The following is a 56449-nucleotide window of genomic DNA, read 5'->3' on the forward strand; positions in this document are numbered from 1 at the left end:
CGGCCTCGGCGTACCGCTCCAGCGGCACGGTCTTCAGCTCCCGGGTGGCCTCGGCGAGGGGGACGCGGACGATGTCCGTGCTCTGCATGGCGACCATCTTGCCCCAGTCGCCCTCGTTCGCCGCGTCGATCGCGTGCAGGCCGAGCCGGGTGGCGAGCACCCGGTCGAACGCGGTCGGGGTGCCGCCGCGCTGGATGTGGCCGAGCACCACGGTGCGGGCCTCCTTGCCGGTCTTCGCCTCCAGCTGCTCGGCGAGCCACTGGCCGATGCCGCCGAGGCGGACGTGGCCGAACGCGTCGAGCTCCTGGTTGTGCAGCACCATCTGGCCGTCGAGCGGCTGGGCGCCCTCGGCGACCACGACGATCGGGGCGTACTGGTGCTGGAAGCGCTTCTCGACGTAGCCGGCGACCTGCTCGACGTCGAACTGCCGCTCGGGCAGCAGGATCACGTTGGCGCCGCCGGCCAGGCCGGCGTGCAGGGCGATCCAGCCGGCGTGCCGGCCCATCACCTCGACGACCAGGGTGCGGTGGTGGCTCTCCGCGGTGGTGTGCAGCCGGTCGATCGCCTCCATGGCGATGTTCACGGCGGTGTCGAAGCCGAAGGTGTAGTCGGTGGCGCCGAGGTCGTTGTCGATGGTCTTCGGCACGCCGATGACGTGGACGCCCAGCTCGTGCAGCTTGGTGGCGACGCCGAGGGTGTCCTCGCCGCCGATCGCGATCAGCGCGTCCACGCCCTGCGCCGCGAGGTTGTCCTTGATTCGCTCCACGCCGCCGTCGATCTTGAACGGGTTGGTGCGGGACGAGCCGAGGATGGTGCCGCCACGGGGCAGGATGCCGCGGACCTCCGCGATGCCCAGCGGCTTGGACAGACCCTCCAGCGGGCCCTTCCAGCCGTCCCGGAAGCCCACGAACTCGTGACCGTAGGTGGCGACGCCCTTGCGGACCACCGCCCGAATCACCGCATTGAGACCAGGGCAGTCGCCGCCGCCGGTGAGCACGCCGATACGCATGATCTGCTCATCCTCCTGGAGCATCAGGTGAAGCCCGGATAAGCCCCAGGATATGTGTCAGACCAGACCATCGGCGCCGTTGCCGGCCCGGGGCGGGCCGTCAGTGCGCACTGTAGTCGGCGTGCGGGCCCGCCGACACCGCGCCCCGGCCCGTCCCGGGCCCCGGAACGGCTACCGCTCAGTAGCTGACCTCGTGGTTCTCTCCCGCCTTCGGCGGCTGCCCGGTGACCGCCGCCCGGGCGAAGCCGAGCAGGTTCACCACCGTGCCGCCCGGCGCGTCCCAGTACTCGGCCGAGCTGGCATGCACCTTGATCAGCGTGAGGCCCGGGGTGTCCAGGCCGTCCGGGAACCAGGTCTTCAGCAGCGGGTGCCAGAGCCGCTCGGCCCGGGCCCGGTCCCACTCCTCGCCGGCGGTGCCGGCCACCGACACCCAGGCGTGGTGCCGTTGGTCGGCGAAACCGACGTTGACCTGCGGGTTCACCCGGATCTGGCGGACCTTGGCGGAGTCCGCGTACGCGAAGAACCAGAGGTCGCCGTCGAACTCCGCCTCCTGGAGCCCCATCGGGCGGCTGACCAGCCGGCCGTCGACGGCGGTGGTGGTCAGCAGGCAGATGCGCGCGTCGCGGATCAGCTCGGTGACCCGGCGGCGGCCATCCTCGACGTCGGTCGGCTGCTTGTTCATGCGGCCCTCCCTCGGATCGACTCGATGTCGAACCCTGCCCGGGACAGAACCGGTCAAACCTGTCGACAGCTCACCGAGTGGTCATGGCCCGCCAGCGGGCCAGGTTGTGCCGCGCGTCGACCAGCGCGTCGTGCCGGCCCGCCTCGGCCTCCGGCAGCCGCGGCCGGCCGCGGTCGTCCCAGAGCTGCCGCAGTTCCTTGGTGAACCGCGGGATCTCCCGGGGCAGCGCCGGCATGGCCCCCCAGAGCTGGGCCAGCACCACGTGGTCGTACGCCGCGTACCAGGCCCAGAGCTCCAGCTGCTCGCCGGGCCGGTCCCGGACCGGCTCCATGAGGAACTCGTAGAGGTCGTCGCGGATCCGCTCCCGCGAGCGCCAGGCCCGGTCGGCCGGCGAGGGGAGCTTGTCCAGCACGTTGCGGCGCACCCAGGGCACCGCCCGGGAGTCGTCGAACTCGGTGGAGACCGCGTAGAACTCGCGGCCGTACTCATCGACGACGCCGATCGACACCAGGTCGACGATCCGGCCGTCCTCGATGAACTCACAGTCGTAGAAGTAGCGGTAGGCCATCCCCACCATCCTCGCCCACCGCCGCCGACCACCGGTCGGCGGGGCGTCCGCCGAGGTCGTCGGCCCGCCCGCCCCAGCTCGCGACGGTCACGGAAGTGTCTCCAGGGGTGTACAGCACGCGACCGGGCCGTCATGATCTGATGTGTACCGCTACCGGACGCCGAACCGGTTGAGATGCCTCGTGCCGGGGTTGACAGGTTCACCCGGTGTGCGAGCTGTGGTCCTTGACCGGGGAGGGGTTGGGCCGTGGAGATGCGCCTGCCGGAGCCGGGTGACGCGCTCACGGGCGTCGAGATGTTCGCCGGGCTGGAGCCGGAGGTGCGGCAGCGGGTCATCGCCGCGGCCGTGCCGCGCACGTACCGCAAGGGTCAGTTGCTCTTCGTCGAGAACGACCCCGGCGAGTCGCTGATCGTGCTGCGCCGCGGCGCGGTGGCGGTGTTCCGCACGGCCCCCACCGGCGAGCGCGCCGTGCTGTCGGTCATCCGACCGCCGGACGTGCTCGGCGAGGTCTCCCTGCTGGACGCCTCGACCCGGTCGGCGTCGGCCGAGGCGATCGAGGACTGCGCCGCGCTGGCGCTGTCCCGGCCGGCCTTCATGGAGCTGGTGCACTCCAACCCGCGCATCCTCGACGCGGTGATGCGCTCCCTCGGCCAGCTGATCCGCCGGCTCACCGAGCAGAACGCCGACCACGTCTTCCTCGACCTGCCCGGCCGGGTGGCCAAGACGCTGGTCCGGCTGGCCGGCGAGAGCCAGGCGCCGATGATCACCATCGAGCTCAACCAGAGCCAGCTCGCCGAGATGGCCGGCGGCTCGCGGCAGAGCGTCAACCAGGCCATCGGCTCCTTCGCCAGCCGTGGCTGGCTGCGCACCGAGGGGCGCCGCATCGTGGTCACCGACGTGGCCGCGCTCCGCCGCCGCGCCGGCATGAACGACCGCTGACCGGCTGACCCGACCCGACCGCCGGGCCGCGCGGAAGTCCGCGCGGGCGGCGTCCCCGTCCCCACGCACGGCTGCGCCGGCTGCCTCGGCAGCCGGCGTGACCGTGATGCGGTTCAGCGGGTCGGACCGCCCAGTAGCCCGGACCGGCCCAGCCGGTCGTCGTGTCGGCGTTGGCGTTGGCGTTCGGGGGGCGGCGCGCGGCGGCGGTCCGCCGTCGCGGCGGTCGCCTGAGCCGCACGGTGGAGGGTCGATGGGGCCGGCGGGACTACCGCCGGCCCCACCGTGCGGTCACTTCTCCGTGGTGTCGGCCGGCGGCGAGCTCGGGCCGGGACCGATCTTCTGCGGGTCGGTCTCCTTGGTCGTGGTGGTCGTCGTGGTCTTGGTCGACTCGGCGCCCACGGGCTGCTCTACCATGCCTTTTTCCTCCAGTTCGGCGAGAGTGACGGCGTCGACGTCGACCGTGTCGCCCGAGGCCCACACCGTCCCTCGTGGATCGGTCCAGGGGACGGCCAGTCGGACGTGCACGGCACTCTCCCTGTCGACGGGACTTCCTGGTACGGAAGACTAGACCCGGCCGATCGGCCTTGACGTCCCGCCGACCCGTCGGGTACCCGACTGCCCGGCCGCGCGGGACGATGGGGGATCTCACGCGTACGGAGCTGGACATCGACCTCACCTGTGGACACTGCTCCCGGACCGCCGGCCCGGACGACCGCTTCTGCGGCGGTTGCGGCCGGCCCCTCGCGGCGACCTGTCCGGGCTGCGGTCACGCCAACAACGCCGAGGCGAACTTCTGCACCAACTGCGGGCAACCGTTGCGCGACCACGCCGTCGCGGTGCAGGAGGACCGCCGGCAGGTCAGCGTGCTCTTCATCGACATCGTGGACTTCACCACGTACGCCGAGCGGGCCGACCCGGAGCAGGCCCGCGGCCTCCAGCAGGCGTACTTCGCCACGGTGCGCCGGCTGGTGCACCAGTACGGCGGCGTGGTGGAGAAGTACATCGGCGACGCGGTGATGGCGCTGTTCGGGGCACCCGTGGCGACGGACAACGACGCGCTGCGCTGCGTGCGGGCGGGGCTGGAGCTGCAACGGAGCCTGGCCCGGCAGCCGGCCGGCCCGCACCCGCCGCTCGGCTTCCGGGTCGGCATCGCCACCGGTGAGGCCCTGGTCGACCTCGCCGCCGCCCGCGACGGCGGCCAGGCGTTCGTCACGGGCGACGTGGTCAACACCGCGTCCCGGTTGCAGGGGCTGGCCCCCGCCGGCGGCGTGGTGGTCGACGAGAGCACCTGGGCGGCCACCCGGCACGAGATGGAGTACGCCGACCAGCCGCCGGTCACGCTGCGGGGGCGGTCGGCGGTGAGCCGGATCTGGCTGGCCGTCCGCGCCCGCCCCCGCCGCGACGGGCACACCGCCGAGCTGGCCCCGATGGTCGACCGGGACCACGAGCGGGGCCTGCTGGTCAGCGCCCTGCACCGCACCGTCACCGAGCGCACCTCGCAGTTGCTGACCGTCTTCGGCCCGGCGGGGGTGGGCAAGAGCCGGCTGCTGCGCGAGCTGGCGCTGCACGCCGCGAACCTGCCCGGAGCCCGGGTGACCTGGCTGATCGGCCAGTGCCCGCCGTTCGGGGAGAACGTCACCTACGCCGCCCTGGCCGACATCGTGCGGAGCTGGTTCGGGCTACCCGACTCCGACGACCCGGCCGCCATGCGGGAGCGGCTGCGGGACCGGCTGGGCCGGCTGGCCGACCCGCACGCGGTGCGGCTGGCCGAGGCGCTGGGCCCCCTGGTCGGCGTGCCCGGCGAGCGGCTCACCTCCGCCGAGACCGAGGCGGCCTGGCGGCGGTTCCTGCTCACCCTGGCCGCGACCGGCCCCACGGTGCTCGTCTTCGAGGACATGCACTGGGCGGACGAGACCATGCTCTCCTTCGTGGAGCAGCTCGGCGCGGCCGCCCGCAACGTGCCGCTGCTGGTGATCGCGACGGCCCGCCCGGAGCTCCGCGAGCGGCACCCGGCGTGGACGGGCACCATCAGCGGCGCCATGTCCATCTCGGTGCCGCCCATGCACGACGGGGACATCGACACCCTGTACTCGCTGCTGCTGGGCCGCGCCACCCTGCCGCCGGAGGCCCGCGGGCCACTGATCGAGTTCGCCGACGGCAATCCGCTGTACGCCCAGGAGTACGCGCGGATGCTGCTCGACGGCGGGCTCGTCGAGCGGAAGACGACGCTCCCGCCGCTGGATCCGGTCAATGGGACGGGGATGCCGCGTACCGTCCAGGCGGTCATCGCCAACCGGCTGGACCTGCTCGACCCGGCCGACCGGGCGGTGCTCCAGGCGGCCTCGGTGGTGGGCGTGCAGTTCTGGGCGGCGCCGGTGGCCCTGGCCCTGGGCCGGCCGGCCGAGTGGGTGGAGCGGGCGCTGCACCGCCTCCAGCGCCGCGACCTCGTCTACGAGCTGCCCGCCTCGACCATGCCGGGCCAGCCCGAGTACCGGTTCCGGCACATCCTGGTCCGGGACGTCTGCTACCAGCGGCTGCCCCGGGCGGAACGCGTCGCCCGGCACCAGCGCACCGCCGACTGGCTGGAACAGCTCGCCGACGGCCGGCAGCACGACCTGGCCGAGGTGCTGGCCAACCACCGGTGGGCGGCGCACGAGATCGCCCGCACGGTCGGCCTCGACCCGTCCCCGCACGCCCAGGCCACCCGGACCGCGCTGCACCGGGCCGCGCGCCGGGCGTACGCGCTGCACGCGCTGGACACCGCGGCCACGCTGGTCGGCCGCGCGCTGGCGGTGGACTGCGGACCGGACCCCTCCCTGGACCTGTTCCAGGCGGAGCTGGCGTTCTACCGGGACCGCGACGGGTTCCTGGTGGGCGGCGGCACGGAGACGCTCACTTCGCTGGCCGACCGGCTGGCGGGGGCGGGCGACCTGCCGGGCGCGGCGAAGGCGTGGCGGCTGCTGGCCACCGCCGCCTGGGCCCGGGCCGACCGGTCGGAGACGCTGCGCTGCCTGGACCGGGCGATCCGGCTGCACGCCGGGCTGCCGGACAGCGAGGACAAGGTCGGCGCGCTGCTGGAGCTGGCCCGGACGCACATGCTCGATGCGGAGGCCGAGCCCGCCTGCGCCGCCGCCCGGGCCGCCGCCGAGCTGGCCGAGCGGCTGGAGCTGCGGGAGGCGCGGGCGAACGCCCGGATCACCCTGGCCGTGGCGCGTTACCAGGCCGGTGTCGAGGAGGCGTACGCCGAGCTGGCCGAGGTGACCGAGGAGTGCCGGGTGGAGCGGCTGACCAGCCGCCGGCGCGCGGTGCACAACCTGGCCTGGGCGTTGCAGGAGGAGGGCGACCTGACCGGTTCGGCCCGCCTGGTCGACGAGCAGCGCTCCCTGGACCTGGGCGGCGAGCACGGCCTGACGGTCAGCTTCGCCGACCAGTGGACCCGGTCGTACTACAGCGGGGACTGGACGGCGGCGTTGCGGATGGCCGAGGGGTCGACCCGGCGCCCGACCGACGAGTGGGACCTGCACATCGTGGCGGTGTCCGGCTGGATCCGCGCGCTCGGTGACGCGCCGCCCGACGGCGGCACGGAGGACGGCGCCGACCTGGTGGACCAGGCGCTGGTCGCGGCCCGGCGCAGCGGCTTCCACCGGGTGCTGCGGTCCACCGTGGCGCACGCCGCGTTGTGCCGCGCCGTGCAGGGCCGCCGGGACGAGGCGCTGGCGCTGCTCGCCGAACTCGACGCCGACTGGCGGCGCACCCGGATGATCCCGTTCGCGGAGTGGGTGCCGGCGGTCGGGCACGTGGCGGGGGTGCTCGGCGGTGAGGCGGCGCTCCTGGTCCGCGACCTGCTGGCCCGCGCCCCGCGGACGACGCGCTGGGCGCGGGCGGCCGCCCGGTCCGCGGACGCGGCGCTGGCCCGGCGCGACGGCGACGCCCGGCGGGCGGCCGACCTGTTCAGCGCGGCGGCGGCGAGCTACGCCGAGATGACCGACGTCACCGACCACGTCATCGCGTCCGCCCTCGCGGTGGGGCCGCTGAACGAGGCGGATCCGGCGGCCGCGGCGAAGACGCTCGCCGAGGTGCGCGCCTTCGCCGAGCGGCATGCCGCCGCCGGCCTGCTCCGGATCGCCGGGGCCGGCTGACGTCAGGCGGGCACGGGCTCCCGGGGCTGGGCCTTCGCCTTCTGCGCGTACATGTCGACGTACTCGCGGCCGGACAGTTCCATGAGCTCGTACATGATCTCGTCGGTGACGGCGCGCTCGACGAACCGGTCGCCGGACATCCCGGCGTAGCGGGAGAAGTCGAGCGGGGCGCCGAAGCGGATCCGCACCCGGCCGAGGTTGGGGACGATCTGCCCGGTGGGCTGGATCGCGTCGGAGTTGAGCATGGCCATCGGCACCACCGGGGCGCCGCTCTCCAGGGCGAGCCGGGCCACCCCGGTCTTGCCCCGGTAGAGCCGGCCGTCGGGCGAGCGGGTGCCCTCCGGGTAGATGCCCGCGATGCCGCCGGACCGCAGCACCCTGAGCTGGGTGTCCAACGCGGCGCGGGCGGCCCGGCCGCCGGAGCGGTCGACCGGGATGGTGCCGGAGCCGACGAAGAACATCTTGGTCAGCCAGCCCTTGAGGCCCTTACCGGTGAAATATTCGGCTTTGGCGATGAATGTTACTTTTCGCTTGACGATCAACGGGGTGAAGATCGAGTCCGAGAAGGAGAGGTGGTTGCTGGCCAGGATCACCGGGCCGGACTCCGGGACGTTCTCCAGCCCCTCGACCTGCGGGCGGAAGATCAACCTCAGCAGCGGGCCGAGGATGATGTACTTCAGCAGCCAGTACAGCACCGGGGTCCTTCCAGGCGGGAGCGGTGACGGGCCGGTCGCCGGGGTGCGGCGGGGGCCGCCGGGACCGCGCCCGGGGCGCCGTCGGCGAGCGGGACTGTCGGGAAGAGGGTACGAACAGGGAGCGGCACGCCACAACGCACTCCCGGAACCGGGTCCCGGCGTGTCAGGATTCAGGGCACGACGGTGCGGCGAAGGGGGTGTCCGGTGTCAGGGGGCGGGCCCCGCCGGGGACGGCGGGACAACGGGCTCGACGCGGCCGAGTACGCGGTCGCGGGCGACGTCGATCCGCGCGTCGGGGAGCACCTGCTCGACGTGCTCGCCGCCGGCGGCATCGCCGCCTACCTCCAGCCCTCGGCCGACCTCAACCCGGTGACCCGCACCACCACCGTCCCGTCCCGCCCGATCGACCGGCTCTACGTCGACCGCTCCCACCTGACCACCGCCCGCGACTACCTCACCCAGCTCAGCGACGAGGGGGGCCGCGAGCCGGCCCGCGACGACGAGCCGGACATCGAGGCGGAGTGGGCGAAGATCGTCGCCGGCTTCCACACCGCGCCGAGCGCCGGGAGCCACCCCTGGCCGGCCGCCGAGGACGTCGACGACCCGGTGGACCCGGTCGACCCGGCCACCCCGGGCGGCGGCGCTCCGGGCCGCGCCGAGGAGACCGCCGGCCCGACCGCCACCGACGTACGCCGGCTGCCCTACGCCGCGGACGTCTCCGGCATCTCGCTGAGCCGGGGGCGGCAGGACGAGCCCTCGCTCCTGGACGGCCTGGACACGTTCGGCGCCGACCTGCCCGGCGACGGGGACGAGGAGCACTACACCCCGCCACCGCCGCCCCCGCTGCCGCGCTTCTCGAAGTACGCGGTGGTCGGCGTGCTCTGCATCGTGCTCGGCTTCCTGCTCTTCCTCTCCCCCACCCTGCTGTCGGCGCTCGACCCGTCGGTGGTGACCCTGTTCGGCTTCACCGGCATCCTGGCCGGCTTCGTGATGCTGATCTGGCGGCTGCGCCCCGGCGACTCCGACGAGCACGACCCGGACGACGGCGCGGTGGTCTGACCGCGGCGCGCCGGCCGCCCGGATGGCGGGACACCGCGCGCCGCGGGCCGGTCGTGTAACAGGGGTGTAACTTACTGTCAGTAGGAATACCGCTGTACGTCACGTCCCGCACCGGCTGTCCGGGTTGGGCCCCTCCTCCGGTGGTCGGTCCTCTGCTGATCGGAATGCCCGAGATGCGACCGAGTCCCCTCGTGGTGGTTGCCAACCGCCTCCCCATCGACGACAGTGTGGCGCCGGACGGCGCCTTCGAATGGCGCCGCAGCCCCGGCGGCCTGATGAGCGCCCTGCACCCCCTGCTCCGGCACACCCCCGCGACCTGGGTGGGCTGGGCCGGCGGCACCGGCCCGGCGCCGCACCTGCCCGACGTGGACGGGGTCCGGCTGCACGCCGTCCCGCTCAGCGGCGAGGACTTCCGCGACCACTACGAGGGCTTCGCCAACGCCACCCTCTGGCCGCTCTACCACGACGCCGTCGAGCAGCCCGAATACCACCGGCGCTGGTGGGAGGCGTACCAGCGGGTCAACCAGCGGTTCGCCGAGGCCGCCGCCGAGGTGGCCGAGCCCGGCGGGCTGGTCTGGGTGCAGGACTACCACCTCCAGCTCGTGCCGGGGCTGCTCCGCGAGCTGCGCCCCGACCTGCGGATCGGCTTCTTCCTGCACGTGCCGTTCCCGCCGCCGGAGCTGTTCATGCAGCTCCCCCGCCGGGCCGAGCTGCTGCGGGGGATGCTCGGCGCGGACCTGATCGGCTTCCAGCGGGCCCAGGCCGCACACAACTTCGCCCAGCTCGTCACGAAGGTGCTCGACCTGCCCGCCACCGACCGGCGGATCGGCGTCGGCGACCGGGTGGTCCGGATCGGCGCCTTCCCGGTCTCCATCGACACCGCCGAGATGGCCGCGCTCGCCGCCCGGCCCGATGTCGCCGACCGCGCCCGGCGGCTGCGCCAGGACCTCGGCGACCCGGAGCGCGTCATCCTGAGCGTCGACCGGATGGACTACACGAAGGGCATCGAGCAGCGGCTCAAGGCGTACCGGGAGCTGCTGGCCAGCGGGGACGTCAAGGTCCACGACACCGTGCTGGTCCAGGTGGTGGTGCCCAGCCGGGACCGGGTGGCCCAGTACCAGATCCTCCGCGACCGGGTGGAGCACCAGGTCGGGCGGATCAACGGCGAGTTCGGCCGGGTCGGCGAGCCGGCGATCCACTACCTCAGCCAGCCCTTCGACCGCACCGAACTGGTCGCCCTCTACCGGGTCGCCGACGTGATGGCGGTGACCCCGCTGCGGGACGGGATGAACCTGGTGGCCAAGGAGTACGTGGCCGCCCGGGTCGACGGCACCGGCGCGCTGCTGCTCAGCGAGTTCGCCGGGGCGGCCGCCGAGCTGGCCCAGGCGTACCTGGTCAACCCGCACGACCTCGACGGGCTCAAGGCGGCGCTGCTGGCCGCGCTGCGGGCCGCGCCGGAGGACGTGGCGGCCCGGATGCGGGCGATGCGGGAGCACCTGGGCCGCAACGACATCCACGCCTGGGCGGGGTCCTACCTGAGCGCGCTGGAGGAGACCACGTCCCCGCCGGGCCGGCGCACCACGAACGGCTGACCCCGGCGCTCAGCGGAGGGCGCGGGTCGGGTCCTTCTCCAGCCAGTCGAGGATCGCGTCGACCGGTTCCCGCCAGCGGGCGTCGAGCATCAGGTCGTGGCCCATGCCGGGGAAGAGCAGCGGGGCCGAGGCGTAGCGGCGGGCCGCCGCGGTCAGCGCCGCCGCCGGCACCACCCGGTCGTCGGGGCTGCCGAGCACCAGCACGGGCGGGCGGCCCACCGCCGGCTCCGGCTGCCGCCCGGTGAGCAGCTGCCACTGCGCCCGGCGGCCGGCCCGGCCCAGCCGGGAGACGTACCGGCGGGCCTCGGCGTCGGGCAGTTCCCGGCTGAACAGCTGCCGGCGGTTCAGCCGCAGGCCGGCGCCGAACACCGCGGGCAGGGTGCCGGCGGGGTTGCGGCGCAGCGCCGTGCCGAAGGTTCCCCAGCCACCGAGCACGGGCGCCACCAGCACCGCTGCCCGGGCCGGGTAGCGGGCCAGGGCGTGCGCGACCACCCGGGCGCCGGCGCCGTGCCCCACGAGCACCGCCTGCCGCGGCAGGCCCGCGGCCGCCTGGACCACGTCATGGGTGTACGACCGCAGCGTCGCCTCCGGCGCCGGATCGCTGCCGCCGTGCCCGCGCAGGCTCAGCGCGTACGCCGGGAAGCCGCGGCCGGCGGCGTGCCCCAGCCAGTGCTCGGCGAACGCCCACGCCCCGTGCCCGAACCCGGGCACGAACAGCAGCGGCGGCTTCGCCTGGTCCAGCTCGGGCAGCGCGGCGAGCACCTCGCGGCGGGCCGGCCGCTCGGGACGGGCCCACTCCCAGCCCCGCACCACCCGGACACGTTCGCTGGTCACTTGGCCTCCAGGTCGTGGAGCGCCCGCTGGAGCGCGCGCAGGTAGTCGGCGTGCCCCACCTCGAACCAGTGCCGGGTGCTGTCCTTGACCTTCGCCGAGTACCGCTCGCCGAGGCCGGCGGCGACCCGGCGGCCGAACGCGGCGGCCCGGTCCGGGTGGGTGGTGCGCAGGGTGAGCAGCCGGGCGAACAGCACGCTCTGCCAGTGCGAGATGGGGAAGATGCCGGAGTCCGGCTGCACCAGGCCGACCACGGCCAGGGTGGGGTGGCCGGCGGTGAACGCGTTGAGCCAGAGCCGGGGCCGGCCGGAGCCGTCCGCGTCGCCGAGCACCTTGCCCTCGAGGAACTCGAAGCGCGGCAGGTAACCGGTGGCGAAGACGACCAGCTCGGGGTCGATCTCCCGGCCGTCGGTCAGCTCGACGGTGCGGTCCTTGAACCGCGCGATGTCCGGCACCGGGGTGATCTCCCCGTGGCCGACGTAGTAGACGAGCTGGCTGTTGGCGATCGGGTGCGTCTCGTAGACCCGGTGGTCGGGCTTGGGCAGGCCGAACCGGGTCAGGTCGCCGACGGTCAGCCGCAGCGTCCAGTGGTAGAGCCACTGCCGCACGCGCAGCGGCACCCGCAGCGCGAGCAGGGTGTCGTTGACCTGGTCGGCGGGGCGGCCGAAGACGTACTTCGGGGCGTACCAGTAGCCGCGGCGGGTGGCGTGCCAGCAGCGGGACGCCTGCTGGGCCGCCTCGACCGCGATGTCGCAGCCGGTGTTGCCGGCGCCGACCACCAGCACCCGCTTGCCGCGCAGCTGGGCCGGGTCCTTGTAGGACGAGGCGTGCATGACCTCGCCGCGGAACTGCTCCAGCCCCTCGTAGCGGGGCAGCTTCGGCGACCAGTTGTGGCCGTTGGCCAGCACCACGGCCGCGTAGCGGGAGGTGCGCTCCGGGCCGTAGCCGCCGGTGCTGCGGGTGGTGACGTCCCAGCGGTCCCCCTCGACCGGCTCGACCCGGACCACCTCGGTGCCGAACCAGACGTGCTGGCGCAGGTCGAAGTGGTCGGCGTAGCGCTCGAAGTAGGACAGCAGCTGGGCGTGGTGCGGGTAGTCCGGCCAGTCGTCCGGCATGGGGAAGTCGGGGAACTGGGTGAACGGCCGGGACGAGATGAGGTGCGTGCTGGCGTACACCGGGCTGCGGTCGTGCCGCCAGTTCCACGCCCCGCCGACGCCGGTCTCCCGCTCGTAGCAGTCCACGCCGAAGCCGGCCTCGCGGAGGTTCTTCACGGCGGTGAGGCCGCTGGCCCCGGCGCCGATGACGCAGACGGTGTCGCCGCGGTCGGAGACCGGGCGGCCGTCCCGGGTCGGGGCGACCGTCGGGTCCGGGTCGGGGCGGCCGAGGTCGGTGGAGGAGGACACCGGGAATCTCCTTTTGTGCGGCACGAGTGCCGGGTCGGTGCGAAATCCTGCCGACAATGCCCGCCGTTGTCCAGCCGCCGGGGCCGCGGGATGTCGTGGCGGCCGGCCGTCGTGGCGCTGGGTAACCGGCTCTTCCGATCACGCAGCGTGTCGTCCGCCTCCGACCCTCGGCCCTCTGGTTGCGCCGCTTTGCTCTGCAGCCATTCACGCAGCACCGCGCTGAGCTGCGGCCCTGCGTTCGCCCTCCGGGCCGCTGCCACAGCACGGCGGTCACGCAGGGTCGCTGATGCGCATGTGGCTGCAGAGCAAAGGCGGTCGAGGGGTGAGGGCCGACGTCGGGCGACGTCACGCTAGGTCACACCTTGCCGCCCGCGTCCGCGAGGTGCCCGCGAGGTGCCCGGCGCGGCGCGAGGCAGCGCCACGCCACGCGGGCGGCGCCCGCTGCGCACGAGGGAAGGGTCAGTCGCCGGCGGGCAGCAGCAGGTCGACCAGGACCGGGAAGTGGTCGCTGGCCTGCCGGGTCCGCGGCGTGTCCACCACGTCGTAGTCGACGACCTCGACGCGCGGGTCCACGAAGAGGGCGTCGATGCGCCGGCGCGGGTTCGCGCAGGAGTAGGTGTGCCGGTCGGCGCGGTCCATCGCGACCGCCGCGTCGGTGAGGCCCTCGGCGACCGTCCGCCACGCCGGCCCGTCCGGCCCCTCGTTGAGGTCCGCGCCGGCGACCACCGGCAGGGTCGCGGCGGCCAGCTCCCGCTTGAACGCCGCCGCCTGCGCCGGCCGCTCGGCCGGGTCGGTGGAGAGGTGGGAACCGGCCAGCAGGAACCGGCTCCCACCCACCAGGCATTCGGCGTACGCGGCCCCGCGCAGGTGCCGGCCGGGGGTGAGCGGGTAGCGCTGGCAGCGGGTCGCCGTCACCCGGACCCGGAGGCTGGTCAGCAGCAGGTTGCCCAACGAGGGCAGGCCGCCGGCCGCCACCACCAGGCCGAACGAGTCGGCGAGGGTGGCGCACTTCTGCCGCCACCGGAACCGCCGCGGCCCCTCCTGGACGATCACCACGTCCGGCTCGGCCGCCCGGACCACCTCGGCCAGCGCGGCGGTGTCGTCCCGCTGGCTGTGGATGTTGTAGGACACCACCCGCAGCGGCACGCCTGCTGCCGGCACGTCAGATCCGCCGGGCCAGGTCGGCGGCGCCGATGACACCGGCGCTGTTGCCCAGCTCGGCGGGGCGTACCTCGGCGACGGGCAGTCGGCTGCGCTGGGCCAGGGCGTCGGTGAACGACCGGCGGGTCGGCCCGAGCAGCAGGTCGCCCGCGTCGATCACGCCACCGCCGACCACCAGCACCTGCGGGTCGAGGATCTGCGCCATGTCCGCGAGGCTGGTGCCGAGCCAGCGGCCCACCTGGGCGAACGCCTCGGCGGAGACCGGGTCGCCGCCCTTCGCGGCGGCGGTCACCATCGGCCCGGTGATCCCCTCGGCCTCGCCGCCGGCCAGCTCCAGCAGGGCGGTGGCGCGGTGCGGCTCCTGCCGGGCGGCGGCGCGGGCGAAGCGGACCAGGGCGCTGCCGCTGGCGTACTGCTCGATGCAGCCCAGCCGGCCGCAGCCGCACTGGTGGCCGTCCGGCACGGTGAGCATGTGGCCCAGCTCGGCCGCGATGCCGTTGGCCCCGCGGACCAGCTCGCCACCGAGCACGATGCCGCCGCCCACGCCGGTGCCGATGGTGAACATGACCATCGAGTCGTCGGCGTGCCGGGCCGCGCCGTAGCGGAACTCCGCCCAGGCCGCGACGTTCGCGTCGTTCTCCACGATCACCGGCAGGCCGGTGGCGTTGCTGACGTAGTCGCGCAGCGGCTCGTCCCGCCAGGCCAGGTTGGGGGCGAAGAGCACGGTGGAGCGGGAGGCGTCGATCCAGCCGGCCGCGCCGATGCCGACCGCGCCGACGGTGCGGCCGGTGGCCAGCTCGGTGACCAGCTCGATGATGACGTCGCGGGTCTTGGCCACGTCGTCGGCGGGGGTGTCCCGTCGGGCCTGCACGAGAACCTTGCCGGTGTCGTCCACGACACCGCCGGCCACCTTCGTGCCACCGACGTCGACTCCGATGGTCAGCGTCACCGCTGCCACTCCCCTCTGCTGTGCTGCCCGGCCCCCGACCGAACCGGCCGTGCGATCCCGGGATGTCCGGTGGGTCAGGCCCCGTCGCCTGGTACGTCCTCGCCCACCTCGCCGGACGCCCGCGAGGCGGGCACCACGGGACGGCCGGCCGGCGGCCGGCTCGGCGCCGGCGCGTCCGGCCCGGCGGCTTCGGCGGGCGGCACGACGACACCCTCATCGGCCGCGCCCTCCCCCCGGGTGGCGGCCGACCACACGTCCTGCTCGGGTGCCGGCTGAGAATCATGCCCGGTACGGGTCGCCTCGCGCCACACGTGGTCCCCCGACGCGGTCCCGGCGGGCCCGCCCTCCGCCGTCGTGCCGCCCGGCTCGGCCGGGGCGAAGGCGCGCAGCAGGCTGGCCACCCCGGCGGCCAGGTCGCCGGCGCCGGTGGCGAGCCGCTCGGCGAATTCGGGACTCGGGTCACGCAACGCCGCGATACCCCGACAGACCGGGCACACGCAGCATTCCGGCGATCCGGTGGCGAAGCCTCCGCCGGCCCCGGCCTTGGCGGACGAGCCGTCGCCCGCGCCCGCGCCCCCCGGGCTGTGACCGAGGACACCCGACAGGATCCCACCGAGCGGACCCCAGGGGCCGGCCCCGGGCGTGGCGGCGGCCAGCTTCGCCGTGGCCAGCAGCATGGCGACGAGGCGCTCCGCCTCTTCCCGGGCCGAACCCGGATCAGTGGTGCCCATGGTTCGGCTCCTCCAGCGTGACAACCGGGACGACGGTCGGGTCAGTGGGCCGCACCGAGTGCTTCTACCCGGCGCTTGAGCTGCTTCAACGCCGCGTCCATGATCATTTTCTCGGCCTTGCGGCGAAACATGCCGAGCATCCCCACGGAGAGCTCCACCTCGAGGGTGTAGGTCACCGTGGTCGTTCCGTCCGGGTTACCGACCAGGTCGTACGACCCGCGCTGGGACTTCTGCATCTTCGAGGGCGCCATCAGGTGCCACTCGATCCGGGAGATGTCCTCGGCGTACTCGTAGGCCAGCACGTACTCGTCGGCCATCACGCCCGCGTCGATGGTGAACCGGACCTGGCTGGCGTAGCCGTCCTCGTACTCCTCGATCACCTCGGCCTGCCGCACCGCCTCGGTCCACTCCGGGTAGCGGGGGAAGTCGCAGATGACGGCCGCCACCCGGTCCGGTGACGCGCCGACGACGATCGACTGGGTGGAGGTGTCCGCCATGGGGGGAGGCTACCCGGCGACGGGCCGGCGTGCGCCGCTCCACCCCCGCCCGTCGCGGGGGCGCCGGTGTCCCACCTACCGGGCAGGCAACCTCCCTACCTCATCCCCCGGGGCGGGCGGGTAGGTTTCGACTGAGCCGACCACGGTCGGCCCGGCCAGTGCGAGCACGAGGGAGTGCAGGTGCGCGAGTTCTCCGTTCCGCCGATCGTCACCGTCGGCGATGCGGCCAACCTGACCGACCCGGTCTGGGACAACGCCGAGGTCGCCCCCGACGCCGTGCAGTTCGTCCGGCGCGCCGCGGGAACGGGCGGCGCCTGGATCGACGTGACCTGCCGCCAGTTCCGCGACGAGGTCGTCGCGGTGGCCCGGGGCCTGGTCGCGGCCGGCGTCTCCCCCGGTGACCGGGTCGGCCTGATGAGCCGCACCCGCTACGAGTGGACGCTGCTCGACTACGCGATCTGGGCGGCCGGCGCCGTCACCGTGCCGATCTACGAGACCTCCAGCGCCGAACAGGCCGCCTGGATCCTCTCCGACTCCGGCGCGGTCGCCGTCGTGGTGGAGAGCACCGGGCACGCCACCCTGGTCGCCGGGGTCCGTGACCGGCTGCCCGAGCTGCGCGAGGTCTGGCAGATCGAGCTGGGCGCGGTCGACGAGCTGGTCGCCGCCGGCGCGTCGGTCGACCCCGCCGAGGTCGAGGTGCGCCGCTCCACGCTGAAGGCCGACGACGTCGCCACCATCATCTACACCAGTGGCACCACGGGCCGCCCCAAGGGCTGCGTGCTGACCCACCGCAACATCTACGCCGACATCGCCAACGCCGTGCCGGTGCTGCCGAACCTGTTCCGCGCGGGCGCCTCCACCCTGCTCTTCCTGCCGCTGGCGCACGCCTTCGCCCGGCTCATCCAGGTCGGCGTCGTGCAGGCGCGGGCCACCATGGCGCACTGCTCGGACACCAAGAACCTGGTCGGCGAGCTGCAGGAGTTCAAGCCGACCTTCGTGCTCTCCGTACCCCGGGTCTTCGAGAAGGTCTACAACGCCGCGCGGCAGAAGGCCGAGGCCGAGGGCAAGGGCAGGATCTTCGACCGGGCCGAGAAGGTCGCCATCGCGTACAGCGAGGCGCTGGAGACCCCCGACGGGCCGGGCCTGGGCCTGCGCGCCCAGCACACGCTCTTCGACAAGCTGGTCTACCGCAAGCTGCGCGCGGCGATGGGCGGCCGGTGCCGGGACGCCATCTCCGGCGGCGCCCCGCTCGGCGCCCGGCTCGGGCACTTCTTCCGCGGCGTCGGGGTGACCATCTGCGAGGGCTACGGCCTCACCGAGACCGCGCCGGCCGCCGCCGCGAACCTGCCCGGGCACACCCGGATCGGCACGGTCGGCCGGCCGCTGCCTGGCGTCACGATCCGGATCGACGACGACGGCGAGGTCCTGATCTCCGGGGAGATCGTCTTCCAGGGCTACTGGCACAACGAGGCGGCCACCGCCGAGGCGGTGAGCGCCGACGGCTGGTTCCGCACCGGCGACCTGGGCCAGCTCGACGAGGACGGCTACCTCTCGATCACCGGCCGCAAGAAGGAGATCATCGTGACCGCCGGTGGCAAGAACGTCGCCCCGGCGGTGCTGGAGGACCAGGTCCGGGCGCACCCGCTGGTCAGCCAGTGCGTGGTGGTGGGCGACCGGCAGCCGTTCATCGCGGCGCTGGTCACCATCGACGAGGAGGCGCTGCCGAAGTGGCTGGCCGCGCACGGTCGCCCGGAGGCCACCAGCGTCGCCGAGCTGCGCGAGGACGAGACGCTGCGGGCCGAGGTGCAGGCCGCCGTCGACCAGGCCAACCAGGCGGTCTCCAAGGCCGAGGCGATCAAGGTGTTCCGGATCCTGCCGCAGGACTTCACCGAGGCGACCGGCGAGCTGACCCCCTCGCTCAAGGTCAAGCGGCAGGTCGTGCACAAGACGTACGCGGCGGAGATCGCCGATATCTACCGAGGCTGACTACCATCCGTCAGGTGCCCGCCTCGACACCCAGCCAGCCGCCGACCCAGCCCCTGGCGGCCGCGGCGCGCGTGGTCATCCTCGCGCTGGTCGCCGCCCTGACCCTGTTCGCCACCCGCGACCCCGCCCAGCTGTGGTGGATCGCCCTGCTCGGCGTGGCCGGGCTGCCCGCCGTACTGGCGCCGCAGCACCGGCTGCTCGCCCCGATCAGCCGATTCGCCGAGGTGATGGTGCTCGGGCTGGCCGCCAGCCAGGTCGCCGCCGACACCCACCTCACCGGGGTGACCGGCGGGCTGGGCGCCTCGGCGGTGCTGCCGTACCTCGCCGTGCCGGTCACCGTGACCGCGCTGCGCCGCCGGTTCCGCGAGGGCGCGGCCCTGCTCGTGGTGGCGGCGGCCACCCTGCTGGTCAGCGCGGCCTTCACCGAGGTCGCCGGTGAGCCGCAGCTGCGCCAGCTCGGCTACCTGGCGGTCTGCGCGCAGTGGCTGATCCTGGCCGGCCTCGGCCTCTACACGGCCGGCACGCTCCAGCGGGTGATGCGGGTCCGCGGCGAGGGCAAGCCCCAGCCGTACGCGGAGGCGACCCGGCTGCTCACCCAGCTCCGCACGGTCGCCCGCCAGCTTCCCGGCGCCACCCTGGACCCGGGCGGCATCTCCGAGCACCTGCTGGAGGAGCTGCGGGTGGTGGCCAAGACCGACCGGGGCGCGGTGCTGTCGGCCAGCGGGGGCGGCCGGCTCGTGGTGCTCGCCCAGATCGGCGCGGACCGGGTCGACTGGGAGACCACGCTCGACGCCGACTCGGCCATCGCCGACGCCTGGGCCAGCCAGCAGCCGACCACCTCGGCCCGCTCGCAGGCCCGCTCCCGGGCCTCGGGCGAGGTCTCGGCGCTGATCGTGCCGCTGGTCGCCGGGGTGCGCACGGTCGGCCTGGTGGTCGTCGAGGCGGACACCGCGCACGCGTACCCGCCGCCCGTGGTGTCCCGGGTGACCGCGCTGACCGGCCCGGCCGCGCTGCGCCTGGAGGCCGCGCTGCTCTTCGACGAGGTGCGCTCGCTGGCCACCAACGAGGAGCGGCAGCGGCTGGCCCGGGAGATCCACGACGGGGTCGCCCAGGAGCTGGTGATGGTCGGCTACGGCATCGACAACGCCCTGGCCACGGTGCACGACGACGCCGAGGAGACCGCCGACTCGCTGCGCACCCTGCGCCAGGAGGTCACCCGGGTGATCACCGAGCTGCGGCTCAGCCTGTTCGAGCTGCGCAGCGAGGTGGACCGGCACGGCGGCCTGGCCGCCGCCATCGCCGAGTACGCCCGCACCGTCGGCGCCTCCGGCGGCCTGCGGGTGCACCTGTCCCTGGACGAGTCCACCGCCCGGCTGCCCGCCGCCACCGAGGCCGAACTGCTGCGCATCGCGCAGGAGGCGGTGACCAACGCCCGCAAGCACGCCGGGGCGGCGAATCTGTGGGTCACGTGTGAGGTGGACCCCCCGTACGCCCAGATCGAAGTGTCGGATGACGGTCACGGCATCGGTGACCAGCGCCCCGACGGGCACTACGGTCTTGCGATCATGGCCGAGAGGGCGGAACGTATCCGGGGCCGGTTGGAGATCAGGCCGCGGCAACCCAGCGGCACGACCGTGGCGGTGGTACTTGGCACCTCGCCCCGGCGCGATAAGGTGCGCGGCAGCGCAGCAGCAGAAGGGGAGTAACCCGAGGATGACCACCAGCCCGACACCGGCCACCCGGACCAAGGTGCTCCTTGTCGACGATCACGATCTGATCCGCAAGGGTCTGCGGCACGCCTTCGAGCGGGACCGGCAGTTCGAGGTCGTGGGCGAGGCCGCCACGGCCGCGGAGGGTGTGCGCCAGGCCGGCGCGCTCCAGCCGGACGTAGTGATCATGGACCTGCGGCTGCCCGACGGCAGCGGCCTCGAGGCCACCCGCGCCCTGCGCAAGTCCAGCGCGTCGATGGGCATCGTGGTGCTCACCATGTACGCCGGCGACGACCAGCTCTTCGGCGCCCTGGAGGCGGGGGCCAGCGCGTTCGTGCCGAAGACCGCCCCGGCCGACGAGGTGGTGGCCGCCGCCCGGCACGCCGCCTCCTCCCCCAGCGCGTTCACCGCGGCCGACCTGGCCGAGGCCATGAAGCGCCGGCTGGCCCCGTCCGGCCCGCAGCTGTCCCCCCGCGAGGGTCAGGTGCTGCGGCTGCTCGCCGACGGCATGAGCGTCGCCGGCATCGCCAAGCAGCTGTTCGTCAGCGAGTCGACCGCCAAGACGCACATCTCGAAGCTCTACGAGAAGCTCGGCGCCGCCAACCGCGCCCAGGCCCTGATGACCGCGCTGCGGCTGGGGCTGCTGGAGGCCCCGGACGCCCCGAAGTTCTGACGGCGTCCCACCAGCTCGACGCCGGAGAGGCCCCCGTCCGCACCCCGGACGCGGGCCTCTCCGGCATTCCGGGCGCCCCCGACCGCGTACGGTGAGGGGCCGGACGCGTAGCGACGGCGGTCTTTGCACGGCGACGCCGGGCGGGCAGAATACCCGGGTGATCCGCGCGGCGGTGACCCCCGCGCGTCGGCGACACAAAGGGGCAAGCGCATGCAGCGGCCGGACTGGGCACCCGAGACCATCGACATCGAGCGCCCCAGCGTGGCCCGCATGTACGACTACTACCTCGGCGGCTCGCACAACTTCGCGGCCGACCGGGCCGCGGCCCGGGCCATGGTGGAGGCGGTGCCGGAGGCCCCGCTGATGGCGCAGGCCAACCGGGCCTTCCTCCGCCGGGCGGTGCAGTTCCTCGCCGACTCCGGGGTACGCCAGTTCCTCGACATCGGCTCCGGCATCCCGACCGTCGGCAACGTGCACGAGATCGCCCAGCGGATCGACCCGGAGTCCCGGGTGGTCTACGTCGACGTCGACCCGGTCGCCGTGGCGCACAGCCAGGAGATCCTGGCCGGCAACGACCGGGCCGCGGTGGTCCAGGAGGACCTGCGCCGGCCCGAGGCGATCCTCCGCCATCCCGACGTCCTCCGGCTGCTGGACTTCTCCCAGCCGGTCGCCGTGATGATCGTGGCGGTGCTGCACTTCATCCCGGACGCGGACCGCCCGGAGGCGTTCCTGCGGACGCTGCGCGCGGCGCTGGCCCCCGGCAGCTACCTGGTGCTGTCGCAGGCCAGCGACGACGGCCGGGCCGGCACCGGCGAGCGGGCCGAGGCCGAACGGGTCTACCGGCGCACCGACAACCAGCTCTTCATCCGCAGCCGGGCCGAGTTGACCGCGCTGTTCGCCGGCTTCGACCTGGTCGAGCCGGGCGTGGTGTGGGTGCCGGAGTGGCGGCCGGACGCGCCGGAGCACGCGGAGAACGCCGCGCAGGCGGTCTTCATGGGTGGGGTCGGGCGGCTCGGTGGGTGACGCCGGGGCCACCGCCACCACCCGCTCCCGCCCCGGTGCCTTCGCCCGGGCCTGGGCCAAGGCGGTCTCCGGGACCAGCTACCTGCCGATGACCCAGGCCCAGCTGGAGGCGCTGCTCCAGCGGCTCACCGAGCGGCTGGCGCTGGCGCTCCGCGCCGACCCGTTCGACCTGCGGATCGGCCAGCAGGTCGGGGCCGAGCTGGTGCAGGCGCACATCGCCTCCGCCGAGGGGCTCGGCCGCACCATCGAGGTGATCCAGCTCCGCCTGGTCCGGGACCTCGACCTGGCCGTCGACGACGTCGAGGACCGGATGGCCCGGCTGCTCGGCACCGTCGCCACCGGGTACGCCCGCGCCCTGCGCGACCGCACGCTCGACGAGCAGGAGGCCATCCGGCGGGCCGCCATGGTGGCCCGGGCACAGGCCGAACGGGCGCTGCGGGACAGCGAGGCCCGGTTCCGGCACCAGGCCACCCACGACCCGCTGACCGACCTGCCCAACCGCACCCTGTTCACCGAGCGGCTCACCACCGCGATCACCGCGCCCGGGCGGGGCGCCGACCGGATCGGGGTCTGCTTCCTCGACCTGGACCGGTTCAAAGTCGTCAACGACTCCCTCGGCCACCAGGTCGGCGACTCGCTGCTGGTCTCGGTGGCGCGGCGGCTGCGGCGGGCGCTCGGCGAGCACCTGGTGGCCCGGCTCGGCGGCGACGAGTTCGTCATCCTGGTCGAGCGCACCGGCTGCACCGAGGACGTGGTCAAGGTGGCCGAGGCGGCCCTGGCGGCGGTGAGCGAGCCGGCGCTCGTCGACGGGCACGAGCTGACCGTGTCGGCCAGCATCGGCATCGTGGAGCGGCAGGTGGCCGGCACGTCGCCCATGGAGCTGATGCGCGCGGCGGACAGCACCCTGCACTGGGCCAAGGCGGCCGGCGGGGCCCGCTGGTCGATCTTCGACGCCGACCGCAACCGCCGCGAGCTGGCCCGCTACGCCCTCTCCGCGGCGATCCCCGCGGCCCTGGACCGGGGCGAGTTCTACCTCGACTACCAGCCGCTGACCGGGCTGCGCGACGGCCGGGTGGTCGGCATGGAGGCGCTGGTCCGCTGGCGCCACCCCGAGCTGGGCGTGCTCCGCCCGGACAGCTTCATCCCGCTCGCCGAGGAGACCGGCCTGATCGTCCGGCTCGGCAGCTGGGTGCTCGCCGAGGCCTGCCGCGAGGCGGGGACCTGGGCGGCCGGGGCGGCCGACGCCCCGTTCGTCAGCGTCAACCTGGCCGTCCGCCAGCTGCACCGGCCCGGGCTGGTGCAGGAGGTGCAGGGCGTGCTGGGGCGCACCGGCCTGCCCCCCGAACGGCTGCAACTGGAGATCACCGAGAGCACCATGATGAGCACCGTCGCGGAGCCGGTCCGCGCCCTGCGGGTGCTGGCCGACCTCGGCGTCCGGGTCGCCATCGACGACTTCGGCACCGGCTACTGCAACCTGGCGTACCTGCGGGACCTGCCGGTGAGCGAGCTGAAGGTGGCCGGCGAGTTCGTGGCCGGGCTGCGCGCACCGGCCGACGACCCGGGCAGCCGCACCAACGAGCGGATCCTCGCCTCGCTGGTCTCCCTGGCGCACGCCCTCGGCCTGACCGTGACCGCCGAGGGGGTGGAGACCGCCGACCAGGCGGACCGGCTGCGCGCGATCGGCTGCGACGCCGGGCAGGGCTGGCACTTCGGCCGCCCCGGACCGGCCGTGCCGCACCTGGGCCGCTCCCCCGCCCTGACCGACACCGCCTCCTGAGCCCGGTCAGGCCGGGGTGCGCGGCCGGCGGCCGTCCTCACCGTGCAGGTACGCCACCTGGTGGCCCCGGCACGACGCCGGGGCCGCCGGCGTCGCACCTGAACCGCCGCTGCGGCCCGGCGGGCCGCCCGTGGGTCAGCCGGCCAGCAGGGCGGCCATCCGCTCGGCCTGGGTCTCCCAGCGCCACTCGCGCTCCACCCAGGCCCGGCCGGCCGCGCCGAACTGCCGGGCCAGGTCCCGGTCGGCGAGCAGGGTCGCCACCCGGTCGGCGAGCTGGGCCACGTCCCGGCCGCGGACCACGTAACCGGTCTCGCCCTCGCGGACCGCGTCCGGCGCGCCGCCGGAGTCGCCGGCCACCACCGGCAGCCCGGTCGCGCTGGCCTCCAGGTAGACGATCCCCAGGCCCTCGACGTCCAGGCCGCGGTTGCGGGTGCGGCAGGGCATCGCGTAGACGTCGCCGGCCGCGTAGTGGGCGGGCAGCTCGGCCGAGGGCACCGACCCGGTGAACACCACGTCCCGTTCCACCCCGGTGTGCCGGGCCAGCTTCGCCAGCGTCGCCCGGTAGGGGCCGCCGCCGACGACCAGCAACGCGGCGTCCGGCACCCGGCGGCGGATCTCCGGCATCGCCCGGATGAGCATGTCCTGTCCCTTGCGCGGGACCAGGCGCGAGACGCACACCACGACCGGCCGGTCGGCCAGCCCCAGCCGCAGCCGCACCCGCTCGCCGTCGACGCCCGGGTGGTAGGTGTCCACGTCGACGCCCGGGGCGAGCCGGCGCAGCTCGGTCACCCCGTCGAGCACCCGGGCCAGCCGGACCCGGGTGTACTCGCCGAGGTAGGTGGTGACGTCCACGCCCCGGCCGATCCGGCGCAGCGCCGACCGGGCGCCGGGCAGCGTGGCCCAGCCGGCCTCGTGCCCGTGGGTGAGCGCCACCGCCCGGCGGATCCCGGCCCGCCGGCGCAGCCCCGCCGCGAGCAGCCCCAGCGGGGCCGCCGCGCCGAACCACACCGTGTCGCAGTCGTACGCCCGCGCCAGCCGCGCCGCCCGGCGGGCCACCAGCGGGGTGGGCAGCAGCACCTTGGTGCGCTCCCGGACCACCTCGAACGGCTGGTCGGCGTCGAACTTGGCCGCGCCGCGCCAGCTCGACGCGTAGACCACCACGGAGCCCGGTGGCTGGCGCACCGCCAGGTTGTGCACGAACGACTGGATGCCGCCGGGGCGGGGCGGGAAGTCGTTGGTGATCAGCAAGGTGCGGCTCATCCGCCGGACTCCCTGGCGTAGGCGCGGGCGGCGGCCATCCGCTCCACGGTGGACGGGTGGGACGCCGACCAGAGGTATTCCCAGCGCGGCGGGTCGGGGTCGGACAGGTTCACCCCGGCCAGCCGGCGCTGCATCGCCTCGAAGGTGGCCGGGTCGCCGGTGAGCGCCAGCGCGTGCGCGTCGGCGCGGGCCTCCACCCGCCGGGAGACCAGCGCCTGCACCGGCGTGGCCACCAGGCCGACCACCGTGACCAGCGCGATCAGCAGCGGGAACGCCCGGGGCTGGGCGATCGAGTCGACGCCGGCCAGCCGCAGCAGCGGCGTCCAGGAGCCGATCAGGTAGAGCGCCACCACCGCGGCGGCGGCGCCCAGCGCCCCGATGAGGGTGGCGGTCCAGACGTCCCGGTCCTTGGCGTGCCCCAGCTCGTGGGCGACCACGCTGGTCACCTCCGCCGGGTCCGCCTCGCGGAGCAGGGTGTCGTAGACGACCACCCGCCGGGTCGGCCCCAACCCGGACACGTACGCGTTGACCGCCCGGGTCCGCCGCGAGGCGTCGGCGACCAGGACGTCGCGTACCGGCACGCCGTCCCGGGCCGCCAGGCTGGTCAGCTCGGTGCGCAGCGGGCCGGGCTCCATGGGGGTGAACCGGTTGAACACCGGCTCGACCAGCACCGGCAGCACGAACGACAGCAGCACCACGAGGGCGGCGGCGCCGGCCGCGCCGAACGCCCACCACCAGCGCGGGGAGAGCCGGACCACCGTGTAGAAGCCGAGCAGGACGAGCGCGCCGATGACGGCGCTGACCGCGTACGACTTGAGCAGGTCGACCGTCCAGCCGCCCCAGCCCTGGGTGCTCAGCCCGTAGCGGGTCAGCACGGTCTGCCGCCAGGCGGCGAAGGGCAGGGTGAGCAGGTCGGCGAGGAACATCACGGCCAGCCCGCCGAGCACCGCCTGGGCCGTCCAGTGGCCGCCGAAGGGCCGGCCGGCCAGCTCGACCAGGCGGCCGCCGAGCGGGGTGAGCCCGAGCACCAGGGCCACCACCAGGCCGACGGCGAGCGCCGACCAGCCGGCGGGGCGCAGCGCGCCGTGGAAGGCCCGGCCCCGGGCCACCTGGTCGACGGGGAGCGCGCGCAGCGCCGCGAGCTGGTCGGCGCGGGGCGCCGGTGGCCGGCTCCACGGCACCAGCAGCGCCGCGGCGACGAGCAGCGCCACGGCCAGCCCGGCCAGGGTCAGCACCGCCCAGCCGCGCGGGGTCACCGCCCCACCCGCCGTGCCCGCGTCATGCCGCTCCCCTCCCGCCGTGAGGGCCCATCCTAAGGCCCGGCGCGGGCCGGGTGGCCGCGGTGCCGCGGCGGATCAGGCGACCCGGCGGCGGCGGACCGGCTTCCGGGGAGCGGGCGGGGCGGGCAGCACCTGCACCTCGAACCCGGCCCGGGCGAACACCTCGATCGCCCGGTGCTCGGCGGGGCCCAGGTCGGCCGCCGTGGCGCCGGTGTCGAGCAGCGCGGTCACCAGGCAGCCGGAGCACCCGGCGCCGCGGATCCCGCAGGTGTCGCAGTCGATGAGCATCAACGCCTCCTGACGCGTGGCCGGTGGCGGACCGGAGAGCTGTCCACCACCGTCGGTCACCACGAGGCTAGGCCGAGGGTGTGACAGAACCGGACAACGAGGCAGCACCCACCCCGAATCCGATCATCGGCCCTCAGGACCGGGCGAGCCGCCGCAGCAGCGAGTCGGCGCCGAGCGGGTAGGCGCCGTGCCGGCGTACCCCGTCGGCGACCTCGCGGTCGGAGGAGACCACCACGACCGGCCGGCCGGCCGGCTCGGCGCGGACCAGCCGGCGGATCAGCTCGTCGGCCGTCTCCCCCTTGCGGGAGAAGAGCACTCGCACCCCGCGCGGCGTGGGCGGCAGCCCGTGGATGCGCTCGGCGCCGTCGAAGACCACGGTGACCTCGTCGCCGGTCTGCGCGGCGATCCCGCCCAGCCCGCTGATCAGCCGCTTGCGCTGCTGCTCCAGCGACATCTCGCCGAAGCCCCGCTTGGTGACGTTGTAACCGTCCACCACCAGGTGCGCCTTGGGCAGGGCGAGCAGCTGGTCGAGCCGGGCCGGGTCGTCGGTGTCCCGCGCCCGGGCCGCGGCCCCGGCCGGGGTGGCCGCCGACTGGTCGGCGAACGCGTCGGCCACGAAGTCGGCGGGCAGCTTCTCCACCGGATCCAGGGCCAGCTCGCGGCGGAGCCCGACGGCGGCCTGGCCGATCGTCTCCAGCAGCAGCCAGAGCTTCGCCTCGTCGACCGAGCGGGCCTCCTTGGCGCTGACCCGGGCCACCCCGGCCGCGGCCTCCGCCTCGGCCAGCCGGGCCCGGGCGCGGCGCAGCTCCGCGTCGGCGTCGGCCGCCGCGCGGGCCGCCCGGCCCCGCTCGGTGGCCAGCATCTCGGTGGCCTTGCGCTCCCGGGCCTGGGTCTCCCGCAGGGTACGGGCGAGCTGCCGGGCCTCCTCGCGGAGCTGGCCCAGCTCCTCCCGGACCCGGGCGAGCTCGTCGCGGAGCTTCTCCGCCTCCACCCGGGCCACCGCCCGGTCGTGCTCGGCGCGGGTGGCCCGCTGCTCGGCCTCGCGGACCAGCTCGGCCACCACCGCGCTGTCCGCCTCGGCGCGCACCGCGGCGCCGCTGGCCTCGATCAGCTCCCGCCAGCCCCGGGGCCGGGCCAGGTAGGCCAGGGCGGCCACCTCGACCGGGTCGGCCGCCGCCGGGGCGGTGCCCTCCACCACGGCCGCGCCGAGGTCGCCGGCGTCGGCGAGCACCCGGGCGGTGACCCGCTGCCGGAACAGCGGGTCGCCGGTGAGCTGGGCGGCGATGGCCGGGGCGCCGAGCCGGGCGCGCCGGTTGGGGGCGAACTTGGCCACCCGGCGCAGCGGCACCGGCACCTCGTCGGCGGCCAGGGCGGGCAGCACCGCGGCGGTGAGCGCCACGATCCGCTGCCGGACCGGCTCGGGCAGGGTCGGCTCCGGCTCCAGCGGGGCCGAGGGGCTCTCACCGGCGTCGTGCGCGCCGACCACCGGCTCCTCCGCGGAGGAGTGGTCGTCGTGCGGCTCGGTGAGGGGCATGTGGCAAGTCTCCCACCCCGAACGGGCCCACCGCCCGGTGAGTGAGCCGATCTCTCATCCTACCGCCGTGGTAGCGATTGGGACTGGTGGGACGGGAGTGTCGGACCCCGCCGCTAGGGTGCCGCGGGTGACGCGAGCGGAGTACGTCCAGGAGGCGCTGGCCGGCCTGGACCGGGCGGCGGGCACGGGGGTCGACCCCGCGCTGCCGCTCTACGCGACCACCTTCGTGGTGGTCGACCTGGAGACCACCGGCGGCGCGCCGGACGGCGGCGGGATCACCGAGATCGGCGCCGTCAAGGTGCGCGGCGGCGAGGAGCTGGGTGTGCTCGCCACCCTGGTCAACCCGGGGGTGCCGATCCCGCCGTTCATCACCGTGCTGACCGGTATCACCCAGGCCATGCTGCTCCCCGCCCCGCCGATCGAGCAGGTGCTGCCGAGCTTCCTGGAGTTCATCACCGACGCCGTGCTGGTGGCCCACAACGCGCCCTACGACGTGGGCTTCCTCAAGGCCGCCTGCGCCCGGCACGGCTACACCTGGCCCAACCCGCGGGTGCTGGACACCGCCGCGCTGGCCCGCCGCGTGCTCACCCGCGACGAGGTGCCCAACCGCAAGCTGGGCACCCTGGCGGCCTACTTCCGCACCGCCACCCAGCCGACCCACCGGGCGCTCGACGACGCCAAGGCGACCGTCGACGTGCTGCACGGGCTGATCGGCCGGCTCGGCGGGCACCGGGTCGACACCGTCGGCGAGGCCATCGAGTTCGCCCGGGCGGTCACCCCGACCCAGCGTCGCAAGCGGCACCTCGCCGAGGGGCTGCCGAAGGTGCCCGGGGTCTACATCTTCCGGGCCGCCGACGACCGGCCGCTCTACGTCGGCACCTCCGGCGACATCGCCACCCGGGTGCGCAGCTACTTCACCGCCGGGGAGAAGCGGGCCCGGATCTCGGAGATGCTGGCGGCCGCCGAGCGGGTGGAGGCCGTCGAGTGCGCCCACTCGCTGGAGGCCGAGGTGCGCGAGCTGCGGCTGATCGCCGCGCACGCGCCGCCGTACAACCGGCGGTCGAAGTATCCCGAGCGCCAGGTCTGGCTGAAGCTGACCGACGAGGCGTACCCCCGGTTGTCGATCGTGCGCGACCTGGCCCCCACCGACTCGGCCTACCTCGGCCCGTTCCGCTCCAAGCAGGCCGCCGAGCTGGCCGCCGCCGGGTTCCACGACGCGGTGCCGCTGCGGCAGTGCACGCACCGGCTGTCCCGGCGCACCACCATGCCGGCCTGCGCGCTGGCCGAGCTGGGTCGCTGCCCGGCGCCCTGCGAGCACCGGATCACCCCCGAGGAGTACGACCACCGCGCCGCCGTCCCGTTCCGCACCGCCACCCGGGACGACCCGCAGGTGGTGGTGGACGCCCTGCTGGCCCGGATCGAGGTGCTCTCCGACGCCCGGCGCTACGAGGAGGCCGCGGTGGTCCGCGGCCGGCTCGCCGCGGTGCTGCGCGCGGCGGTCCGGATGCAGCGGCTGGCCGCGCTGACCGGCATCGCCGAGCTGGCCGCCGCCCGCCCGGCCGCCCGGGGCGGCTGGGAGCTGGCCCTGGTCCGGCACGGCCGGCTGGCCGGGGCCGGGGTGTCCCCGCCGGGTGTCCACCCGCGACCGACCATCACCGCGATCCGGGCCACCGCCGAGACGGTCCTGCCCGGGCACGGCCCGGTGCCGGCCGCCACCGCCGAGGAGACCGAGCGGATCCTGTCCTGGTTGGAGCGACCGGAGACCCGGCTCGTGGAGACCTCAACCGGGTGGGCCTCGCCGGTCGCCGGCGCGGGCCGGTTCCGGGACCTGTTGACCAAGGCGGAAAACGGCGCGTCCCACCAACTCTCGACCGAACGCCCATGACCAAGTGTCCGATCGGACTACGTCAACTCCCTTAGGCTGTTAGAGAAGTGCAGTCCTGCCCGATTCGCGGGCCTGCTCCCGGTTGCCGGTTCCGGCGACCCGGGGCCGGGGTGAGGAGGTGTCCCAGGTGGACGTCGACGCCGGACACGGCGCCGCCCTGGGCGGCGCCCTTCCGACCCAGCCCGGCGAGCTTCCGCTCTCCCGCCGGCTGCGCTCCCTGCTCACCTGGCCCACCACCGACGGCGATCCGGTCACCGCGCTGGTCCGCGCCCACCGGGGCATCCATCCCAGCGCCGACGCGTCGGTGCTGCGGCGGGCCTACACGATCGCCGAGAACATGCACCGCGGCCAGTTCCGCAAGAGCGGCGAGCCGTACATCACCCACCCGCTCGCGGTCGCCCAGATCTGCGCCGACCTTGGGATGGACACCACCACCCTGGTCGCCGCCCTGCTGCACGACACCGTCGAGGACACCCGCTACACCCTCCAGGCGCTCCAGGAGGACTTCGGCCGCCAGGTCGCGCACCTGGTCGACGGGGTGACCAAGTTCGACAAGGCGTTCTACGGCAAGGCCGCCGAGGCGGAGACCGTCCGCAAGATGATCGTGGCGGCCGGCAAGGACGTCCGGGTGCTGATCATCAAGCTGGCCGACCGGCTGCACAACATGCGCACCCTCGGGGTCCGTTCGGCCGCCTCGCGGGAGCGGATCGCCCGCAAGACCCAGGAGGTGCTCGTCCCGCTCTGCGACCGGCTGGGCATCCAGACCCTCAAACGCGAGCTGGACGACGTGGTGCTGCTGCACCTGCGGCCGGAGGAGCACGCGCGGATCGCCCGCTTCGTGCACGACCGGCCGGGCTGGGACACCTACCTGGACGACGTGGTGGCGAAGACCCGGGTGGCGCTGCGCCGCAGCCGGGTGGACGCCGAGGTCGGTCCCCGCCCCCGGCACCTCTACTCGATCTGGAAGGACACGGTGGCCGGCGACCACGCCGCGCCCTACGACCTGCCCCGCATCGCCATCGTGGTGGACGGTCCGGCCACCGACTGCTACGCCGCGCTCGGCGCGGTGCACGGGCTCTGGCGGCCGGTGCCGGGCCGCTTCAAGGACTTCATCGCCTCTCCCAAGAACAACCTCTACCGCTCCCTGCACACCAGCGTCTGCGGGCCGCAGGACCGGACCGTCGAGGTGCTGATCCGCACCGAGGAGATGCACCGCTCGGCGGAATACGGCGTCGCCGCCCACTACCGCTTCCCGCGCGCCACCGGCCGGCCGGGCGACCGGGCGGACGAGCTGGCCTGGCTGCGCCGGGTGCTCGACTGGGAGCAGGAGACGGTCGACCCCACCCAGTTCATGGAGTCGCTCCGCTGCGACCTGGCCGAGGCGCAGATCCAGGTGGTCGCCGACGGGCGGCAGGTGGTGCTGCCGGCCGGAGCCACCCCGGTCGACCTCGCCTACGAGCTGGGCACCGAGCGCGGCGACCACTGCCTCGCCGCGCGGATCAACGGCCGGCTGGCCCCGCTCTCCTCCGAGCTGGAGGAGGGCGACGTGGTGGAGATCTTCACCGAGAGCGACGCGGAGAGCGGCTTCGAGGTCGACGTGGCGCCGCGCGGGCCGCGCCGCGAGTGGCTGGGCTTCGTCAAGTCCCCGCACGCCCAGATGCAGATCAACCGCTGGTTCGCCGAGCACACCGAGCCCGGCATCTCGATCGCCGACAAGGTCCGCCTCGGCCGGGCCACCATCGGTCTGGCGCTGCGCAAGCACGACCGGGGCCTGGCCAGCGACCTGCCGCTGCTGCGGCTCTCCGAGGAGCTGGGCTACCCCGACCTGGAGACCCTGCTCGTGGCGGTCTTCGACCGCACCGTCGAGCCGGACACGGTGGTCCAGCAGCTGATCGATCTGGTCGACCACCGGCAGTAGGCGAGCTCCGCTCATCCACCGGCGCGACCCGGCCACTAGCCTTACAGGCATGATCCCCCGCGCGCGTGCCACCGGACGGGCCCTCGGCTACCAGATCTTCTACCGGCTCCCGGTGCCGCTGCGGCGCCGACTGGTCCGGCTCGCCGTGCCGAAGTACATCGTCGGCGCGGTCACCCTGGTCCGGGACGCCGAGGCCGAGGGGCCCGGCCGGCTCCTGCTGCTGCGCCAGCCGCCCGGCCACAGCTGGACGCTCCCGGCCGGCCTGCTGCAACGCGGCGAGGCGCCGGTGGTCGGGGCGGCCCGCGAGCTGTACGAGGAGTCCGGCATCCGGCTCTCCCCCGAGCGGCTCCGCCCGGCCGTGCCGAACGCCGTGGTGCACGCCAAGGGTTGGGTGGACGTGGTCTTCGAGGCGGAGGTGCCGGCCTCCCGCACCGAGTTGGCGGTGGACGGCGCCGAGGTCTTCGAGGCCGCCTGGCACCCGCTGGACGACCTGCCCCGGCTGAGCCGGGCCACCGCCAACCTGCTCCGCCACTACGGCATCGGCCCGCGCGCGGGTGAGGTCCCGCCGGCGGCGCCACCCGCGGCGTGACCGCTCCCGCGACCGGGCCGGGCTGGCGGGCCGCCGTGGACGTCTGCGCGGTGGTGCTCGCCGCCGGCGAGGGCACCCGGCTGCGCCCGCTCACCGAGCACCTGCCGAAGGCACTCTGCCCGGTCGGCAACGTGCCGCTGCTCGACCGCGCGCTGGACCGGCTGGCCGGGCTGGGCCTGGCCGGGCCGGACCGGGTCGCGGTGAACGCCTGCTACCTGGGCGGGCAGGTGGTGGCGCACGTGGGCGCCCGCGCGCACCTGTCGGTCGAGCCGGGCGACCCGCTCGGCACCGCCGGCGGGCTGGGCAACCTGCGCGACTGGATCGCCGGGCGGGGGGTGCTGGTGGGCAACGCCGACGCGTACCTCGCCGACCCGGACGCCCCGCCGGGGCCGGACGTGGCGGCGCTGCTGGACGGCTGGGACGGGCGGAGCGTACGCCTGCTCGGCCAGCCGGCCGACGACCCGGCGGCCCCCGGCACCTTCGACGGCCACCGGTTCGTCGGGTTCTCGCTGCTGCCGTGGCGGCTGGTCCGGGACCTGCCGCCGACCTTCGGCGACCTGGTCCGGGCGGTCTGGCGGCCGGCGGAGGCGGCCGGCGCGCTCACCGTGCTGCCCTACCGGGGCATCTTCTACGACACCGGTACCCCGGCCGACTACCTGGCCGCGAACCTGCACGCGGCCGGCCCCGGCGGCCTGGTCGACCCGTCCGCCACGGTCGACGGGCCGGTGACCCGCTCGGTGGTGGGGGCGGGCGCCGTGGTGCGCGGCGCGGTGGACCGGTCGGTCGTCTGGCCCGGCGCGACGGTCGCCGCGGGGGAACGCCTCAGCGAGGTGATCCGGGCCGGCAGCGACCTCACCGTCCCGGCGGCCCGGTGACCCACGGAGCCTCTAGCATGGGCCTCGACGCCGACGAACGGAGAAATGTCCCGTGATCACCGCGATCGTGCTGATCGACTGCGCCACCGACTCCATTCCCGAGGTGGCCGAGACGCTGGCCAACCTGCCCGGCGTCAGCGAGGTCTACTCGGTGGCCGGGCACGTCGACCTGATCGCCATGGTCCGGGTCCGCGAGTTCGAGCAGATCGCCCAGGTCATCGCCGGCAGCATCTCCAAGGTGCCCGGGGTGATCAACACCGAGTCGCACATCGCCTTCCGGGCCTACTCCCAGCACGACCTGGAGGAGGCGTTCGCGATCGGGCTGGCCAACGCCGACTGACCGCACGCGGGTGGCCGGCCCGCCCCCGTGGGGCGGACCGGCCACCGTGGGCCGTTCGCGTCAGCTCTGGCCGGGCGCCGGGGTCTCCGTGGTGCCCGGAGCGGGCGCCTCGGTGCCGGTGCCACCCGGGGCCGGCGACTCGGTGCCGCCCGGAGCCGGCGACTCGGTGCCGGTGCCGCCCGGGCTGGGCGTGCCGCTGCCGCTGGTCTGCGGGACCGGGACGCCCAGGGTCTGGGCCAGGGCCACCAGCGCGTCGTAGTGCGCCTGGAGGATCGGCAGGGCGTCCTGGGCGAGCTGGACCACCGACTGCTCGGAACCCTGCGAGATCTCGGTCTGCGTGGCCTGGATGGCCTGGACGTGGCCGGCCAACTGGGCCGTCACCCACGCCTTGTCGAACTCGGCGCCGCTCAGGTTGTTCAGCCGGTCCAGGACCTTCTGCTGGTCGGCGGTCGGGTCGGCCGGCAACTGGACGTTGAGCTGCTGGGCGGTGGACTGCACCGTCTGGTCCAGCTGGGTGTGGTCCGTGACGAACATCTTGCCCAGGTCCTTGACCTGCTGGTTCTTGCCCTTCTGTTGCGCCAGGTTACCCGCGGTGATCTCGAACAGGTTCACCTGGTGCAGCGCCTGCAGGTACTGGGTGTCCTGCGTCGACGGCTGCGCCGCGGCCTGGGCCGCGGTCGCTGGTGCCAGTCCCACGAGCACCAGCGCGGCCAGCAGGCCCAGGCGTTTGATTCCCAACATGCTTTCCCCCCCTTGAGACGTTGGACCGCACGGATACCCGGCTGACCGGGGTTATTCCTGCGATTCCACCCGTCCGTGTCAGGGGGTGGCGGGGCACCGGAGCGGGGCCGACGGGCGTCCCGCGGACGGAACGGGACGGCAGGGCCGGAAACGGCCGTGGCGCCCGCCGGATGATCCGGCGGGCGCCACGGTCAGTCGTACCCGGGCGGGTCAGCGGCGGCTCTCGCCGCTGCCGATCTCCTCCCGCTCCGGTCGGGGCTCGACCGGCGGGTGCCCCGGCGAGACCGGCGCCTCGGCCGGCTTCTCGATCGGGTAGAAGAAGCCCCGGATGGCCGGGCCGAGGGCCCCGAGCCGGTTCATCTTCTTCGGCACCACCCAGCCGACGTAGTCCAGCGCGGGGCCGTGGCCGTCGTGCCCGTCGGTCGGGGTGAGCGGCTGGTGGACCTCGACGAACCGGCCGTCGGGCAGCCGCTTGATGATGCCGGTCTCCACGCCGTGGGCCAGCACCTCCCGGTCGTGCTGCTGGAGACCCAGGCAGATCCGGTAGGTGAAGTAGTAGGCCAGCGGCGGGACGACCAGCAGGCCGATGCGGCCGGCCCAGGTCATCGCGTTCAGGCTGATGTGGAACTTGTCGGCGATGACGTCGTTGCCGCCCGAGAGGGTCAGCACGATGTAGAAGGAGACCGCCATGGCGCCCACCGCGGTCCGGGCCGGCACGTCCCGGGGCCGCTGGAGCAGGTTGTGGTGCTTGTAGTCCTTGAGGCGGCGCGCCTCCAGGAACGGGTACATCGTCGACAGGCCCACCAGGATGCCGGGGAGCACGACCGTCGGCCAGAACAGCGGCGGGATGACGTACCCGTCGCCGATCGGGATGCTGATCTCCCAGGCCGGCATGAGTCGGGTCGAGCCGTCGAGGAACATGACGTACCAGTCGGGCTGGCTGGCGGCCGAGACCACCCACGCCTCGTACGGGCCGAAGTACCAGATCGGGTTGATCTGGAACAGGCCACCCATGAGCGCGATCACGCCGAAGACGACCATGAAGAAGCCGCCCTGCTTGAGCGCGTAGCGCGGGAACATCCGCTCGCCGACCACGTTCTCGTTGGTCCGGCCGGGGCCGGGCCACTGGGTGTGCTTCTGCTTGAAGACCAGGCCCAGGTGGGCGCTGATCAGCGCCACCAGCAGGCCCGGGATGAGCAGCACGTGGGCGATGAAGAACCGGCTGATGATGATGGTGCCCGGGAACTCCCCGCCGAAGATCGACGAGCTGACCCAGGAGCCGATCACCGGGATCGACAGGATGATGCCGGAGGCGATCCGGAGGCCGGTGCCGGAGAGGCCGTCGTCCGGCAGCGAGTAGCCGGTGAAGCCGGCCAGGAAGCCGACCCAGAACAGCAGCGAACCGATGATCCAGTTCGTCTCACGCGGCTTGCGGAACGCGCCGGTGAAGAACACCCGGAGCATGTGCACCACGATCGCGGCCATGAACAGCAGGGCCGCCCAGTGGTGCATCTGCCGCATGATCAGACCGCCCCGGACGTCGAACGACAGGTCCAGGCTGGAGGCGTAGGCGGCCGACATCGGGGTGCCCCGCAGCGGGGCGTAGCTGCCGTCGTAGACCACCTCGGTCATCGACGGCTCGAAGAAGAAGGTCAGGAAGACGCCGGTCAGCAGCAGGACGACGAACGAGAAGAGCGCGATCTCGCCCAGCAGGAAGGACCAGTGGTCAGGGAAGACCTTGTTCAGCAGCTTGCGCAGCGGGGTCGCCACCTGGAAGCGGTCGTCCACCGCCCCGGCGCTCTTGGCCGGCAGCGCGGCCGCATCAAACTTTCGGCGCTTCATGGCCGCTCCCAGAAGTCGGGACCGATGGTCTCGGTGTAGTCGGACCTCGCCACGAAGAAGCCCTCCTCGTCCACCTCGATCGGCAGCTGGGGCAGCGGCCGGTTCGCCGGGCCGAAGACCGGCTTGGCGTTGTCGGTGATGAGGAACTGCGACTGGTGGCAGGGGCAGAGCAGCCGGTTGGTCTGCTGCTCGTAGAGGCTGGCCGGGCAACCGGCGTGCGTGCAGATCTTGGAGAACGCGACGTAGTTGCCCCACATGTAGTCGCCGTGGCCCTTGCGCTCGTTGGCGGCGCGCGACTTCTGCGCGTCGTCCTCGCGCAGGTGGATCAGCAGGGTCGGCGAGTCGGCGTGCTTGTTGCTGACGCCGCCGTCGATGCCCGGGAACACGGTGAGCTGGCCGCCGACGCTGACGTCCGCCGGACGGATCGGCCGGCCGTCCTCGCGGACCAGCCGGATCCGCTTGCCGTCCGAGGCCGGCTTGAAGCCGGTGGTGAACATCTGGTTGTCCTTGTGCGGCTGCGAGATCAGACCACCGACCAGCGGCGCCGCGACGACCGCACCGACCGGCGCCAGGCCGGCGAGCAGCGAGATGCCGAGCAGCGGCCGGCGCTTCACGCCGAGCTCGTCGGCCATGTAGAGCATCGTCTCGCCGGTGATCTTCCGGTCCTCCGGGGAGCCCGGCTGGTCGTGCCGGTCCTGGATCGAGACCTCCTTGGGCAGCAGCTTCTTGCCCCAGGTGAGGATGCCGAAGCCGACCCCCAGGAGCGCGATGCCCAGGGTCACGCCGAGCAGCGGGGTGTAGTACTTGTCGCCGCCGCGGCCGGCCTCCCACTTCCACGGCCACCAGATGTAGATGACCAGGAACGCGGTGGCCGCGGCGCCGGTCAGCAGGAACATCGTGGCGACCGTGCGGGTCAGCCGGCGCTCCGCCTTGCTGCCCGGGACCACCTGCGCCTCGTAGTGGACGATCTCGATGTCGTCCCGACGCGCGCCCTCCTGGACGATGTCGAACCGGGAGAGCCGGGGGTCGTTCACGTCGAGCGGCTCCCGGCCCTGCGGGGCCTGGTGCTCGGTGTGGGTGCTCATGCCGTCACCTCGCTACGGGTGACGCCGGGGGTCGGCGCCACAGCACTGAAACGAATGATCCGCTCGGTCACGACTTGCCCGCAATCCACAGGCTCGCGAAGACCAGCGCGACGATGCCGACCAGGAAGATCGCGAGACCCTCGGTCGACGGGCCGTACCGGCCCAGGTTGAAACCGCCCTGGTCCTGGTCGTGCTTCAGGGTCTCCTGGATGTAGGCGATGATGTCCGCCTTCTGCTCCGGAGAGATCTGGTTGTCGCCGAACACCGGCATGTTCTGCGGGCCGCTCAGCATGGCGGCGTAGATCTGCCGGTCGCTGGCCGGCTTCAGGCTCGGCGCGTACTTGCCCGAGGAGAGGGCACCGCCGCCGGCGCCGAAGGCGTGGCACTGCGAGCAGTTGATCCGGAACAGCTCGCCACCGGTGGAGAGGTTCGCGCCCTCACGCAGGTCACCCTGCGGCACCTGCGGGCCGCCGCCGAGCTCCTGGATGTACTGGCCGAGCTGGCGCACCTGCTCGTCGGTGAACTGCGGGGGCTTGCGCATGGCCTGGGCTTCCTGCCGGGCCATCGGCATGCGACCGCTGCTGACCTGGAACTCGACCGAGGCCGACCCGACGCCGATCAGGCTCGGACCGCGTCCCTCGACGCCCTGGGCGTTGCGACCGTGACAGGTCACGCAGCTCACGTCGAACAGCGCCTTGCCCTCGTTGGCGGCGGCGCTCAGGGGCGGGTTGTCCTGCGCCTGCACGCCGGGGGCGAAGACGGTGTAGGCGCCGCCGGCCAGCATCAGCGCGGCGGCCAGCCGGACCGCGGCACCCAGCCGGCGGCGGCCCCTGCTGCGCGCTACGGGCCGCCCGCGCAGGCGCGCGAGCAGACCGCGTCGGCGGTCGTTGTCAGAAGTCATGACCTGTGTCCTTAACCGGTTGGACCTTGTCTCAGGGGACGGAGCAGCGGCGCGGTACGTGACGCGCCAAGATCACTGGAGCCAGTAGATCATGGCGTAGAGCCCGATCCACACGACGTCGACGAAGTGCCAGTAGTAGGACACGACGATCGCCGAGGTCGCCTGCGCCGGGGTGAACCGGCCCATGGTGGTGCGGATCATGAAGATGACGAACGCGACCAGACCGCCGGTCACGTGCAGGCCGTGGAAGCCGGTCGTCAGGTAGAACATCGACCCGTAACCGTCTTCGTTGATCTTGACACCCTCGTGCACCAGGTTGCGGTACTCGTTCGCCTGGCCGAGGACGAAGATGAGGCCCATCACGAAGGTGATCGTGAACCACCGACGGAGGGCGTGGACGTCGCCCTTCTCGGCCGCGAAGACACCGAGCTGGCAGGTCACCGAGGACAGCACCAGGATCACCGTGAAGGTGGTCGCATAGGGGATGTTCAGGATCTCGGTGTGCTTCTCCCACTGCTCCGGCGCCGCCGCGCGGATCGAGAAGTACATCGCGAACAGCGCCGCGAAGAACATGAGTTCGCTGGAGAGCCACACGATCGTCCCGACGCTGACCATGTTGGGTCGGGTCAGGGAGTGGATCCGGCTCTTGTCAATGGCTGGGGCCGCAGTCACGCGGTCATTATTGCCCTTGACCGGGACCGACGATCAGCGGGGTGGCAAACCTGTGCCATCAGTGGCCCGATCGGGGTCGTCCGCTTCGCCTGACCTACCCTGAAAAGCGTGCTGCACGTCGATCCGATCTTCGCCGCCACCTCGGTGGCCCCGGCGACACTCGCGGCGGGGGGCGAGGCGGTCCCGCCGCCGTTCACCGTGGCCCGGGTCCTGACCGAGACCCGGCTGGACAGTTGGCTCGCCCTCGGCCTGGTGCTGGCCGCCGGCCTCTACCTCTACGGGGTGTACCGGCTGCGGCTGCGCGGCGACCGCTGGCCGGTGGTCCGTACCGTCTGCTTCCTCGTCCCGGGCCTGGGCGGCATCGCCGCGGTCACGGTCAGCGGGCTGGGCGCATACGACACCGCCCTGCTGTCAGTGCACATGGTCCAGCACATGGTGCTGTCCATGATCGCGCCGATCTTCCTGGCGCTCGGCGCGCCCGTGACGCTCGCCCTGCGCACCCTGCCGGTGCGCCCGCGCAAGCGGCTGCTGGCGATCGTGCACAGCCGGATCGCCCGGGTCTACAGCTTCCCCCTGGTGGCGTTCGCCATCTTCGTGGTGAACCCGTTCGCCCTCTACTTCACCGGCCTGTACGAGATCACCCTCCGGCACGAGTGGGCGCACGAGCTGGTGCACGCGCACTTCATCATGACCGGCTGCGTGTTCTTCTGGCCGCTGCTCGGCCTGGACCCGCTGCCCGGGCGCTGGCCGTACCCGGCCCGGGCGCTGCTCATGCTGCTCTCCGTGCCGTTCCACACCGTGCTCGGGCTCACCATCATGCAGAGCACCACCCTGCTGGGTGGCGACTGGTACCCGTCGCTGCACCTGAGCTGGTCCGACCCGTGGAACGACCAGGTGGTCGCCGGCGGCGTGCTCTGGGCCGGCGGCGAGTTCGTCAGCGTCACCATGCTGGCCGTGCTGGTCGTGCAGTGGATCAAGCAGTCCGAGCGCGAGGCCCGCCGCCTGGACCGCGAGCTGGACCGCCAGGAGGCCCGCCAGCGCGCCGCGGAGGCGAGCGCCTGACCACTACGACGACTCCAGCTCGGCGCGTCTGACGCCGCGCCGCGACCTGGAGCCGTCGACGGGTACGCCAGGGCCGGGCGATCGGTCGGATGTGACGCCCGCTACGATCAGCGGGCAGCTACGAGGTGGGAGCCACGTCACGATGAGCGATCGTCTTTGCACCGTCCTGCTCTACAGCGACGACCCGAAGGTCCGTGACCGGATGCGACTCGCCGTGGGCACCCGGCCCGCGCCCGGGCTCGAGATCGAGTTCGTCGAGGCCGACGACTACGCCGGCTGCGTCCGGTTGGTCGACGACTACGAGATCGACCTGCTCCTGCTCGACGGCGAGGCGAGCCCCGGCGGCGGCCTCGGCATCGCCCGCCAGATCAAGGACGACCGGGACGACGCCCCGCCGACGTGCGTGGTGCTGGCGCGCGCCGCCGACCGCTGGCTGGCCGCGTACGCCGAGGTCGACGCCACCCTGACCCACCCGCTCGACCCGGTGACCGCCGGCACCACCGTCGCCGAGCTGCTGCGGCGCACGCACGCCGCGGCCTGAGCCACCCGGCGACGACTCCAGGCCCGGCGCGTCCGACGCCGCGCCGCGACCCGGAGCCGTCGTCCCGGCGCCACGGCGACGCGGCCGTGGCGCCGACCCCGGCCATGATCCGGCCCAGGCCGGACGGCGCCGACGGACGGATGACGGCCACCAGCCATGATCCCGCCCGCCGAGCCGCCCGTCGGCCACGGACCGGATGACGGCCGCCACACCCGCTCACACCCCCGCTCGGGAGGCCCGCCATGGGCGAACGGACCTGGCCGCTTCTGCTCAACGCGCTGCTGCGCGGTGAGGAGCTCTCCACCGCCGACACCGCCTGGGCGATGGGCGAGATCATGGCCGGCTCGGCCACCCCGGCCCAGATCGCCGGCTTCGCCGTGGCCCTGCGCACCAAGGGCGAGACGCCGGCCGAGCTGGGCGGCCTGGTCGAGGCCATGCTGACCCGGGCCGTCCCGGTGACGCTGCCCGAGGAGGTCCGGGCCGGCGCGCTGGACGTGGTGGGCACCGGCGGCGACCTCGCCCACACGGTGAACATCTCCACCATGGCCGCGCTGGTGGTCGCCGGGGCCGGCGTCCGCGTGGTCAAGCACGGCAACCGGGCCGCCTCGTCGTCCTGCGGCACCGCGGACGTGCTGGAGTACCTCGGCGTTCCGCTGGACCTGGACCCGGAGCAGGTGGCCCGCTGCGTCACCGAGGCCGGCATCGGCTTCTGCTTCGCCGCCCGGTTCCACCCCGGCATGCGCCACACCGGCCCGGTACGCCGCGAGATCGGCGTGCCCACCGCGTTCAACTTCCTCGGCCCGCTGACCAACCCGGCCCGCCCGCGGGCCGGCGCCGTGGGCTGCTTCGACCCGCGGATGGCCCCGGTGATGGCGGCCGTCTTCGCCGCCCGGGGCGACTCGGTCATCGTGGTGCGCGGCGAGGACGGGCTGGACGAGTTCAGCACGGGCGCGCCCACCCGCGTCTGGGTGGCCCAGCAGGGCGCCGTCAGGGAGGCGCTGCTGGACGCGACGGAACTCGGGGTACCCCGGGCCACCCTGGCCGACCTGCGCGGCGGTGACGCGGCGTACAACGCCGGCGTGGTCCGGCGGCTGCTGGCCGGCGAGACGGGTCCGGTCCGCGACGCCGTGCTGGTGAACGCCGCGGTCGCGCTGGCCACCCAGGGCCCGCTCGACGGCGACCTGCACGAGGCGCTGCGCGCCGGCCTGGTCCGGGCGACCGAGTCGATCGACTCGGGCGCGGCCGCCGGCGCCCTGGAGCGCTGGCTCGAGGTGGCCGGCGCGCTCTGAGCCCGGGTGCCGGCCGGTTTTGTCGGACCCGCGTGCCAAACTACACGGGAGTAATTTTCCGTTTTCCGCCGATGGCGCCAGCGCCCGTCGACGGGCACCGGAGCGAGAGGAGACGCCCGTGTCGGACCGCGAGCTCTACTGCGACGGCTGCGAGGGCGTCGTGCTCTTCGAGGCGCCACCCTGCGTCGACGGGCACGACGCCGACTGCCCTGAGCTGGTCTGCACCGGCTGCGGCGCGGCCGTGCTCATCGCCACCTTCGCCTTCCCCGCGCCCCGGCTGCACCGCCGCCCCCGCACCACCCGCACCCCCCACCGCCACGCCGCCTGACCCGGGCCGACGGCGACCCAGCACGCTGACACCGCGGCGCCCGGACGGTGCCCAAGCTCCCTCGCGCGCCCTCGACGATCATGAGGTTGGCGGCGGCGAAAAGGGCGAAGCATGCCGCCAACCTCATGATCGACGCACGAAAGGGCGAGGCGGACGGCACGTCACGGCGGGAGGGCGCGGAGGCGCGGAAACGCGGAAGGCCCGCGGCCCCTGAAGGGGCGCGGGCCTTGCCGGTGGTGGGTCGGGTCAGTGCTCGGCCGTGCGGCGGGTGCCCGAGTAGTACTCGAAGAGCAGGCCGCAGGCGGCGAAGACGACCGTCACGAGGCCCAGGCCGATCAGCCAGAACTGCCAGAAGACCAGGCCGAGACCGGCGATCGAGGCGGCCAGGGCCAGGCCGAACGGCCAGTAGCTGCCCGGGCTGAAGAAGCCGATCTCGCCGGCGCCGTCGGCGATCTCGCCGTCCGGCCGGTCCTCGGGACGCAGGTCGATGCGGCGCGAGACGAACCAGAAGAAGCCGCCGCACATGGCGCAGAGCAGGAACGACAGCAGCAGCGCCACGGTGCCGATCCACTCGACCCGGCCGCCGTCACCGTAGGTCCACGCGCCGTAGAGGATCGCCGCGCCGAGGAGGAACGTCGCGATGGTGAGGAAGATCTTCCACTCGGTCTTCATGCCGGACCCCTCAGCTTCCCGCGCCGGCCGTCGCGTCGGACGGGTTGAAGTTGGCGGTGTTGCGCCGCGTCTTGAACGGCTTGGTTTCGGTGGCGTACGGGTCCTCGCCGATCGCCGAGAGCGCCTCCTGCGTCGACTTGCCGTCCTTCTTGGCAGCCAGGAACTGCTCGTACTTCTCGGGCGAGACGACCCGCAGCTCGAAGTTCATGAAGGCGTGGTAGCTGCCGCACAGCTCGGCGCAGCGGCCGACGAAGTGGCCTTCCTCGTCGATGCTGGAGACCTCGAAGGTGTTGCGGATGTTGCCCGGCATGACGTCGCGCTTGAACAGCAGCTCCGGCACCCAGAAGGAGTGGATGACGTCGCGGCTCTGCTCCTCGAACCGGATCGACTTGCCGGTCGGCAGGACCAGCACCGGGATGACCTCGCTGGTGCCCAGCACCGAGGCGACCGTGTTGGCGTCGCGGCCCTGGCCGTCGCGGTAGTTGAACTGCCAGTTCCACTTGAAGGCGACGACCTCGACGGTGACGTCGGGGTTCTTCGACTCCTTCACCACGCCGGTCTGCACCACCGCGGTGTAGTAGAAGAGCACGGAGACCACGAGGATCGGCGCGATGGTGTAGAGGAACTCCATCGGCAGGTTGTAGCGGGTCTGCACCGGCAGGGCGTTGCCGCGCTTCCGGTAGCGGATCACGCACCAGAAGATCAGGCCCCAGACGAACACGCCGACCGCGAGGGCCGCGATGCAGGACGCGATCCAGAGGTCGTACATCCGGTGCGACTCGGGGGTGATGCCGCCCTCCGGCCACCCGAAGCCGCCGAACGTCTTGCCGACGTCGCAGCCGGTGAGCAGAACCAGCAGCGCGGCTCCGCCGAGACCGAGCCCGGCGAGTCGACCGGCACCACGCCGCCGGCGCCCACCGGCCCCCGAGGAAGCGCTGTGCCGTACGGCCGACGGCCGTACCTCCGAACTCCTTGCGACCACCTGGTCCTGCCTCCCTAGCGCGCCGCGGTGATTGTTTCGCTCGACACCGACGGCAAAGGCGTCACCGACGGTCGCAGATTACTCGACCATGACGGGCCTGACCGTCTTGGGGTCACTGTCCGCCCCCATCGGGGGGATCTTGGGCGTACCGGCGCGATAGCGTCAGGCTTCATGAGCGCAAACCAGGTCTACCTGGACGCGGCCACCGCGGCCCCGCTGCACCCGGTCGCGCGGCAGGCGCTGCTGGCCGCGCTGGACGACGGCTGGGCCGACCCGGCCAGGCTCTACGGCCAGGCCCGCCGGGCCCGCCAGCTCCTCGACGCCGCCCGCGAGGCCGCCGCGCAGACCCTCGGCGTCCGCGCCGACGAGCTCTCCTTCACCCCCAGCGGTACGACGGCCGCGCACGCCGCCGTGCTCGGTGGCCTGTCGGGGCGGCGCCGGGCCGGGGCGGCGCTGGTGCACTCCGCGATCGAGCACTCGGCGGTACTGCACGCCGCGGAGCGGCACGTGGCCGGCGGGGGCGACGCGGTGTGCGTACCCGTGAACCGGGTCGGCCGGGTGGACCTGGACGCCTGGGCGGCGGCGGTGGCCGCGCCCGGGGTGGCCCTGGCCGCCCTGATCGGGGCGAGTCACGAGGTGGGCACGGTGCAGCCGGTGCCCGCTGCGGCGGAGCTGTGCGCCGAGGCGGGGGTCCCGTTGTACGTCGACGCGGCGCAGCTGGCCGGCCGGGCGCCGCTGCCGGCCGGCTGGTCGGTGCTGACGGCCAGCGCCCACAAGTGGGGCGGGCCGCCCGGCGTCGGGGTGCTGGTGGTGCGCAAGGGCACCCGGTGGGAGTCGCCGTTCCCGGCCGACGAGCGGGAGTCGGGGCGTACCCCCGGGGTGGTGAACCTGCCGGCGGTGGTGGCCGCTGCGGCGAGCCTGCGCGCGGCGGCGGCCGACGCGGCGGCCGAGGCGGCCCGGCTGGCGCCGCTGGTGGACCGGATCCGGGCCCGGGTGGCCGCCGAGGTGCCGGACGTGGAGGTGGTCGGCGACCCGGTGGACCGCCTCCCCCACCTGGTCACCTTCTCCTGCCTGTACGTGGACGGCGAGGCGCTGCTGCACGCGCTGGACCGGCGGGGCTTCGCGGTCTCCTCCGGCTCGTCGTGCACGTCCTCGACGTTGCGGCCGTCACACGTGCTGGAGGCGATGGGGGTGCTGTCGCACGGCAACGTCCGGGTGTCGCTGCACCGGGAGACCACCGAGGCGGACGTCGACCGGTTCCTCGCCGAACTGCCCGGGATCGTCGCGGGCCTGCGGGCCGAGGCGGGGGTGACCGGCCTGTGAGCGAGCCGGACGAGGTGCTCGACTGCCGGGGCCAGCGCTGCCCGCTGCCCGTGATCAATCTCGCCCGGCGGCTGCCCGAGCTGCCGGTCGGCGCGGTGGTCCGGGTGCTCGCCGACGACCCGGCGGCGGCCGTGGACATCCCGGCCTGGTGCCGGATGCGCGGCCAGGAGTTCGTGGCCGCGCATCCGGAGGGTCCGGGCTACGACGTACGCCGCACCCACTGACCGGGCCGGCGTTCGGATCCGCCGGGCCGCGGGCCGGTCACTGGAGGTGCGGGCGGACGTCCTCGGCGGCGGCGTCGCCGTACGACTCGGCGAGCCGCTTGATGAACAGGTCCCGGCGGACCTCGTACTCCTGGCCGCCGAAGTTCTCCAGCACGAGGGTGGCGAGCAGGCAGCCGACCTGCGCGGCGCGCTCCAGGCCGACGCCCCAGTTGAGCGCGGCGAAGAAGCCGGCCCGGAAGCCGTCGCCGACACCGGTGGGGTCGACGGCTTGGATCTCGCGGGCGATCGGCACGTGGATGGTCCCGACGTCCCGGCCGGCGATCTCCACACCCTGCTTGCCCAGCGTGGTGACCCGCACCTTGACCCGGTCCAGCAGCTGGGCGTCGGTGAGCCCGGCCTTGCTCTGGAGCAGCGACTTCTCGTACTCGTTGGTCATCAGGTAGTCGGCGCCGTCGACCAGGCCGAGCACGTCCGCGCCGTCCATCCGGGCGAGCTGCTGCGACGGGTCGGCCACGAAGGCGTACCCGCGCTCGCGGCACTCGGCGGAGTGCCGGATCATCGCGGCGGGGTCGTTGGCGCTGACCAGCACCAGGTCGAGGCCGCCGAGCCGCTGCGCCACGGGGGCCAGCTCGATGTTGCGGGCCTCGCTCATCGCGCCCGCGTAGAACGAGGCGATCTGGCACATGTCGGTGTCGGTGGTGCAGACGAAGCGGGCCGTGTGGGCGATCTCGCTGACGTGCACCGAGTCGCAGTCGACGCCGTGCCGCTCCAGCCAGGACCGATAGTCGGCGAAGTCCGCCCCGACCGCGCCGAGCAGCACCGGGCGGAGGCCGAGCTGGGCCATGCCGAAGGCGATGTTCGCGGCGGTGCCGCCGCGCCGGAGCACCAGCTCGTCGACGAGGAAGGAGAGCGAGACCTTGTCCAGCTGGTCGGCGATGAGCTGGTCGGCGAACCGGCCGGGGAAGCTCATCAGGTGGTCGGTCGCGATCGAGCCGGTCACGGCGATCTTCATGTCAACCCTCGTGGTCGGGAGCACGGCGCGGGTCAGCCTACCGGTCGCCCCGCCCGCCCGGACGGGGTCGGTCGCCAACCGGCCGTCCCCCGCACATCCGGACGTCACCGCCCGGACATCCGCGTCGGGCACGAAAAACGGCGGGACCAGCCCATGAGGGATGGTCCCGCCGTTCCGGGCAGGCGTCGTGGGCCCGGTCGACTCAGCTGAACGAGTCGCCGCAGGCGCAGGAGTTGCCGGCGTTCGGGTTGTCGATGGTGAAGCCCTGGGCGTCGATCCGGTCGGCGAAGTCGATGGTGGCGCCGGCCAGGTAGGGGGCGCTCATCCGGTCGACGACGACCTCGACGCCGCCGAAGTCGGTGACGACGTCACCGTCGAGCGACCGCTCGTCGAAGAACAGCTGGTACCGCAGGCCGGAGCAGCCGCCCGGCTGCACGGCGACCCGGAGCCGCAGGTCGTCACGGCCCTCCTGCTCGATCAGGGCCTTGACCTTCTGCGCCGCGACGTCGGTGAGGACGACGGTGCTGGGGGCCTTGGCCTCGGTCGACTCGGTCTGCGCTGGCGTGGTCACGTGGAAGTCTCCCTGCGCGATATGGGGTCCGGACGCACTGGCCAACGCCGCACGTCCGCCAGTGATTCCCGGTGTGGTCCAGATCCGATCGTACGCCGCTCCCACCGAGGTCACCCGGCGGCGTGATGACGGACTCGCCCCGGTCGGCGGAGGTCGTCCGGTCGGCTCAGCGGCTCCACTGGCCGGCGAGCCGGGCGCCGAGCGCGCGCAGGCCCTCGGCCGGGCGGCTCATCGCGGCCTCCACTCCCCCGCGCTCCTCGCCGCCGAAGTGCTCCACCAGGCTGTGCGCCTCGGTGACACCGGCGGCGGCCGCCTCCCGCCGCCCGGTGCTCACCCGGCCGGCCAGCACCACGCAGGGCACCCCGCGGTCCCGGGCGGCCCCGGCCACCCCGGCGACCACCTTGCCGCGCAGCGACTGGTGGTCGAAGGAGCCCTCGCCGGTGATCACCAGGTCGGCGGCGTCCAGCGCGGCGTCCAGGCCGATGGCCCGGGTGACCAGGCCGATGCCGGACTCGCACCGGCCGCCGAGCGCGAGGACCGCCGCGCCGAGGCCGCCGGCCGCGCCGCCGCCGGGCAGCGCGCCGAGCCCGGACGGGCAGCCCGGCAGGTCCTTCTCCAGCACCCCGGCCCAGCGCTCCAGCGCGGCGTCGAGCAGCAGCACGTCGGCGCGGGTGGCGCCCTTCTGCGGGCCGTACACGCTGCTGGCGCCGTGCAGCCCGAGCAGCGGGTTGTCGACGTCGGTGGCGGCGACCAGCGCCGCGCCGCGCAGCCGGGGCGCGCCGTCCAGCGCGGTCACCGCGGCGAGGGCCGCCCCGCCGTACGGGAGGGCCCGGCCGGCCTCGTCCAGCGGGGTGACCCCGAGCGGGGTGAGCATCCCGGCGCCGCCGTCGTTGGTGGCCGAGCCGCCCAGCCCCACCACCACCGTCCGCGCTCCCGCCTCGACCGCGGCGGCGACCAGCAGCCCCAGCCCGTACGAGGTGGTCGCCTTCGGGTCCCGCTCGGCGGCGGAGAGCAGGTGCAGGCCGCACGCCTGGGCGCTCTCCAGGTACGCCACGCCGTCGTCGGTGAGCAGGATCTCACCGGCGGCGGGCCGGCCCAGCGGGTCGACCGTGGGCACCGGCAGCAGCCGGCCGCCGAGCGCCTCGGCGAGCACGGCGACGAACCCGGGACCGCCGTCGGCCAGCGGCCGGATCAGCAGCTCGTCGGCGGGGGCCACCGTCCGCCAGCCCTCGGCCACCGCGGCGGCCACCTCGTGGGCCGGCAGCGTGCCGGCGAACTTGTCCGGGCAGAGCAGCACGCGCATGCCGAGCAGTGTGGCAGGCCACATCCGTGACGGCCGCGCGGCCGTCGGCCTGTGGGACCATGGGTGACGTGACTTCGACCTGGGTTGAGCCCTCCAACACCGCCACTGCGCTGCTGCTCCTCGGCCGCGGCAGCGACCCCGCCACCGAGCGTGGCGTGGAGTGTCCGGGTGACCTCCCCGCGCCGAGCGACCCGGACCTCGTGGCCCGGGCGGCCGCGGCGAAGGCCGCGCTCGGCACGAAGGTCTTCGTGCTGGGCCACCACTACCAGCGCGACGAGGTGATCCAGTTCGCCGACGTGACCGGCGACTCGTTCAAGCTGGCCCGGGAGGCGGCGGCCCGCCCCGACGCCGAGTACATCGTCTTCTGCGGCGTGCACTTCATGGCGGAGAGCGCCGACATCCTCACCTCGGACCGCCAGAAGGTCATCCTGCCCGACCTCGCCGCCGGTTGCTCGATGGCCGACATGGCGGTGCTGTCGCAGGTCGAGACCGCCTGGGACGTGCTGACCGAGCTGGGCATCGCCGCGGACACCGTCCCGGTCACGTACATGAACTCCTCAGCGGACATCAAGGGCTTCGTCGGCCGGCACGGCGGCGTGGTCTGCACCTCGTCGAACGCGAAGCGGGCGCTGGACTGGGCGTTCGAGCAGGGGCAGAAGGTGCTCTTCCTCCCCGACCAGCACCTGGGCCGCAACACCGCCGTCCTGGAGATCGGCTTCTCGCTCGACGACTGCGTGCTCTACGACCCGCACAAGCCGAACGGCGGGCTCACCCCGGAGCAGCTGCGCGACGCCAAGATGATCCTCTGGCGCGGGCACTGCTCGGTGCACGGCCGCTTCACTCTCGACAGCGTCAACGACGTGCGCGAGCGGGTGCCGGGGGTCAACGTGCTGGTCCACCCGGAGTGCCGGCACGAGGTCGTCAACGCCGCCGACCAGGTGGGCTCGACGGAATACATCATCCGGACCATCGAGGCGGCCCCGGCCGGCTCGGCGTGGGCCGTCGGCACGGAGCTGAACCTGGTCCGCCGGCTGGCGTTGGCCCACCCGGACAAGCAGATCATGTTCCTCGACCGGGCGGTCTGCTACTGCTCGACCATGAACCGGATCGACCTGCCGCACCTGGTCTGGGCCCTGGAGGAGCTGGTCGCCGGCCGGGTGGTCAACCAGATCACCGTGGACCCGGACACCGCCCGGCACGCCAGGGCCGCGCTGGACCAGATGCTCGCCCTCCCGGGCTCCTGATCACCCTTGGTCACATCACTGGTACGGAAACGCACCGGAATCCCCGGTTCGTGCCCTCGCTGGTGATGTGACCGATTCCATTTTCGTCACGGAGGGCTATGCTGCCGGGGCGACAACGCACGCGGACCGTTTTGACCGGGCCGCCATTCGGGTAGCGATGCAGATCGTGCACCCCACTCATCTACACGGCAGCACCAACGCGCTGGAGGTTGCGTTGACCGACGACGTCCTGGTCGTACACGGAGGCACCCCGCTCGAAGGGCGGATCCGCGTGCGCGGCGCGAAGAACCTCGTGTCCAAGGCGATGGTCGCCGCCCTGCTGGGCGACACCCCCAGCCGGCTGTTCGACGTGCCGCGGATCCGGGACGTGGAGGTCGTCCGCGGGCTGCTGGGCCTGCACGGCGTCAAGGTCAGCGACGGCGAGGAGGACGGCGAGCTGGTCTTCGACCCGTCCAACGTCGAGAGCGCCAGCACCGACCAGATCAACGTGCACGCCGGTTCCAGCCGCATCCCGATCCTGTTCTGCGGCCCGCTGCTGCACCGGCTCGGCCACGCCTTCATCCCGGACCTCGGCGGCTGCCACATCGGCCCGCGCCCGATCGACTTCCACCTCCAGGCGCTGCGCGAGTTCGGCGCGACCGTGGAGAAGACCCCGGAGGGGCTGCACCTGTCGGCGCCGAACGGGCTGCACGGCACCAAGTTCGCCCTGCCGTACCCGAGCGTGGGCGCCACCGAGCAGGTGCTGCTGACCGCGGTGATGGCCGAGGGCGTCACCGAGCTGCGCAACGCGGCGGTCGAGCCCGAGATCATCGACCTGATCTGCGTGCTGCAGAAGATGGGCGCGATCATCAAGGTCCACACCGACCGGGTGATCGAGATCCAGGGCGTGAAGCGGCTCAGCGGCTACACCCACCGGCCGATCCCGGACCGGATCGAGGCGGCGAGCTGGGCGGCGGCCGCGCTGGCCACCCGGGGTCACGTCGAGGTGCTGGGCGCCCAGCAGGCCGACATGATGACCTTCCTGAACATCTTCCGCTCGGTCGGCGGCGAGTACGAGGTGACCGACCTGCGCCCGCCGCGCGGCGGCCGGCCGGGCCAGGAGGGCGGCATCCGGTTCTGGCACCCGGGTGGCGAGTTGAACGCCGTGGCGCTGGAGACCGACGTGCACCCCGGCTTCATGACCGACTGGCAGCAGCCCCTCGTGGTGGCGCTCACCCAGGCCCGTGGCCTGTCGATCGTGCACGAGACCGTCTACGAGCAGCGGCTCGGCTACACCGAGGCGCTCAACACGATGGGCGCCAACATCCAGGTCTACCGGGACTGCCTGGGCGGCACCCCCTGCCGCTTCGGCCGGCGCAACTTCAAGCACTCCGCGGTGATCGCCGGCCCCAGCAAGCTGCACGCGGCCGATCTGGTCATCCCGGACCTGCGGGCCGGTTTCAGCCACCTCATCGCGGCGCTGGCCGCCGAGGGCACCTCCCGGGTGTACGGCGTCGACCTGATCAACCGGGGCTACGAGGACTTCGAGGCCAAGCTGGCGGACCTGGGCGCGCACGTCGAGCGTCCCTGACGTCACACACCACTTGTTGCTACGACAACTCCAGCTCGGCGCGTCTTTCGCCGCGCCGCGACCTGGAGCCGTCGGCCCGGTGCACCCGCGATGTGCACCGGGCGCGGCTGGTTGGCTACCCTTGCCGGCGTGCCGTCGCTGTTTCGCCGTAAGCCCACCGACCTGGTCGAGGAGTCCGTCACCTCGGTGACGACCGACGAGGCGCCCGCCGCTGCCCAGCCCCGGGGCTACACGCCCGCCAAGGGACGCGAGACCCCGAAGCGCCCGGCCGCCGGCCGGCGCCCCGCCGGGCCCGCGAAGCCGCTGACCAAGGAGGAGGCCCGGGAGCAGCGCCGCGTGGCGCGCGCCGAGTCGGCGGCCGAGTTCCGGCGCGAGGGCGGCCCGCGCGACCGGGGCCCCGAGCGGCTGCTGGCCCGCAACGTGGTCGACTCCCGGCGTACCGTGGGCACCTGGTTCTTCGGTGGCGCGCTGATCGTGCTGGTCGGCTCCAACCAGGCGATGCCGCCGATCGTCCGGCTGCTGTCGAACGTCCTGTGGGGCGCCCTGGCGCTCGGCGTGGTGATCGACTCGGTGCTGATCTCGCGGAAGATCAAGAAGCTGGTCCGCGAGCGCTACCCGAAGAGCACCGAGCGGCTCGGCTCGCTCTACTTCTACGCGATCATGCGGTCGATCACCTTCCGCAAGATGCGTGCCCCGGCGCCGCGGGTGAACATCGGCGACAAGATCTGACCGGGCCCGCCTGACGCGACCTGGAACCGGCCCCTTCCCGCTCCGGCGGGGAGGGGCCGGTGTCGTCGTCAGGCCACCCCGAGCAGGCGCAGCAGCGCGGTGGTGCCCGCCGCCGCGACCACGACCAGCACGAAGGGCGCCCGCCGCGCGGCGAGCAGCAGGCCGACCAGCACCCCCGCGGGCCGGGCGTAGCCGGCGAAGCCGCCGGCCTCGGTCAGCGCGGCGGTGGCGGCGAGGGCGGCCAGCAGCGCGGCGGCGCCGACCGGCAGCAACTGGCGGGACCACTCCGGCAGTTCCAGCCGGTCGCGCAGCAGCACCCCGGCGACGCGGAAGCCGTAAGTGCCGGCGGCCAGGGCGAGGATCACCGCGATCAGCACGACGCCTCCCCGGCCCGCACGACCCGTACCGACTCGTCACCGTCCGCCGGCCGCCCACCCGGGTCGTCCGGCACGACGTGGGGGCCACCGGGGCCGTCCGGGCCGGCGCTGTGGGTGTGTGGCCCGGCGCCCGCGTCGTCCGGCGCGGCGGTCGCTCGACGGCGGGCCAGCAGCGGCAGGACCAGGGCGGCGAGCGCGAGGAGCACCGGCAGCCCGGCCGGCAGCAGCGGGGTGGCCAGCACGGCCAGTCCGGCGCCGGTGAGCGCCACCCGGCGGGTCTCCCGGTCGCGCAGGCTGGGCAGCAGCAGGGCGGCCAGTCCGGCCGGGAAGGCGGCGTCGAGCCCCAGCGCGGCCGGGTCGCCCACCGCGCCGCCGGCCAGCACGCCGAGGCCGGTCCCGGCGTTCCAGGCCAGGAAGAGCAGCACCCCGGCGAGCCAGAACGCCCGCCCTCGCCCGGGCCCGGCGGGGCGTGCGAGGGCGAACGCGGTCGCCTCGTCGGTCATGAGGTGGCTGCCGAGCAGCCGCTGCCAACGCCGGGGGCCCAGGGCGCCGCCGAGGGCCAGGCCGAACGGCAGGTGCCGGGCGTTGAGCAGCAGGCCGGCGAGGACCGCCGCGAGCGGGCTGCCGGCCGCGACCAGGCCGACGGCCATGAACTGGGCGCCGCCCGCGTAGACCAGCACCGACATGGCGAGGGTGGCCCAGGCGGGCAGGCCGGCGGCCACCGCCACGGCGCCGAACGACGCGCCCACGGCGACCATGGCCGCCCCGATGGCGGCGACGTCGCGGAGCACGCGGGCGTCGCCCGTTCGATATGCCGTACGCATGGTCCATTATCCTGAACACAAGGACCGCGTTCGTCAAACCGAACAAACCGACCGACGGAGCGAACACATGGCGATCGACCCCGCTCCCCCGCTCGCCACCATCGCGGCCGCCCTGCGGCGGGAGCGTGACCGGGCGGGACTGTCGCTGACCGAGCTGGCCCGCCGCGCCGGCATCGCCAAGTCGACCCTGTCCCAGCTGGAGTCGGGCGTCGGTAACCCCAGCGTGGAGACGCTGTGGGCCCTCGGGGTGGCGCTGGACGTACCGTTCAGCCGCCTGGTCGAACCCCCTACCGCCGCCGTCCGGGTGGTCCGCGCCGGCGAGGGGCCGCGGGTCCGCTCCGAGCACGCCGACTTCTCGGCCACCCTGCTGGCCGCCGGCGCACCCCACGCCCGGCGCGACGTCTACGTCATGGAGCTGGAACCCGGTGCCGTACGGCTCGCGGAGGCCCACACCCCGCGCAGCGTCGAGCACGTGGTGGTCGCGGCCGGGCGGATGCGCGTCGGCCCGGAGACCGACCTGGTCGAGCTGGGACCGGGCGACTACGCCACGTTCCCCGGCGACACCCCGCACCGGTACGAGGCGCTGGCCCCCGGCACCTTCGCCGTGCTCGTGATGGAACACCCGTGAGGGCGGCCGCTCAGCCCACCTCGGCCGGGGCGCGGTAGAGCCGGGCCACGACCTCCTCGATGTCCGGCTCCACGATCGAAATGTCCCGGAGCGTGGCCAGACCGGCCAGCCCGGCCACCACCTCGGCGACGCTCGCCGACTCCAGCGCGAACACCAGCCGGCGACCGTCCGCCTCCACCCGCTGCACGGGCGCGCCGGGCAGCACCGGCGGCGCGGGCAGCGCGGCGTCCAGCTCGGCCACCACCATCCGGCGGGAACCGTACCGGCTGTGCAGCGCGGCGATCGAGCCGTCGTGCACCACCCGCCCGTGGTCGATCACCACCAGGCGCCGGCACAGCCGCTCGATGTCGGCCAGGTCGTGGGTGGTGAGCACCAACGTGGTGTCGCCGGCCCGGCCCAGCTCCGCCAGGAAGCCGCGAACCGCCTGCTTGCTGACCACGTCCAGCCCGATGGTCGGCTCGTCCAGGAACAGCACCTCGGGGCCGTGCAGCAGGGCGGCGGTCAGCTCGCCGCGCATCCGCTGGCCGAGGGAGAGCTGCCGGACCGGGGTGTCCAGGAACTCGTCCAGGTCGAGCAGGCTCCGGCAGCGGGCCAACTGGGCCGCGTGCTCGCCGGCCGGCACCCGGTAGACGTGCCGCAGCAGCGCGAACGAGTCCCGCAGCGGCAGGTCCCACCAGAGCTGCGAGCGCTGCCCGAAGACCACGCCGATGCGCAGCGCCAGCCGGGTCCGGTTCGGCACCGGCCGCAGCCCGCAGACCCGGGCCGCGCCCGCCGACGGCATCAGCACGCCGGTGAGCATCTTGAGGGTGGTCGACTTGCCCGCGCCGTTCGGACCGATGTAGCCGAGCATCTCGCCCCGCTCCACGCGCAGGTCCACCCCGTCGACCGCGGTGACCGTCCGCTTCTCCCGGCGCAGCCGGCCGGCCTTCACGCGGACGGTGAACTCCTTGCGCAGCCCGTCCATCTCGATCACGTTCACGATCCCGTACTCCGGTAGTGGCGGATCCCGACGCGCCAGGCCAGGGCGGCGACCGCCGCCGCGACCAGCGCGACGCCGGGCGAGGCCCAGCCGACCCAGGGCGGCAGGCCCAGCGGGTCGGCCCGGCCGAGCAGCGCCAGCGCCGGGTGGTAGCTGACAAAGGCGAAACCCAGCCCGTACGCGAAGATCGCGCGGAACCAGCCGCCGTAGACGGTGACCGGGTACGACGTGAAGTCGCGCCCGCCGTAGGTGACCGAGTTGGCCATCTCCCCCGAGTCGACCCAGTAGAACGAGACGGTGGCGGTGGTGACGAAGACCGCCGCGAAGAAGACCAGCGCGGCGATCGGGGCGACCACCGCCAGCGCCACCCGGCCCGGCGTCCACGCGATGCCGGCCGAGACCAGCGCGAACAGCAGCACGGCCAGCCCGAAGACCGCCCGGGAGACCTTGCGCAGCGGCAGGTCCATGAGCAGCAGCTGGGGCAGCGCGGCCAGCGGCCGGACCAGCACGGCGTCGAACAGGCCGGTACGCACGTACCGGGGCAGCCGCTCGATGTTGCCCACCAGCAGATCGGCGGTGGCGAACGCGAACGACGACAGGCCGACGACGACGAGCGTCTCACGCAGCGTGAAGCCGCCCAGCTCCCGGGTGACCCCGAAGAGCACCAGCACGGTCACCACGTCGAACACGGTGGCGCCCATGTTGCCGACCAGGTCCACGACGAACGAGGTGCGGTACGCCGCCTGCGACCGGGCCTGCGCCCCGAGCAGCGCCCGGTACGCCCGCAACGCCCCCGTCCCCGGCTCAGCCACCCTGCACCACCAGCCGGTGCTCGGCCCGGCGCTGCACCAGCCGGCAGAGCGCCAGCAGCAGGACCGCCCAGCCGAGCTGGAGCCCGACCAGCCCCAGCTCCGTGGGCACCGGCTCCCGCTCAACCAGCACGTCGAGCGGCACCTGCAACAGGCTGGGGAACGGGGTGGCGTACCGCAGGGTGGCCTCCAGCCAGCCCGGGAGGAAGCCGAGCGGGAAGTAGAGGCCGGCGAGCACGCCGGAGCCCAGCGTCCAGAGGATCATCGGCCCGCGGACGTCCTGCAACCAGTACGCGGTCGCGTTGACCAGGTAGCGGCAGGCGAAGCAGACCAGCACGGCGAGCAGCACGGAGAGCGCGAAGAGCGGCGGGGTGGCCCAGTGCCGGGGCAGGTAGACGTCGAAGAAGAACGGGCCGATGATCACCGGCGGCAGCAGCCGGGCCAGCGAGGCGAACCCGGCCCGACCCAGGTCGGTGGCGAGGTAGCTCGTCACCGGGTGCACCGGGCGGAGCAGGTCGGCGGCGATCTCCCCGGTCCGGATCCGGTCGGCCAGTTCGGTCCAGCCCCAGATCGCGATGACCGCGAGCAGCCCCTGGCCCGCCCAGACGAAGGTGCCGAGCTGGGCGCGGTCGTAGCCGGCCACCGTGCCGGCCGCGCCGGCCACCGCGAGGAAGATGTAGCAGCGCAGGAAGCCGAAGACGGTGTTCGTGACGACGCCCGCCACGGCCGCCTGCCGGTAGGTGGCGTGCCGTCGGAAGCCGGAGGCCACTATCGCGACGAATGTCCGAAACCATCGGGTAACGTTTGGATCCGTGGGCGGTGCCACAGTGGCGGTGACCGAGCCCACGCCGCTACCCTCCTTCCGCAGCCCCGAGGTGCTGGACCGGGCGACTCTACCGGCACATCGGGGTGCCCAGCGCGACAATTTCCAACGAGGTGACATCGCCGTGAGCGAGCGACGCGAGCCGGCCCCGGGGCCGCGCCGCGCGGGCGGCGACAGGGTCCCCCGATGAGCGGCTGGGACCGCTGGCGCGAGCTGGCCGATCCGTCCTGGGCGGCCGAGCCCACCCACGAGTGGCGTCCACAGTTCCCCGGGCAGCGCTATCCGGGCGACATCGGCCTCGAACACCTGACTCCGCCCGCGCCCCGCGGCCGGTCCGCCGTGGTCGGCCGGGCCGAGGTGCACCCCGTCGGCCCGGCGCCCGGTGGTGAGGACGCGTACCCCGTCAGCCCGGCCGGACCGGACGACCTGAACGGGCCGCGCGGCACGTACCCGGCCGGACCGGAGGACCTGGACGGGCGACGCGGCGCGTACCCCGTCAGCCCCGCCGGTCCCGACGGCCTTGACC

The 56449-nt window shown here is 73.9% G+C and carries 54 protein-coding genes; 24 read left to right on the plus strand and 30 right to left on the minus strand.

The window, feature by feature from the left end; all coding sequences use genetic code 11:
• The 3 genes from FXF50_RS15245 to FXF50_RS15255 form a co-directional block, all read right to left on the minus strand.
• The coding region (locus FXF50_RS15245) for a 6-phosphofructokinase (protein WP_148428840.1) at positions 1-1009 on the minus strand (1009 nt) is incomplete at its 3' end.
• 178 nt (positions 1010-1187) lie between these two features.
• The gene (locus FXF50_RS15250) at positions 1188-1691 is read right to left on the minus strand and encodes a pyridoxamine 5'-phosphate oxidase family protein (protein ID WP_148428352.1); all 504 of its coding nucleotides are present in this window, start codon (positions 1689-1691) and stop codon (positions 1188-1190) included.
• Positions 1692-1761: 70 nt separating this feature from the next.
• A complete protein-coding gene (locus FXF50_RS15255) occupies positions 1762-2259 on the minus strand; it encodes a polyadenylate-specific 3'-exoribonuclease AS (RefSeq protein WP_091320172.1) in 498 nt (165 codons plus the stop codon).
• Positions 2260-2505: 246 nt separating this feature from the next.
• Here FXF50_RS15255 and FXF50_RS15260 point away from each other — a divergent pair, with 246 nt between their 5' ends.
• Positions 2506-3198, plus strand: a complete 693-nt coding sequence (locus FXF50_RS15260; protein WP_091268212.1) for a Crp/Fnr family transcriptional regulator — start codon at positions 2506-2508, stop codon at positions 3196-3198.
• 288 nt (positions 3199-3486) lie between these two features.
• On the opposite strand, the gene FXF50_RS15265 is transcribed toward FXF50_RS15260, so the two are convergent.
• A complete protein-coding gene (locus tag FXF50_RS15265) occupies positions 3487-3723 on the minus strand; it encodes a hypothetical protein (RefSeq protein WP_148428354.1) in 237 nt (78 codons plus the stop codon).
• 110 nt (positions 3724-3833) lie between these two features.
• Here FXF50_RS15265 and FXF50_RS15270 point away from each other — a divergent pair, with 110 nt between their 5' ends.
• A complete protein-coding gene (locus tag FXF50_RS15270; protein WP_255510042.1) occupies positions 3834-7337 on the plus strand; it encodes an adenylate/guanylate cyclase domain-containing protein in 3504 nt (1167 codons plus the stop codon).
• Between the two features lie 2 nt (positions 7338-7339).
• Here FXF50_RS15270 and FXF50_RS15275 read toward each other — a convergent pair whose 3' ends face one another.
• Complete coding sequence (locus FXF50_RS15275) at positions 7340-8032, minus strand: 1-acyl-sn-glycerol-3-phosphate acyltransferase (protein ID WP_091320159.1); 693 nt, start codon at positions 8030-8032, stop codon at positions 7340-7342.
• Between the two features lie 204 nt (positions 8033-8236).
• Between FXF50_RS15275 and FXF50_RS15280 the strand changes: the two genes are divergently transcribed.
• Both FXF50_RS15280 and FXF50_RS15285 read left to right on the plus strand, forming a co-directional pair.
• On the plus strand, positions 8237-9091 hold the full coding sequence (locus tag FXF50_RS15280) for a DUF308 domain-containing protein (RefSeq protein WP_148428356.1): 855 nt from the start codon (positions 8237-8239) through the stop codon (positions 9089-9091).
• A 173-nt stretch (positions 9092-9264) separates the two neighbouring features.
• Positions 9265-10683: a trehalose-6-phosphate synthase gene (locus FXF50_RS15285; protein ID WP_148428358.1), complete on the plus strand. Its 1419-nt coding sequence runs from the start codon at positions 9265-9267 to the stop codon at positions 10681-10683.
• 9 nt (positions 10684-10692) lie between these two features.
• Here FXF50_RS15285 and FXF50_RS15290 read toward each other — a convergent pair whose 3' ends face one another.
• From FXF50_RS15290 to FXF50_RS15315, 6 genes are all read right to left on the minus strand, one after another.
• The gene (locus FXF50_RS15290; protein WP_148428359.1) at positions 10693-11517 is read right to left on the minus strand and encodes an alpha/beta hydrolase; all 825 of its coding nucleotides are present in this window, start codon (positions 11515-11517) and stop codon (positions 10693-10695) included.
• On the minus strand, positions 11514-12917 hold the full coding sequence (locus FXF50_RS15295) for an NAD(P)/FAD-dependent oxidoreductase (protein WP_148428360.1): 1404 nt from the start codon (positions 12915-12917) through the stop codon (positions 11514-11516). Before FXF50_RS15295 ends, FXF50_RS15290 begins: the two co-directional genes overlap by 4 nt.
• A 459-nt stretch (positions 12918-13376) precedes the next feature.
• Positions 13377-14078, minus strand: a complete 702-nt coding sequence (locus FXF50_RS15300) for an endonuclease/exonuclease/phosphatase family protein (RefSeq protein ID WP_148428361.1) — start codon at positions 14076-14078, stop codon at positions 13377-13379.
• A gap of 1 nt (position 14079) precedes the next feature.
• Entirely contained in the window at positions 14080-15036 is a 957-nt protein-coding gene (locus tag FXF50_RS15305; RefSeq protein ID WP_187399685.1) for an ROK family glucokinase, read from the minus strand.
• 65 nt (positions 15037-15101) lie between these two features.
• The gene (locus FXF50_RS15310; protein ID WP_148428363.1) at positions 15102-15758 is read right to left on the minus strand and encodes a hypothetical protein; all 657 of its coding nucleotides are present in this window, start codon (positions 15756-15758) and stop codon (positions 15102-15104) included.
• 41 nt (positions 15759-15799) lie between these two features.
• Positions 15800-16255, minus strand: a complete 456-nt coding sequence (locus tag FXF50_RS15315) for an SRPBCC family protein (RefSeq protein ID WP_148428365.1) — start codon at positions 16253-16255, stop codon at positions 15800-15802.
• A 180-nt stretch (positions 16256-16435) separates the two neighbouring features.
• On the opposite strand from FXF50_RS15315, the gene FXF50_RS15320 reads away from it, so the two are divergent.
• The 5 genes from FXF50_RS15320 (at position 16436) to FXF50_RS15340 (ending at position 23423) form a co-directional block, all read left to right on the plus strand.
• Positions 16436-18241: a long-chain fatty acid--CoA ligase gene (locus tag FXF50_RS15320; protein ID WP_148428367.1), complete on the plus strand. Its 1806-nt coding sequence runs from the start codon at positions 16436-16438 to the stop codon at positions 18239-18241.
• Positions 18242-18255: 14 nt separating this feature from the next.
• Positions 18256-19947, plus strand: coding sequence for a GAF domain-containing sensor histidine kinase (locus FXF50_RS15325; protein WP_148428369.1), 1692 nt, complete (start codon positions 18256-18258; stop codon positions 19945-19947).
• Between the two features lie 7 nt (positions 19948-19954).
• Complete coding sequence (locus FXF50_RS15330) at positions 19955-20623, plus strand: response regulator transcription factor (RefSeq protein ID WP_007072219.1); 669 nt, start codon at positions 19955-19957, stop codon at positions 20621-20623.
• Between the two features lie 210 nt (positions 20624-20833).
• Positions 20834-21646, plus strand: a complete 813-nt coding sequence (locus FXF50_RS15335) for an SAM-dependent methyltransferase (protein ID WP_148428371.1) — start codon at positions 20834-20836, stop codon at positions 21644-21646.
• A gap of 88 nt (positions 21647-21734) precedes the next feature.
• Positions 21735-23423, plus strand: coding sequence for a bifunctional diguanylate cyclase/phosphodiesterase (locus tag FXF50_RS15340; protein WP_255510066.1), 1689 nt, complete (start codon positions 21735-21737; stop codon positions 23421-23423).
• Between the two features lie 135 nt (positions 23424-23558).
• On the opposite strand, the gene FXF50_RS15345 is transcribed toward FXF50_RS15340, so the two are convergent.
• The 4 genes from FXF50_RS15345 to FXF50_RS15360 all read right to left on the minus strand — a co-directional run bounded on the left by FXF50_RS15345 (position 23559) and on the right by FXF50_RS15360 (position 27785).
• Positions 23559-24683, minus strand: a complete 1125-nt coding sequence (locus FXF50_RS15345; protein ID WP_148428375.1) for a glycosyltransferase family 4 protein — start codon at positions 24681-24683, stop codon at positions 23559-23561.
• A complete protein-coding gene (locus FXF50_RS15350; RefSeq protein ID WP_148428377.1) occupies positions 24680-25939 on the minus strand; it encodes a M48 family metallopeptidase in 1260 nt (419 codons plus the stop codon). The genes FXF50_RS15345 and FXF50_RS15350 overlap by 4 nt, the downstream gene beginning before the upstream one ends.
• Positions 25940-26038: 99 nt before the next feature.
• Complete coding sequence (locus FXF50_RS15355; RefSeq protein WP_148428844.1) at positions 26039-26251, minus strand: hypothetical protein; 213 nt, start codon at positions 26249-26251, stop codon at positions 26039-26041.
• A 133-nt stretch (positions 26252-26384) separates the two neighbouring features.
• Positions 26385-27785, minus strand: coding sequence for an NYN domain-containing protein (locus FXF50_RS15360; RefSeq protein WP_148428379.1), 1401 nt, complete (start codon positions 27783-27785; stop codon positions 26385-26387).
• Between the two features lie 127 nt (positions 27786-27912).
• Here FXF50_RS15360 and FXF50_RS15365 point away from each other — a divergent pair, with 127 nt between their 5' ends.
• The 5 genes from FXF50_RS15365 to FXF50_RS15385 all read left to right on the plus strand — a co-directional run bounded on the left by FXF50_RS15365 (position 27913) and on the right by FXF50_RS15385 (position 33392).
• Positions 27913-29670: a DEDD exonuclease domain-containing protein gene (locus tag FXF50_RS15365; RefSeq protein ID WP_148428381.1), complete on the plus strand. Its 1758-nt coding sequence runs from the start codon at positions 27913-27915 to the stop codon at positions 29668-29670.
• Between the two features lie 127 nt (positions 29671-29797).
• On the plus strand, positions 29798-31588 hold the full coding sequence (locus tag FXF50_RS15370; protein WP_148428383.1) for a bifunctional (p)ppGpp synthetase/guanosine-3',5'-bis(diphosphate) 3'-pyrophosphohydrolase: 1791 nt from the start codon (positions 29798-29800) through the stop codon (positions 31586-31588).
• 49 nt (positions 31589-31637) lie between these two features.
• On the plus strand, positions 31638-32177 hold the full coding sequence (locus FXF50_RS15375) for an NUDIX hydrolase (protein WP_148428385.1): 540 nt from the start codon (positions 31638-31640) through the stop codon (positions 32175-32177).
• Positions 32174-33052, plus strand: coding sequence for a sugar phosphate nucleotidyltransferase (locus FXF50_RS15380; RefSeq protein ID WP_255510043.1), 879 nt, complete (start codon positions 32174-32176; stop codon positions 33050-33052). The genes FXF50_RS15375 and FXF50_RS15380 overlap by 4 nt, the downstream gene beginning before the upstream one ends.
• A gap of 52 nt (positions 33053-33104) precedes the next feature.
• The gene (locus tag FXF50_RS15385; RefSeq protein WP_091122500.1) at positions 33105-33392 is read left to right on the plus strand and encodes an Lrp/AsnC family transcriptional regulator; all 288 of its coding nucleotides are present in this window, start codon (positions 33105-33107) and stop codon (positions 33390-33392) included.
• A 60-nt stretch (positions 33393-33452) separates the two neighbouring features.
• Here FXF50_RS15385 and FXF50_RS15390 read toward each other — a convergent pair whose 3' ends face one another.
• The 5 genes from FXF50_RS15390 to FXF50_RS15410 form a co-directional block, all read right to left on the minus strand.
• Entirely contained in the window at positions 33453-34133 is a 681-nt protein-coding gene (locus FXF50_RS15390; protein WP_148428387.1) for a DUF4142 domain-containing protein, read from the minus strand.
• Positions 34134-34343: 210 nt separating this feature from the next.
• Positions 34344-35975 carry a cytochrome b N-terminal domain-containing protein gene (locus tag FXF50_RS15395; protein ID WP_148428389.1) on the minus strand — a complete coding sequence of 544 codons (1632 nt, stop codon included), beginning with the start codon at positions 35973-35975 and terminating at the stop codon, positions 34344-34346.
• Positions 35972-37060 carry a ubiquinol-cytochrome c reductase iron-sulfur subunit gene (locus FXF50_RS15400; RefSeq protein ID WP_148428391.1) on the minus strand — a complete coding sequence of 363 codons (1089 nt, stop codon included), beginning with the start codon at positions 37058-37060 and terminating at the stop codon, positions 35972-35974. Before FXF50_RS15400 ends, FXF50_RS15395 begins: the two co-directional genes overlap by 4 nt.
• A 67-nt stretch (positions 37061-37127) precedes the next feature.
• Entirely contained in the window at positions 37128-37961 is an 834-nt protein-coding gene (locus FXF50_RS15405) for a cytochrome c (protein ID WP_148428393.1), read from the minus strand.
• Positions 37962-38033: 72 nt separating this feature from the next.
• Entirely contained in the window at positions 38034-38633 is a 600-nt protein-coding gene (locus tag FXF50_RS15410; protein ID WP_091320077.1) for a heme-copper oxidase subunit III, read from the minus strand.
• Positions 38634-38741: 108 nt separating this feature from the next.
• On the opposite strand from FXF50_RS15410, the gene FXF50_RS15415 reads away from it, so the two are divergent.
• The 4 genes from FXF50_RS15415 (at position 38742) to FXF50_RS15430 (ending at position 41853) form a co-directional block, all read left to right on the plus strand.
• Positions 38742-39695 (plus strand): cytochrome c oxidase assembly protein, encoded by a 954-nt coding sequence (locus FXF50_RS15415; RefSeq protein WP_148428395.1) that lies wholly within the window; start codon positions 38742-38744, stop codon positions 39693-39695.
• 142 nt (positions 39696-39837) lie between these two features.
• The gene (locus tag FXF50_RS15420) at positions 39838-40236 is read left to right on the plus strand and encodes a hypothetical protein (RefSeq protein WP_091320070.1); all 399 of its coding nucleotides are present in this window, start codon (positions 39838-39840) and stop codon (positions 40234-40236) included.
• Positions 40237-40478: 242 nt separating this feature from the next.
• Positions 40479-41525: an anthranilate phosphoribosyltransferase gene (gene trpD, locus FXF50_RS15425; protein WP_148428397.1), complete on the plus strand. Its 1047-nt coding sequence runs from the start codon at positions 40479-40481 to the stop codon at positions 41523-41525.
• Positions 41526-41643: 118 nt separating this feature from the next.
• On the plus strand, positions 41644-41853 hold the full coding sequence (locus tag FXF50_RS15430) for a hypothetical protein (RefSeq protein WP_148428399.1): 210 nt from the start codon (positions 41644-41646) through the stop codon (positions 41851-41853).
• Between the two features lie 246 nt (positions 41854-42099).
• Here FXF50_RS15430 and FXF50_RS15435 read toward each other — a convergent pair whose 3' ends face one another.
• A complete protein-coding gene (locus FXF50_RS15435; RefSeq protein WP_148428401.1) occupies positions 42100-42525 on the minus strand; it encodes a cytochrome c oxidase subunit 4 in 426 nt (141 codons plus the stop codon).
• Positions 42526-42535: 10 nt separating this feature from the next.
• The gene (gene coxB, locus FXF50_RS15440) at positions 42536-43507 is read right to left on the minus strand and encodes a cytochrome c oxidase subunit II (RefSeq protein ID WP_148428403.1); all 972 of its coding nucleotides are present in this window, start codon (positions 43505-43507) and stop codon (positions 42536-42538) included.
• A gap of 171 nt (positions 43508-43678) precedes the next feature.
• On the opposite strand from coxB, the gene FXF50_RS15445 reads away from it, so the two are divergent.
• Positions 43679-44830, plus strand: coding sequence for a cysteine desulfurase family protein (locus FXF50_RS15445; protein ID WP_148428405.1), 1152 nt, complete (start codon positions 43679-43681; stop codon positions 44828-44830).
• Positions 44827-45054, plus strand: coding sequence for a sulfurtransferase TusA family protein (locus FXF50_RS15450; protein ID WP_148428407.1), 228 nt, complete (start codon positions 44827-44829; stop codon positions 45052-45054). Before FXF50_RS15445 ends, FXF50_RS15450 begins: the two co-directional genes overlap by 4 nt.
• Positions 45055-45091: 37 nt before the next feature.
• Here the strand turns inward: FXF50_RS15450 and FXF50_RS15455 are convergent, their stop codons facing one another.
• The 3 genes from FXF50_RS15455 to FXF50_RS15465 all read right to left on the minus strand — a co-directional run bounded on the left by FXF50_RS15455 (position 45092) and on the right by FXF50_RS15465 (position 47964).
• The gene (locus FXF50_RS15455; RefSeq protein WP_148428409.1) at positions 45092-46066 is read right to left on the minus strand and encodes a carbohydrate kinase family protein; all 975 of its coding nucleotides are present in this window, start codon (positions 46064-46066) and stop codon (positions 45092-45094) included.
• A gap of 202 nt (positions 46067-46268) precedes the next feature.
• Positions 46269-46637: an iron-sulfur cluster insertion protein ErpA gene (gene erpA, locus FXF50_RS15460; protein ID WP_091320045.1), complete on the minus strand. Its 369-nt coding sequence runs from the start codon at positions 46635-46637 to the stop codon at positions 46269-46271.
• A gap of 166 nt (positions 46638-46803) precedes the next feature.
• Entirely contained in the window at positions 46804-47964 is a 1161-nt protein-coding gene (locus FXF50_RS15465; protein WP_187399686.1) for a glycerate kinase, read from the minus strand.
• A gap of 44 nt (positions 47965-48008) precedes the next feature.
• Here FXF50_RS15465 and nadA point away from each other — a divergent pair, with 44 nt between their 5' ends.
• The 3 genes from nadA to FXF50_RS15480 all read left to right on the plus strand — a co-directional run bounded on the left by nadA (position 48009) and on the right by FXF50_RS15480 (position 51483).
• Positions 48009-49184, plus strand: a complete 1176-nt coding sequence (gene nadA, locus FXF50_RS15470; RefSeq protein WP_148428413.1) for a quinolinate synthase NadA — start codon at positions 48009-48011, stop codon at positions 49182-49184.
• Positions 49185-49398: 214 nt separating this feature from the next.
• The gene (murA, locus tag FXF50_RS15475) at positions 49399-50754 is read left to right on the plus strand and encodes a UDP-N-acetylglucosamine 1-carboxyvinyltransferase (protein WP_091320033.1); all 1356 of its coding nucleotides are present in this window, start codon (positions 49399-49401) and stop codon (positions 50752-50754) included.
• Between the two features lie 90 nt (positions 50755-50844).
• The gene (locus FXF50_RS15480; RefSeq protein WP_187399687.1) at positions 50845-51483 is read left to right on the plus strand and encodes a DUF3043 domain-containing protein; all 639 of its coding nucleotides are present in this window, start codon (positions 50845-50847) and stop codon (positions 51481-51483) included.
• A 68-nt stretch (positions 51484-51551) separates the two neighbouring features.
• Here FXF50_RS15480 and FXF50_RS15485 read toward each other — a convergent pair whose 3' ends face one another.
• Complete coding sequence (locus tag FXF50_RS15485) at positions 51552-51860, minus strand: AzlD domain-containing protein (RefSeq protein WP_148428417.1); 309 nt, start codon at positions 51858-51860, stop codon at positions 51552-51554.
• Complete coding sequence (locus FXF50_RS15490; RefSeq protein WP_255510044.1) at positions 51854-52684, minus strand: AzlC family ABC transporter permease; 831 nt, start codon at positions 52682-52684, stop codon at positions 51854-51856. The genes FXF50_RS15485 and FXF50_RS15490 overlap by 7 nt, the downstream gene beginning before the upstream one ends.
• 67 nt (positions 52685-52751) lie before the next feature.
• Between FXF50_RS15490 and FXF50_RS15495 the strand changes: the two genes are divergently transcribed.
• Positions 52752-53312, plus strand: a complete 561-nt coding sequence (locus FXF50_RS15495) for a helix-turn-helix domain-containing protein (protein ID WP_148428419.1) — start codon at positions 52752-52754, stop codon at positions 53310-53312.
• Between the two features lie 10 nt (positions 53313-53322).
• Here the strand turns inward: FXF50_RS15495 and FXF50_RS15500 are convergent, their stop codons facing one another.
• Genes FXF50_RS15500 through FXF50_RS15510 form a run of 3 tightly spaced genes read right to left on the minus strand, consistent with a single transcriptional unit; the run spans position 53323 to position 55947 of the window.
• On the minus strand, positions 53323-54291 hold the full coding sequence (locus FXF50_RS15500; protein ID WP_148428421.1) for an ATP-binding cassette domain-containing protein: 969 nt from the start codon (positions 54289-54291) through the stop codon (positions 53323-53325).
• Positions 54288-55103, minus strand: coding sequence for an ABC transporter permease (locus FXF50_RS15505; RefSeq protein ID WP_148428423.1), 816 nt, complete (start codon positions 55101-55103; stop codon positions 54288-54290). The genes FXF50_RS15500 and FXF50_RS15505 overlap by 4 nt, the downstream gene beginning before the upstream one ends.
• Positions 55096-55947 (minus strand): ABC-2 family transporter protein, encoded by an 852-nt coding sequence (locus FXF50_RS15510; RefSeq protein ID WP_148428425.1) that lies wholly within the window; start codon positions 55945-55947, stop codon positions 55096-55098. The genes FXF50_RS15505 and FXF50_RS15510 overlap by 8 nt, the downstream gene beginning before the upstream one ends.
• Positions 55948-56449: the final 502 nt, after the last annotated feature.

It is taken from the genome of Micromonospora sp. AP08, assembly GCF_008085935.1.
Lineage (GTDB): Bacteria > Actinomycetota > Actinomycetes > Mycobacteriales > Micromonosporaceae > Micromonospora > Micromonospora chersina.

What these genes read in the sequence shown, in the direction of transcription:
- FXF50_RS15455 (WP_148428409.1), bottom strand. Translation starts at nt 46,066, where the DNA reads ATGAAGATCGCCGTGACCGGCTCGATCGCGACCGACCACCTGATGAGC.
- FXF50_RS15285 (WP_148428358.1), top strand. Translation starts at nt 9,265, where the DNA reads ATGCGACCGAGTCCCCTCGTGGTGGTTGCCAACCGCCTCCCCATCGAC.
- FXF50_RS15315 (WP_148428365.1), bottom strand. Translation starts at nt 16,255, where the DNA reads ATGGCGGACACCTCCACCCAGTCGATCGTCGTCGGCGCGTCACCGGAC.
- FXF50_RS15495 (WP_148428419.1), top strand. Translation starts at nt 52,752, where the DNA reads ATGGCGATCGACCCCGCTCCCCCGCTCGCCACCATCGCGGCCGCCCTG.
- FXF50_RS15330 (WP_007072219.1), top strand. Translation starts at nt 19,955, where the DNA reads ATGACCACCAGCCCGACACCGGCCACCCGGACCAAGGTGCTCCTTGTC.
- FXF50_RS15465 (WP_187399686.1), bottom strand. Translation starts at nt 47,964, where the DNA reads ATGTGGCCTGCCACACTGCTCGGCATGCGCGTGCTGCTCTGCCCGGAC.
- FXF50_RS15480 (WP_187399687.1), top strand. Translation starts at nt 50,845, where the DNA reads ATGTGCACCGGGCGCGGCTGGTTGGCTACCCTTGCCGGCGTGCCGTCG.
- FXF50_RS15435 (WP_148428401.1), bottom strand. Translation starts at nt 42,525, where the DNA reads ATGAAGACCGAGTGGAAGATCTTCCTCACCATCGCGACGTTCCTCCTC.
- FXF50_RS15340 (WP_255510066.1), top strand. Translation starts at nt 21,735, where the DNA reads ATGACCCAGGCCCAGCTGGAGGCGCTGCTCCAGCGGCTCACCGAGCGG.
- FXF50_RS15255 (WP_091320172.1), bottom strand. Translation starts at nt 2,259, where the DNA reads ATGGCCTACCGCTACTTCTACGACTGTGAGTTCATCGAGGACGGCCGG.
- FXF50_RS15270 (WP_255510042.1), top strand. Translation starts at nt 3,834, where the DNA reads ATGGGGGATCTCACGCGTACGGAGCTGGACATCGACCTCACCTGTGGA.
- FXF50_RS15375 (WP_148428385.1), top strand. Translation starts at nt 31,638, where the DNA reads ATGATCCCCCGCGCGCGTGCCACCGGACGGGCCCTCGGCTACCAGATC.
- FXF50_RS15420 (WP_091320070.1), top strand. Translation starts at nt 39,838, where the DNA reads ATGAGCGATCGTCTTTGCACCGTCCTGCTCTACAGCGACGACCCGAAG.
- FXF50_RS15405 (WP_148428393.1), bottom strand. Translation starts at nt 37,961, where the DNA reads ATGACTTCTGACAACGACCGCCGACGCGGTCTGCTCGCGCGCCTGCGC.
- FXF50_RS15395 (WP_148428389.1), bottom strand. Translation starts at nt 35,975, where the DNA reads ATGAAGCGCCGAAAGTTTGATGCGGCCGCGCTGCCGGCCAAGAGCGCC.
- FXF50_RS15400 (WP_148428391.1), bottom strand. Translation starts at nt 37,060, where the DNA reads ATGAGCACCCACACCGAGCACCAGGCCCCGCAGGGCCGGGAGCCGCTC.
- FXF50_RS15310 (WP_148428363.1), bottom strand. Translation starts at nt 15,758, where the DNA reads ATGGGCACCACTGATCCGGGTTCGGCCCGGGAAGAGGCGGAGCGCCTC.
- trpD (WP_148428397.1), top strand. Translation starts at nt 40,479, where the DNA reads ATGGGCGAACGGACCTGGCCGCTTCTGCTCAACGCGCTGCTGCGCGGT.
- FXF50_RS15390 (WP_148428387.1), bottom strand. Translation starts at nt 34,133, where the DNA reads ATGTTGGGAATCAAACGCCTGGGCCTGCTGGCCGCGCTGGTGCTCGTG.
- FXF50_RS15250 (WP_148428352.1), bottom strand. Translation starts at nt 1,691, where the DNA reads ATGAACAAGCAGCCGACCGACGTCGAGGATGGCCGCCGCCGGGTCACC.
- FXF50_RS15490 (WP_255510044.1), bottom strand. Translation starts at nt 52,684, where the DNA reads ATGCGTACGGCATATCGAACGGGCGACGCCCGCGTGCTCCGCGACGTC.
- FXF50_RS15345 (WP_148428375.1), bottom strand. Translation starts at nt 24,683, where the DNA reads ATGAGCCGCACCTTGCTGATCACCAACGACTTCCCGCCCCGCCCCGGC.
- FXF50_RS15335 (WP_148428371.1), top strand. Translation starts at nt 20,834, where the DNA reads ATGCAGCGGCCGGACTGGGCACCCGAGACCATCGACATCGAGCGCCCC.
- FXF50_RS15360 (WP_148428379.1), bottom strand. Translation starts at nt 27,785, where the DNA reads ATGCCCCTCACCGAGCCGCACGACGACCACTCCTCCGCGGAGGAGCCG.
- FXF50_RS15445 (WP_148428405.1), top strand. Translation starts at nt 43,679, where the DNA reads ATGAGCGCAAACCAGGTCTACCTGGACGCGGCCACCGCGGCCCCGCTG.
- FXF50_RS15355 (WP_148428844.1), bottom strand. Translation starts at nt 26,251, where the DNA reads ATGCTCATCGACTGCGACACCTGCGGGATCCGCGGCGCCGGGTGCTCC.